This is a genomic window from Microbulbifer mixtoriginis (SeqCode) (assembly GCF_052466715.1).
On the sequence record NZ_CP174288.1, the window covers coordinates 1,383,811 to 1,441,481 of the forward strand.

The following is a 57,671-nucleotide window of genomic DNA, read 5'->3' on the forward strand; positions in this document are numbered from 1 at the left end:
GCCCCGTTAAAGATCTGGTCTTCACCATCTGCATTTTTGTTAACGCCCAGGTGGTCCCAGTGCGCGGTGTAGACAATCACCTCGTCGGGGTGCTTGTTGCCCGAAAGCTTGGCAACCACGTTGCGAGAATTAGACTTCTTCAGGCTGTTTTTCAGTTGTACGCTGGCGGTTATCCCCAGAGCCTTGGGTTTGAAGCCCTGAGTTTTGGCTGCGTCCATTTCCTTTTGCAGATCGAGGCCGGCGGAGCGGAATAGCGTATTGGCGGCTTGATTGGTCATCCAAGCTTCAATAGCAACCCGGTCTGCATTCTTATTTTCGGCTTCGAGGCTGACTTGCGCACCGGACCAGGAGCCACTAACCACTTCCCATGGATAGCCCGCAGCACCTGTCTCATGAATGATAATCGCACCGTCAGCTCCTTGGCGGGCGGCTTCCTCGAACTTGTAGCTCCAGCGGCCGTAATAGGTCATGGCATTGCCATTGAACAAGGCCTTGTCCTGGGTCGCGTAACCGGGGTCATTCACCAAAATAACCGCAGTCTTGCCTTTCATATCCAATCCGGCGTAATCGTTCCAGTTATTCTCTGGAGCGACAATGCCGTAGCCCACAAATACCAACTCGCTGTTCTCCAGGGAGGAGCCTGCGGTCTGTCTTTGGGAGAAGGCCACCATATCGTCTATTGGTTGCAGGTTTTGCTCGAAACCATCGCCCTTGAATGTCAGGGGAGTGGTTTCAATTTCCATTTCCACGATAGGGACTTGCTGGAACCAGCTGGGTTTGCCGGCCGCATCCATTGCCCCAGGCTCCAGGCCCAGCGCCTTGAATTGCTCTGCCAGGTAATTCACGGTGAGTTCTTCACCCTTGGTAGCGGGAGCGCGCCCTTCAAACTTGTCGGAAGCAAGGATCGCAATGTGTTTGTGCAGGTCTGCAGCTATGGCATCGATCTGAGCCTGTTCGGCTTCACCGAGAGATAACTTGGCACCGTCAGCATGGTGGTGTTCAGCATGGGCTGCGTTGTGATTAGCCTCCGGCTTGGCCGCTTCAGTGGTGCTTTTGCCACAAGCGGTTAGTGCGCTGCCAACGGCAATGGTCAAACCGAGGCGACGCCAAAGAGTAGGGATTCGCATAATTATGTCCTGTGAGTCTTGCTCAGACACGGATTATGCACGATATAGAGCAAACTAACGACAATTCTTCGGTAGTCGGCTAGTCAAGCAGGCTGGTACCGCTGGAAGAGAAAAGGGAGAGCCCGCGCATACTAACGCGGGCTCTAAAGGATGTTTGTAAGTGAAGAGTTGGGCTGGGATTACTCGCTGCGCAGCCACTGGCCTTCAGTGGATTGGTCTTGATAGTTAATCCAGACCTTGTCGTAGCCCGTGGCTTCCTTCGCTGCTTTTAGGGCTTGGTTGTCTTTGCTGTTGGTGGGTACCTCAAAGACGTACTGGCTGCCAAGGGCTTGGCAGTTGGCGCTACCGTAAGCCCAGGGTCCGGTAGAGGCAGTGGCGACCCAGCTACCGTCGGTTACATTCTTGCAGGCGAAGCTGTATTGATTGCTGCAGTTGGCATCATTCCAACGCCCGTTGCCCCACTGCATTGCACAGTCTTCATTGTTGAGGTTATTGGGTTCGTTCTGATCCCAGGACCAGATTGCGGCGGCGATACGGCCGTCACTAGTATTCATATTGTCCAGGTTGATAATGTTATGCCCCTGGGCAAAGCCATTGCGTACATCGTTAGCGGTGATCCTCTCAATACCGCCATTGAAGATTTCTCCAATGGTGCCGATAGTGGTGCTGTCTTCCCAGACGCGACCAATCTCACCGAGGCCGGTAAATGCCATATTCTTCATGCTGTTATTACCCGAGCATCCGCCATCTTTCCATACGACAACCTGTTTTCCGGCAGCCAGTACCTGATTCTTGGTCAAGGTGCTTGGAATACTCTGGCAGCCGCCGCTGTAGTAGATTCTATTGCCAAAGCGGCTGGTAATCTGGTCGTAAAGATCCTGGTGGCGTCCGTCGGAGTGGTCTTCGATGTATAGGATAATAACCTCATCCTGGTTGGCGCTGTCCTCAAGCCAGGCTTTCACCTCATTAAAGCCCTCGGTAGCATACTTGTCGTTCAGGCTGCACAGCCCATGGCAAAGCAGCAAGCGTTTGGGGTAGGAGAAGAGGTTCTCCATTTTTGCTGTCCAGTGGACGTCCAGTTCAATAAATCTTGCTCCCATTCGCAGTTGATCCTTAATGGAGTATTCCTGCTGGGGGTCGAGATAGCGGCAACCAACGGAGAAATTACAGGCTCGATAGACCTCTGAGTTGTAAGTGTTGTGGGTACCGAGAATATTATTCTCACTCATTGGGGTGTGGTTATCGATTTTACGTTGCAGGTCCAGGGCTCTGCCTGTCCAGCTATTTTGAAAGTCGGAAACTGTGTCTGCCCATAGTGGTGAACAGATAAGCAGCGACAAAACGGCTGTAATCTGGATTGATTGCATGATATTGAGTTTCATTATTATTCTCCGGGGGCTTTCTGGATGGATAGCCTTTTCGTTCGTTTGGGGTTTTAAGATAAAGAGAAAGATTTTTTAATCTTTTTTGCTCAATTATTTTGCGGAACCCTATTGGTACCTTTTTATTGTTTTCTTTTTTTACTATGGGCGGATTTTTCTGTCTAGAGAAAGTGGTGTGATTTAGCAGCTTTTGGGATATTGGTTTGGTTTTGTTGGGATTGCTTGGATAGAAAGTTCCAATATCCCATTGATAATGTTCTGTAGTGACCAGGCATTCCATTTTTGCGGGGTTTTTTAATACAAAAATACTCCAGTTAAGGGTCGCTATTGATGCCATAGGGCAAAGTTGTTGGCATGATAAACCCCTTATGCCCACTTGCCTCGGAAGCTGTGTGATGGGTTGGTGGGTCTTTTTTCTTTTTGGCTATTGCCATAAGCCATAGATGTTTGATCTGAACATTTTTCTCCTTTTGCTTTAGGAAGGGGTGGGAACTCAGGGTTTGAAGTTGCGATACTATTTCATCCAATTTTAAGTGGATTTATGGGGTGCCAATATTGGGCTATTCTGAATTGATAAAATCTATATTTTTTTAAATTTTATATTGCTCTTTGGTCGCCCTCCAAGATAGCAGTGCTTGCATATGATTAGTTGCTTTTGGGGGTGTTCTGCAAAGTGTACATCGGTTTGACTTGAGTTTAAGTGATTTCAGCTTTTATGCTTTTTTGTGTTCTTGTAAATGAGGTATAAAATTTTATGTGTTACAAGAGGGAAAAGTATATTGCTCTCCAATTTAATGTGGAATAATTGCTGGTGCTAAAAATGATAAAAATAAAGTGTTTGTTGATAAGTTTATTCTTTGGTTTTTCTGTTGCTGTCAATGCGTATCAGTCAGCGTATTGTGCCGATCCCATCCTGGAAGTAGATTTTGATGGAGTTGTGATTGCTGGTTCCAAGCAGAGACTAGTGAATGTTGCCCTCAGTGGGGAGCCGATGCGGGTGGGTTGGGATTTGGATTTCGATGGAGATAAACAATCAGATCTCACGCATTGGTCAGATGCACAATTTACCAGTGTGGTATCGGGAGAGGTGGCGACCAAGGTCCAGTCTGTACACCGACAAATTCCCAGACTTGAGGATGGAAAAATAGAGCTTTCCACAGATTTTGGGCAGTGGCATGGTCTGCTGGATAGTCGTGGGATTCTACTCGGGCGTTTTGAGCACTCCAAAAGAATAAATGAAGATCGCGTCCATTCAATCTGGTGCTTTACCGAGCCCACTCGTAAAACCTGGCAAATGGTGTTTCAACATGATCGCGCCGGTAACACTATCGAAGGTAAAAAGTCCCAGTTAGTGGATGCTGTGGAAGGAGGGTGGGCGATACGGCTTGGTAGGCTAGATTTGACAAAGGAAAAATTAGAAAAAGAAATTGCTGCAAACAAAGTAGCGGAACTAGTACCTATCTCAGTGCAAATTTCACCTGAGGGAGAAGTCATTGCGCAATTACCGCAAACTTTTCTTCCAAAGCATTTCCTGGATTCCAGTATCAACCAATATGCAAATAGTAAGGTTCTTTGGGGGGCTAAAGTTAGTACTGCAGGTGAGCTTGATTTAATTTGGGAGGATTTACACAGCGGGCAGATCTCTCGTCAACGGCGCAGCCAGATGGGGCTGGCCTGGTTTGTTGAGCGACCTGTAAAGTGAATTGCTGATAGGCTCAGTTTTATTTCGGAGAATGCCCCGGCTTATTGGGCCGGGGCTCAAGCTGATTTGAAATTACTTCAGGATTTTTAGGGTCTCGCGTATTGGGAACAAAATATCGCGGGCTAATTGCTGGCTGCGGGCTGGGGACCACCCCTCTACAGGGTCAGGCAGGTTGTCGTTATCCTTAAATGGCATTTCCAGGGTCAATGCCAGAGTGCGGAACTGATGACCGGCCCAGGCGGTGCCAATGGTAAGGTTGGCTTCGCCAGGTTTGTCCAGCTCATAACCGTGCTCGGTTTGAAAGTCGGGGCTGATAGCCTCGTAGGCCTGTTTAAAGGTTTCTTCCAGTTTTGCGTGGCGCTCGTCATAGCCGGGAATACCTTCACAGGCAGCAACGAAGTTATAGGGAAGTGCTTCGTCTCCATGAATATCTAAGAAGATATCCCCGCCGATTTCCAACATCTTTTCCCGAACGAGGAATACTTCCGGGCTGCGATCCATGGTGGGATTGAGCCACTCGCGATTCAGGTTGGCACCAGCGGCATTGGTGCGCAGGTGGCCGCGAACGCTGCCGTCGGGGTTCATATTGGGGACTACGTAGAAAACGGTATCTGCCAGCAGTTTCTGGGCTTGAGGGTTGGCATCATCCAACAGCGCCTCAAGGAAGCCCTCTACAAACCACTCCGCCATGGTTTCTCCGGGGTGCTGGCGTGCAATCATCCATACCCGATGCTTGGCGGTTTCGGCATCTCCGATAGTGAGCATGGTCATATCACGTTGGTCGAGGGTTTTGCCAAGGGTTTGGATTTTTACCCGCTCATTGCTCTGAGCCCAGGCCAGCAGATCCAGGTGGCGCTCCCAGGAGTAAGGTGCGAAGTAAGCCAGGTAAATACTGGGCTCATCCAGGGTTACGGTAAAGTCGAGAGTCTTGCCATCGTAATTGGCGCCGATGCGGAACCAATTCTGACGGTCATAGGAGGCGCACACCCGATAGTTTTCCCAGCCTTCCGGGTAGGCGGATTTACCTGCATTGACAATACTCAGTGGATAGCTTGCGCCCACCTCACCTTCTAGTCGAAAGTGAAACCACTGGTAGAAATCGGAGTTATTATCCTGGCGTATAGCCAGCTGAATAGGGCTGCTTTCAGCGTTGATCACTTCGATATTGCCGCTGTCAAAGGCACTGGTTATGTACATGTAGTGAGCTCCACTCTTGTTGTTGGGCGCAGGATACAGCTCTGGAGGGATTTTTTCAGGGGGAGAGTGGGGGATTTCGCCACTTGAGGGTGCAATTTTGCGCTTTCTGAAATTAAAAAAGCACGGTACCGAATTCGATACCGTGCTTTAGCCATTCCATGGCGGCACCCGCTACGACTACTGCTCCCTGAAATTTCCGGTGTCGGACCCCTGGCGACTGCTCACTGCCCGGCCTGATCACAAGTGCGTCAATCCACACTGTCAGAAATCGACTACATCTCCTTAACATCCCGCAACAAGTGCTGGTTAAAGTTTAGGCAGTTCGATTGGGCAATTGTTGTACGTTGGTGCAGATAGGCGTAAATTTGCTTATCTTTCACCCCGTCGATAATGAGTTGATTGAGAGCTGTAGGGGAGAAACACGAAAGCTTGGCGGAGCCCATTACAGGGGAAGTATCCGCCTGGACAATATTATCAAAGTTAATAATAGAGGTAGGCCATGAATAGAAATCTAAAGCGTGGCATTGTATTCAGCGGTTTGCTGACCGTGGTGATCAATATGAGTGCTTGTGGTTACTTCCTGTATCCTGAGCGCAAAGGGCAGAGTGGTGGACGGGTTGACCCGGCTGTATTGATACTAGATGGGGCCGCACTGTTATTTGGCATCATCCCCGGTATTGTGGCTTTTGCGGTAGATATCACCAATGGCACCATTTATTTACCGCCGGGGAGTAGCTCTGTAATCGACCGTCACGTCAGTAGCCTGGATGGAGGCGAAGTGCGTCAGGTAATAGACGAAGAGGGGCAGGCCTGGCTTGAGATGCCGATAGAAACTTTCACCTCGCAAGAGAAGACCCTGCAAAGCCTGGGGGAAACCTTATCTGATGTCACCGAAAGCCAGATCGATGCCAGTGATATCGTTTGGCTAGAGGATTCCGCAGCCTTGCGGGCTGCAACTGCCACCCAGACCGCATCGCGCTAAATTTTTTCGCTTTCTTTCCTTCATTTATGGGGACTACAAGTTGGTACTTGTAGTCCCTTTTTCCTGCGTCTCAATGAGCGCTGGTTCAATACAGACCTTCTAGCGCCAAAGGAACCACGCTGGCTGCCAGTAAAAGGCCCATGGTGATATTAAACAGTCTCAGGTGGTTGGGTTTGGTCAGAAAGCGCTTTAGCCCTATACCAAAGAACAGCCAAACAGCGACACAGGGACCGCCTATGGCTATAAAGGCTAGGGCGATCTGCAATATGTCTTTCCACACTTCGCCATTTGGGCTTGTGAATGCTGCTAGGGCACCTATGGCCATAATCCAGCCTTTGGGGTTGACCCACTGAAAGGCGATGGCCTGAAAAAATGAAAAGGGGTGGCGATCGCTGGCGGAGTCTATCTCGCGTGTTGAAGCGATCAGCCAGGCCAGATATAGCAGATAGCCAATGCCTACCCAGCGGATAATCTCGTGAAGTACTGGAAATTGGCTGAAGACCGAGCCGAGGCCCAACCCTACAGCAATGACCATTGCGGGAAACCCAAGCCAGATACCCAGCAGGTGTGGTAAGGAGCGGCTGGCGCCGTGATTTAATCCAGAGGACATGATCATTAAGTTATTGGGGCCAGGGGTGATACTGGTGGAAAAGACAAAAAGGGCAATGGGTAACAGCGTTTCTATCAAGGGGGCCTCAGGGTCCATTGTGGGCATCATGCTAAGATGCAGGCAAAACCAGAGAAGCACAAGTGAAATTGATCGACAGCCATTGTCATTTTGATTTTCAAATTTTCGAGAACGATCGGGCTCAGGTCTGGCAGCGCTGTGTCGCCAAGGGGATCAGTCAACTGATTATCCCCGGTGTTTGTAAATCCCAGTGGCAAAAGCTTGCGCTATTGGTTGACGGTCAGCCCCATTGGCATGCGGCTGCTGGAGTCCATCCTTGGTGGGTGTCAAAAAACTGCCAGGAAGATGAAGAGTGTATCAAAGAGGTGCAACTGAACAGTGCACTAGCCGAGCATTTGCAGCAGTATCGCTGTATTGCTGTCGGAGAGTGTGGCCTGGATGCCGCTATAGCAACTCCGTTGGAAAAACAAATTACTGTATTTAAAACACAGCTGGAAGTTGCCAGTGACTTACAGCTACCACTGATTTTACATGTGCATCGGGCGCACAACGAAGTACTTAAGCTATTGAAGCAATACCCTCTACCAAGGGGAGGAGTGGTACATGCATTTAGTGGTAGTGAGCAGATGGCTATGGACTACTGGAAAATGGGCTTTTATTTGGGCGTTGGTGGCACTATCACTTACAGTCGCGCGGCCAAAACCCGCAAGACCGTTACACGTATGCCGTTAGAGAGCTTGATACTGGAATCCGACGCACCCGATATGCCACTGTCAGGGCGGCAGGGGCAGCGAAATAGCCCTGAAAATCTGCCATTAATAGCCGCCGAATTAGCGGCGCTGCGCGGTATTTCTTTACAAGAAATTGCCAGCGCAACACGAAAAAATACTGAGATATTATTTGCCCTATGAGTTTTTCTGCAGAGCAATTCAAGAAGCAGTTTCCACTTTTTGCCCAGGAGGAAAATGCAGGATTAGTCTACCTGGATAATGCAGCTACCACGCAAAAACCGCTATCCGTTATTAATGCGATGCGGGATTACTATATTCACAGTAGTGCCAACACTCATAGATCTAGTCATCGATTAGCGCGCAGGTCTACTGAAATGGTCGAGCAGGTGCGCTATGAAACCAAGCAGTTTGTGAATGCCGCTAGTACCAAAGAAATCATTTTTTGTCGCGGTGCAACTGAGGCCCTGAATCTGCTCGCCCATTGTCTTTGTAGTGAATTACAGCCTGGCGATGAGATAGTTATTTCCACCGCTGAACATCACGCGAATATCGTACCCTGGCAGATGATGGCCAAGCGCCATAATCTGATTCTGCGCTATGTGCCCCACTCTGCAGGAATTCCCCAGTTTGATCGACTGGGAGAGGTGTTGAACGATCGTACACGAGTGGTTTCTCTGACCGGTGGTTCCAACTCAATAGGTTTGCGTCCAGATCTCTCATTAATTCGAAAATTGTTACGACCTTGGCAACTTAAGTGGATCGTGGATGGCGCCCAGTTGGCCGCTCATGAAGAAATTGATGTACAAAAAATTGGTTGTGATTTCTTTGTTTGTTCCGCACATAAGTTTTACGGCCCCAGTGGGATCGGTTTTCTCTACGGGCGCGAAACCCTTTTGGAGTCAATGCCCCCTTGGCACGGTGGGGGTGAGATGATCGCGGAAGTGGAATTCCAGCAGAGCCACTACGCCGAATTACCTCATAAATTTGAGGCGGGCACATCACCACTGGCTGCAATAGCCGGGCTGGGGGCGTCACTGGATTTCCTCTCCCAACAGGATCGTACCGCTATGGCCGAACATGAACAAAGACTGACACACTGGCTGCACCTGGAACTAAATGCATCCCCAAACTTTCGTTTGATCAGTCAAGCTAGTCACAACCTCGGAATAATTTCATTTGTGCCGGTCGAAGGCAGTGCTACGGATTTAATGCACTGGCTGGATGAGCGGGATATTGCCGTGCGGGTGGGGCATCACTGTGCGCAAATACTGGGGCGAACCAGTGGCAATCAGGTTACGGTGCGCGCCTCTATAGCGGCTTATAACACTGACGATGATATTAGGGCATTTCTGCAGGCGTTAGAGGACTATTGCGAGGTCCAACAGCTGGTCACATCTGGGGTAGAGGTTCACTCCAAAAGCTGGGTAAGAGATGATTTTTCCCTGTTGCAACTTGAGTGTCTGGCCTCTCATCAAAATTGGCAGGGGCGTTATCGTGAGCTATTGCAGTGGAGTAAAGTGGTTACCCGTAAGCCCGAGATCCGCAATCCGGAGAATCTCGTTCGTGGCTGTGAATCTGAGGCCTGGTTAGTACACAGGGAAATAGATGGACGTCACTTCTTTGGACTTGACAGCGATAGCCGGGTTGTGAAGGGGCTCGGGGCACTGTTGCTTTCTCAGATAGATGGTTGCACTTCGGACGAGGTCCAAGCATTGGATCTGCCCCAACTATTTAATGAATTGGGGCTGAGTAAGCACTTGAGTCAGTCTCGCAGTAATGGGTTCTATGCTTTGATGCGCCGCGCATTACATCAGATAGAGAGCGGCGCAGATCGGTCTTGATAGGGTTATGCACCTTGGTTGGCAGGGCTGAGGCTTGGGACTCTACAGGGCGTTTTAGCTTTCAGGCCGAACAGTAATCGCAGCAAGGGCACCCGCCGAATGATAAATTCATGAATAGCGAGACACCCTATCACCGTTATTAAAAAGACCAGTAGGGGCTCGATAACCGGCCCCATGGAAAACTCTTTCAACTTAAAGAGCGCCGCAACAGTAATTGTCTGGTGCAGGATGTACCAGGGGTAAACTGCCTCTGTGGCATAGGGCAACCATGTAAACGGGCGGTTGAGGCAATAGTGTCCCCAAGCTAATACTGTAAGTAGCCAGAACCAACGATTGGCATAAATCACTATCAGTTGAATTAAAGACTGCCCAGGAATTATATCCTCTTCCAATACCCGATCGAACAGTAGGAATAGGCAAAAACAAAGCGGAGCCGCAATCAGCAGGAAGAAGCGCAGGCGCACTAGCAGTTTCCATGGAGCCTCATTGCTGACAAGCAGGTAGCCGAATAGAAAGAAAGTGAAAAATTGTGCATGGGTATACCAATCACCAACAACGGCGTAGTTAATTCCACCAAAAAGCGGGAAGAGATAGAGGCCGTATAAAGTGAGGGGTAGCAGCGGCATGAATAGAAGCTGCCAGGCTCTAAAGCGAGATAGCCAGTTTCCTAGTCCTGGCCCGTAGGTATGCAGAAAATAAGATACTGGAATAATGGCTAGCGTGTAGCAGAGCAGGTAGGGTAAATACCAGAGGTGATTCCAGGTGAAGCCAACATGGCTACCTGTAAAGCTCTCGGCCGGCCAGGGTTGAAACGTAAAGTATTGCCAGAGGAAGCTTAGGTAACCTGGCTCTATGACGCCGTTGGAGAGCGCCTCATAGTAAGCTTGTGGTGGCACTATAACCAGTATGCCGAAGAGAAGTGGGATAAGTAGCTGTCGCAATCGCCTCAGCAGAAACCGAGCGCTCCCAAGCTTAGCCAGCAGAAAGTATGTTGCGGCCCCAGAGATCAGGAACAGCAATGGCATTCGCCACTGGTTAACTGCCAGCATCAGGATCTGCAAAGGTTCACTCTGGTAAGTGCTCTTTACATGCCAGCCCCATTCAGCCACATAGGCCATCCCCAGGTGATACAAAATGAGTAGGGCAAAAGCGAGCACGCGCAGGGCATCAATGTCATGGCGGCGATGATTTTTTTTTTGCATGGCGTCCTTCATTTGGATTTGAAACAAGTTTCGCTATGTTCCTTGGGAAAATACCCTGTCTGCTATGCAAAGGACGTGAGATGCATTGCTAAAGGTGTGAATGGTGGTTTTCAGGGATGAGTTGAAGCTATGCTACCGGCTAAAATGCATGGGGATTGGAATAAATGACGGTACAAATGTACCTGGCGCGCAGGCGGCAATTTGAAATAGGGCTCTGCATTCTGTTCTTATTCGTACTATGGCTGGTGCAATTTACAGTAGTGTACCTGGAGCATCACGGAGCGGAGTCCAGATTCAAGCCTTGGGAGTTTTTGGTTTGGGAGGGCACCAGTATTCTGGTTGTGGGGCTGTTGTTCCCATTGATTCTGATCTGGGATCGTCGCTTTCCCCTAAGTAAGGAAACACTTGCTCGACATTTATTTATACATCTACTGCTGACCCTGCCTTGGTCGCTTTTACATGTTGTTGCTATGGTGGCACTGCGTACGGCGATCTACTACCTTGAAGGTGGCTCCTACAATTTTGGACACTGGGGAATTGAATTTTTCTATGAGTACCTGAAAGATTTTCGTACTTATGGCTTTCTACTAGGGGCTGTTTATTTATATCGTTTTCTCCTACGCCGCATACAAGGTGAGTCACTAGAACCCCCGGATGAAGGGCGACCTAAAGACTCTATTGAGCGCCCGGAGCGCCTTTTAATAAAGAAGCTGGGTAAAGAATTTCTGGTGAATGTAAGAGATATCGAGTGGGTGGAAGCCGCTGGGAATTATGTAAATTTACATTTGGGAGAAAGAATTTATCCCCTTCGCGATACCATGGCAAAATTACTGGAACGTTTAGACCCAGATGACTTTGTGCGAGTGCACCGCTCTTATATTGTGCGTTTGGACTCCATTGCCGAGATAGTCCCCCTTGAAAGTGGGGATGCGCGTATTTGCTTAAAAGGTGGCCAACAAATCCCTGTAAGTCGTCGCTACAGGGATCTGCTCAGGACTCAGTTGAGGTCGGCTTAGCTTGTGCTTTTTGCCTGTAGAAGCCTTTCTATAGCTCGGGAAGCTGCCACAAAGCCAAAAGTGCCGGTAACCATGGTGGCTGCACCAAAGCCACCACTGCAATCTAACTTAACCCCATTCTGCATGGCGCTTTTCTGCTGGCAAACGTCACCATCGGGTTTCGGGTAAACCATCGACTCGCGGGAGAAAATGGCGTCCACACCGAACTGCCGTTTGCTGCTCTTTTGGAAATTGTGAAAACGGTAGAGATGCTGACGCACCTTGGCCAGCATAGGGTCGTTGATGGTGCGACCGAGATCCGTACACTCAATGGCCTGTGGAGAGCGCTTACCACCGGCGGAGCCAACGGTGATCAGGCGCAATTTTCGCGCTTTGCAGTAGGCAACCAGCGAAGCTTTAACTCGCGCATTATCGATGGCGTCAATAACAATATCCAGACAATCTCTATCGGGGTCGATCAGCTCGGCCAGATTGTCTGTGGCGATAAAGTCATCGATAGCGGTGACCTGAATCTCCGGGTTGATCTGCCTGAGTCGGTCGGCCATGACCTCGATCTTCATGTGTCCAACCGTTGAGGAGAGGGCGTGGCACTGGCGATTAGTGTTGGTGATACATATATCGTCGAGATCAATTAGTGTCAGGGCGCCTACACCACTTCGGGCAAGTGCCTCAGCGATCCAGGTACCCACACCGCCGATGCCGATAACTAATATATGGGCCCGATTCAATATCTCCAGGGCATGGTTACCATACAGGCGGGCGATGCCGCCAAAGCGTTGTAGGTATTGTTCAGACAGACTCATTGGGGCTCTTTTCCGATACTTCTTCCAGAAAGCGGTGCTTGTCTACCGCCGAGGGCAGTAAACAACTGCTGCGCCGGCCAAACCAGCGGTAGCGATTGCGCGCTACCAAATCGTAGAGCCAATCCCGCACTGAGCGCGGAATGTAGCGCAAAACCACAAGATAACGCCAGTAGCCATCAAGGTTGGCTGAGATACGAAGGGCCGCCTCACTCTTATGGTATTGCTGGAAGCAATCTCCCTGTCGCTCTAATAGAATCACGGTCTCATAGGTTTTCAGGGGTAGCCCAAGCTTCCTCAAGTAGTGCTGGCCAGCCTGGGACTGTACTCGGCAGAGCGTGAAACGACAATGAGGGTCGTACTTTATGAGCAGGTGGCTCCAGCCGTTACAAAGGTTACACTGGCTGTCGAAGAGGACGATTTTTTCAGGAAGAGAGGGGGGCATGGGGGAAAATAGCGGCCCGGAGGCCGCCAATATCTTTAGTGGACGTGGCCGTGATCGATTTCTTCCGCGGTTGCGTCGCGCACTGAGATAACTTCGATCTCAAAGTGCAGCTCCACTCCGGCCAGAGGGTGGTTGCCGTTAATAGTAACTTCATCGCCATCAATATCGATAATTTCGACTTCAATGGGGTGGCCATCGGTGCTCTGGGCGTGGAAAGCCATGCCGACTTCGAGCTCTTCTACACCGGAAAAGGCGCTGCGGGGCATAGTTTGGATCAGCTCTGGGTTTTGCACGCCGTAACCTTCCTCAGGAGAGATCACCGCAGTGAACTTGTCCCCTGGTGCTTTTTCCAGCATTTCCCGCTCAAGGCCAGGAATAATATTGCCCACGCCCTGTAAGTACTTAAGCGGCTCCCCATTTGCGGAGGAGTCGATGACCGTTCCGTCAGCATCTTTCAGGGTGTAGTTGATTTCCACAACTGTGTGGTTGGCAATCTTCATGGATAGTCTCTGATTGAAGAGTGAGTGAATTAGCGCTTACCGCTGCGCTGGAAAACGGGAGGTAAAGGCTGTGAGGATGCAATTGTATTGAGAGGTTACATACGCCGCAACTTGTGCGGCGCAAGTGGGGTTAACAAGCGATGGAAAGGTCTTGCTCACAGCCACCGTAAAGACTACTCGCTGTTTGTATAAGACTTGTACTAAGCTGCCATGGAAACCCGAGCTCTTCCAAGCGCGCTTCCAGATATTCGAGCAGGGCGTCAAACAGAGCTGGATTCAGGCCGCGAGCCAGGAAACTGGCACGACTACTGCGATCAGGCTCGGGCTGTTCAGAAAAGGCGTGGTTTAGGAATTGTGCTTGGCGGCTTTGTTGTTTGCGATGATCACAGGTTTCGTAACTGGAAAGGTGGCGGCCTATGGTTTCGTAAAATTCATTGACTGTATGACAGACAAATTTAGCACCACCGACCTGTTCTAACAGGCTGTTCATATCTCTCCCCCCGGTGAGCAGTTGGTACTGAAATATAAAATTCCGCAGAGCCCAAAATATTGTGATAGAAAAAATGCACAGGATGCACTGGCTCATTAACGGTACAACATTAATTGCTCAGCAGCGTAAGTCATATTCTCTCGGACTGCCAACGTGCTTTAAGAAAATTGTCATTTTGTTCGACAGGTATTAGTCCAGTTTGCCTTTATCTACGCCAAATAAAAAATTGCTTTTAAGATAGTGTTTTTTATCCCTTTATTCTGAGTTTTTTAGCGTAGATGTTAGACTGCACGCTTGAACTAAATAAAAAATTTGCAACTGATTGGATTAAATTATGGCAAGCATTTTTACTCAAATTTTGAATGGGGACTTACCGGGCCACTTTATCTGGAGGGATGAAAAAGCGATTGCAATCATGACCATTTCCCCCATTAAGCCGGGGCATTGCCTGGTAATCCCGGTTGAAGAAATTAATCACTGGGATGATGTGCCAGCCGAGCTTGCGGCACACTTAATGTTGGTTGCACAAAAAGTCGCCAAGGGACTAAAGGCAGTGTATTCACCCAAGCGTGTAGGTGTGATGATTGCAGGGCTGGAGGTACCGCACACCCATATACACCTGATTCCTGTCGATGAATTGACAGATTTTGATTTTTCCCTGCAAAAGAGTGCAACATCTGATCAGTTGGCTATTGAGGCTGAGAAAATTCGTAGCGCACTCGTTCAGCAGGGCTGTTCGGAGGCAGAGTGTGTCAGAGGTTAATTTCTGAACGCAATTTAGAGACTGTTTGGTCACCCACTTTGTGCCTTCATAAATTTTCTGGAGGCACTGCATCCAATTCGTATACTCGGGTAGTCAAGTAATACGTAACAGTGATAATTACGAGAATTTTGCAATGGCAACCATGAAAAAAGCTTTTTTAGCCCCGCTGTTTGCTCTGCTGGCCCTTTTTGTCCTCAGTAGCGCCCAGGCTGAGGGAGATAAAAAAGAAACTAAAAGTTTCGATGTCAATGGCTTTACCCGGGTATCTCTACGGGGCAGTTCTCACGTTGAAGTGATTCAGGGGGATCATTTTGCCGTGAGTGCCAGTGGTCCGGCTGAAGTTATGCCCCATGTCAAAGCGGAGGTGAAGGGCAACACTCTGGAGCTGTATGTGGATGACAACACTCAACACTGGTTCGGTGTGATTACCATTACCCGTGATAGGGACCAGAAGGTGCACTTCACGGTCACCATGCCAAAGGTTGAGGCATTAGAGGTAGCTGGTTCCGGGCAGGCCGTGGCAGAAACCTTAGAAAGTGAAACCATTGACCTTGGAGTCACGGGTTCTGGTACTGTGCGTGTTGCCAAGGCTGCGGCAGAAAATCTCAGTGCTTACGTGACAGGCTCTGGGGACCTGATTCTCGATAAGGCACTATCGGTCAACAGCGAGATTGCCATCAGCGGTTCCGGCGATATTTTCCTCGGAGGCATCACAGGAGAGAAGCTCTCAGCGGAAATCAGGGGCTCCGGTGATATGCGAGTCGGTGGCCGTGTAGCAGATGTCAATATTCGTATCATGGGATCTGGTGACTTTGTCGGCCGCAGCCTGCGCGCAGATAATGCCAGTGGCGCGGTCATGGGATCAGGGGATATCGTTCTTAAACGCCCGCAAAGTGATTCTTTTTCCGTTATGGGGTCTGGTGATGTTGCACTGGTAGACTAACTGCTCTATTGATCTGCAGAGTAGGCACTGCCACAGCGCAGTGCCCTCCTCATTAGGGCCAAACCTTCTTCGGCCCAGTTTTCTATTTTGGAAGTGAACTCCCCATGGAATCGCAAGCGACAGGGTCCGGGCAAGTGAGCCTGGAGTACCCTTCAGATCAAGTAGACAAACGCAGTAAGCGCCTCAAGGAAAAGTTGCGTCACTGGGGACGGGGTGCGCAGGAAAAATCTCATTGGTTGGCAGAGCGCCTCATGGACCGCCGTGTCTGTGTTGGAGTGACAGGTTTGAGTGGGGCTGGTAAATCGACTCTGCTTACCAGCCTTATCTACCAGTTGAGTCACCCGCAGAAAGCACAACTACCGGGCTTTGCCCCAGCGTTAAATGGAGACCTTTTGGGGGCGGAGTTAAAGCCTGCTCTCGATTCTGGCCTACCAGTCTTTGACTATGAAGGCTGCTTGAGTGCTTTGATGTCGCATCCACCGAGATGGCCACAAAGTACCCGAGATGTATCGGCAATGGAATTGCACATTTACTTGCGACGGCATCGTCGTTTTGGGGGGGGCGATCATAAAACCTTGATCCTGGAGCTGCGGGACTACCCAGGTGAGTGGTTGATGGACTTGCCGATGCTGAGAATGGATTTTCGCGACTGGTGTCGCCATCAAGCCCATATTATTGCGAGCGATACGCGCGCGGGATTGGCCCCGGGGCTGCTGACACGCTTGGCAGCGCTCTCCCCCGAGGCTGAGGCAAAGGAGTCAGAGCTGCGGTCATTGTGGCGGGAATATCGTCAATTTCTATTGGACTGCCGCGAAAAGCGAAAACTCAGCTATCTGCAGCCGGGACGAGCATTGTTGGATGACGAGGATTATCAGCTATTACCTCTGCTGGATCTCAGAGGCTTTAGTGCCGATCAATTGAAACAGTTGCCTGATGGTAGTAATTATCAGGTTCTGCGTCGCCTTTATGAGGCTTATGTGGAGGGGAAGGTGGCCCCTTTTCTCGAGAGCCATTTTAAACACCTCGATCGGCAGCTGGTCCTGGTGGATATGATCGGCACCTTGTTTGCGGGTGAGCAGGCCTTGGAGGATATGCGTCTGGCTTTTACTCATATTGCCGATACTTTCCGCTATGGAGAGTCTGGGTTCCTGAGTAAGTTATGGCGTCCTAAGGTGAATCGCTTGCTCTTTGCCGCGACTAAGGTTGATCAGGTGCTTGCGGCTGATCACGATGCCTTGCGTCAGCTGCTTGGCCAGCAACTGCAGCAAACTTTTAGCGGAGCGCGCCACCGTGGCTTGCCGATCTTTAGTGAAGCCATTGCTGCTGTGCGTTGTTCCCGCGAGGATCAGCGTAATGGGCGGCGTATGCTGGTTGGACATGACCTGGATGGTCGCTATCTGGGTTTTGAGAATGCTGAGATTTTCTCACGCCTGCCCAGTGAAGAGAGTGGCTGGGGTCATTATACCGGGGCTGCTCCACCCCAGTTGCGCCCCCCGCAAGGTATGGACTCAGGTTCCATTCCTCATATCCGCGTCGATGCGCTTTTGAATTTGTTGCTTGGAGATAAAGTTTGATGGGTGATGAGAATAAACAGGCTCCTCGCCGGGTAACGCGGATAGAGTCCCTGCAGGAACCAGAAAGTGAAGCCCCTCACCGGGATACTACGCGTGTAGAAACCCTGCAAGAGGAAGGGGAGGACATTCCGAGATCTATTACCACGGGAGAATCACTACCCGATAGGATTGCTTTTTCTGAGTTGCGCCTGCCTGTTTTTCGCCTGAAATGGTTAAAGCCGGCACTGCTTTCAAGCGTAGCATTAATAGTGGCTGTACTCGCTTGGGAATTACGCCAGATGTATACCTGGGCGGCAGATAAGCACTGGAGCCTTGGTATTCTCGCAGGAGTGGTGATAGCGAGCCTTGCAGCGGCAATAGTCAGTTCCCTGTGGGAATTTTTCCGTGCTGGTCGGCCGCTGCGCAAGCTGCAAAAAACACAGGCAATGGCGGCTGACATGCGAGAGTGTCGTAGCCATGAAGAAGCGGAAGCTCTCCGTCGACAGTTGCAGCTGCATTTTTCTGGAAAGCCTCAGGGTGTACTGCTCAACCGGGTACTGGATGAGGCGCCGGATTATTATGACAGTAGTGAGTTACTGCAGCACTTGGAAGTGACTTTTCTCGATGCACTCGACCAGGAGGCACAACGCCGCGTAGTTCGTCACGCGACAGTAACTGGGGCATTGGTAGGTCTCAGTCCTTTTGCCAGTATTGACATCCTCGTTGCCCTGCGTCAATCGTTACGAATGATTGATGATGTTGCACAAATTTATGGCATTCAACCTTCGCTTGTAGTGCGTTGGCGCCTTTTCAAGAAAGTACTTGCGCTGGTGGCTTATAGCGGTGCCAGTGAATATGCGATCAGCGAGATATGGCCAGATTTGGTCGGCGACAGTGTTGTTAGTACAGTTTCTACCCGTTTGGGGCAAGGTGTGGGCGCAAGTTTCTTTGTGGCGCGTATTGGACTTTCTGCGATGCAGAGCTGCAGACCCATCCCTTTTACTGAAAAACAGCGCCCGCGCCTGGGCGCATTGGTTAAACGCATTGGAATCGGGTTGAAAGAGCGGATGCCGGATGTTTTTTCTATGGTCGGGTTTGGCAGTCGGGCTGGCAGCTCCCCCGCGACGAAGTTCACCAGAAAAAGCTGATTTCGTCGCTGCGACAAGGCCCGCAAGATACTACGGGCCGAATGTTTTCAGGATGTAGTGACGGCCCTACTGGAACTGCTTTTTCATCAGCAGGCGTGTGTGGTGGCGATCCACCAATTCTGCCAGGGTGGCAAAGCGTCGTTTAATAAAGGGGGCGGGGTTGTTATTTCCAGCATCGTCCCGATATTCAACGCCTGAGCGGACATGTTGTAGTTCTCGAGTTAACTCGTTTATCGCCGAAAAAATATTTTGAGTATCGTCCTGGCTATGAAAAACGTAAGCGTTATTGGTATCCACCAAGTAGGCGTTACATTCATTTAGCCACTCAAGCCGCTGTTCAAGAAATCGAATTGTATTACGGATACCGCCTTTATATTCTGGGTTGAAGTGCTCGTTTACATATTTGTCTAGGCTGCGCATGCCTGCCCCGACAAACTGCTCTACCACACTGCTGCAGTATTCTTTTGTGAGATAACTAGGATGGGTATTGGCATTGCTAAGGGAGCTTGAAATCAGCAAAGACAAAAGCCCCAAGGTTCGGAGGATGGCTAAAGAAGGAGAGTTCATTGTCTTGCCCATGGGTTACTCTTTCTAGTGGCTGTTATTCTATCCGCCAAACCTGCTCAGTTGTTCTAACACTTTGTTTAGCGAAGTATTTTTTGTGATAGTTGTCACATGAATATAGAAGCGACAAATAGGTGTCAACGGTTATTAAGTGCGGAGTGACAGCTCTGGCGTGAAAGGTGTGTTGTGGGGAAGTATCCCCTGCGTTGTAAGTTAGGTAATAAATTAAAGACAGAGGTTTGCTTTGGCTGAATATGAATTTGATCTATTTGTGATTGGGGCGGGCTCTGGAGGTGTACGAGCTTCGCGTATGGCTGCCGCCCAGGGAATGAAGGTGGCGGTGGCTGAAGATCGCTACATGGGGGGGACCTGCGTAAACGTCGGGTGCGTTCCCAAAAAATTATTCGTCTATGCCAGTGGATTTAATGAGGACTTCACCGATGCTAGAGCCTATGGCTGGAACAGTTTGCCGGCTGAATTTCACTGGCCAACATTGCGTGAAAATAATGCACGTGAAGTGTCCCGCCTCAACGATATTTATCGAAACCTATTGGCAAGCTCAGATGTGACGGTCATTGACGGCCGTGCCAAAGTTACTGGCGCCAATAAGGTGATGGTGAATGGTCGCGAATACACGGCACAGAGAATTCTGGTAGCAACAGGAGGTTGGCCTTTTGTCCCAGATATTCCTGGGAAAGAATTCATCCTGACCTCCAACGAGGTATTTTCTATGGAAACCTTCCCCAATAGGGTACTGGTTGTTGGTGGGGGTTATATTGCCGTTGAGTTTGCTGGGATATTTGCTGGTTTAGGCGCTGAGACACACCTCTCTTACCGGCGTGATTTATTCCTACGTGGCTTTGATCGCGATATTCGCCATTTTGTCCGTGATGAGATGGTAAAAAAGAATATTGATTTGAAGTTTAACCATCAAGTGAGTGCCATTGAAAAGTTGCAAGATGGTAGTTTTTTAGTACATGTCGAGGACGGCTCCAGTTTAAATGTGGACATGGTCCTCTATGCAACAGGCAGAGTTGCCAATACTGAAGGACTCGGTTTGCAGGAGCAAGGGGTCGTGCTGCATCGCGATGGCACAATCTCAGTGGATGACAATTTCCGCACGAATGTCCATTCTATCTATGCCCTTGGGGATGTTACCGGCGAGCCACAGTTGACGCCTGTGGCCCTTGCGGAGGCGATGGCCCTAGTAAAGCACTGGCGTACTGGAACAACTGCGGAGATTGATTATAACAATATCCCCACCGCAGTATTTTGTCAGCCCAATATTGGAACTGTAGGGTTGTCAGAAGAAGAGGCCAGGGACTCCGGAGTTAGAGTTACCATTTACAAGTCAGAATTCAGACCAATGCGTCATACAGTAAGTGGGAATACCGAGCGCACCCTAATGAAGTTAGTGGTCGATACCGATACTGATAAGGTGATTGGTGTTCATATGGTTGGTGATGATGCTGGTGAGATTATCCAGGGCTTGGCTGTTGCTTTGAAAGCGGGGGCGACCAAGAAAGTCTTTGATGAAACCATCGGAATTCACCCAACGGCAGCAGAAGAGTTCGTCACTATGCGTACACCAGTGCAGTAAGGTGTTTATCTGGTAGTGGATATAATTTGTGGTGACTATGCTCGAGGTGCCTCTTGAGTATTTAGCTCTAAAATTGAGGGCTGCTAAAGAAAAATCTTAAAATCCCCCCGCTTTTAAAGCGGGATTTAATGCAAAAACGGCGCTGGTGCGCCGTTTTTGCTCTCTTCTAGGATTCTTCCTCGACTTCATAAAGCGCCTGATGGCGCTGCGCTTTTTTGCGCTCGCTACGCTCTTTTAGGCAGCGTTCTGCGGAGGCAAATGTGTCATTCACCGCTCGGTGGATAGACTCATTTTCATTACTGATGGTCACGGGATTGCCACTAATGGCAAGTTCAAGGGAGGCTTTGTATTGCTTGCCTTTGCTTTTGTGTTGGTGGGGAGCTTCCAGAACTACACGACTATGTATGATGTCGCCACAATAACGTTCCAGTTTGTGTAATTTCTTAGATACCGTATTTGACAGGGCAGCAGATTTGTCGATATCGCGGAACACAATGTTATCGTTAGGCGCTGATTTCATGGATAAATACCTCCGGTTATAGGAAACCATGCAGGCCGCTTGTGCGGTTTGCTATTCAAAGAAGGTAGGGCGCCCTAATGGGAGGGGTCGAGTCCGCAGTTGAATCGCCGAGTCGCCGGTAGCGCAACGAATAATTGCTGTCTGAGCAGCTCTGGGTGTTTTACGTCCGGGTCGGGTTTCCGCTGTGTTCAGCGATCGTCTCCCTGTTACCCATAATGCTTCCGCTAAAAAAAAAATCAAGCGCTATCGCTTGAAAATGTCACATAAAATTCGGCGAAGCGTCATTAAGACGACTTTAGCACTTAGGTTTAAGGGGATTATTCATCAAATGGGGGCAAAGGGTGGACGAGAGGTCATTGCTCGCGAGCTCAGGCCTGCGTAAAATTGACAATGCTGCGACAGAGTAGATGAAGTTTTGAACAAAATTTAACCTCTGCGCTTTTATCTTACGAGTGTCGAAAAATCGAGAAACAGGTTCTGGACAATGGCGGTAAAGCGGTATTGCTCGCTCTTCTTGGCGGGCTTAGTAGTTTTTAGCGGAATGACAGCGCAGGCGCAGTCAAACCTCACTGTGGAAAAAAACCGACTGGCGCGCCTGGAGCAGTCCCTGGAAAACAGGCAGGTTGAGCTGGAAGATATTGAGAATGAACTGCTCTCTTATGAGTATAAGCTCGAGCGTGCGCAGGAATCTCTCAACGAGCTTCGCAAGGAATATGAGGCGAGCCGTGTCGAGCTCGAGGAGGCACGTAGGCTCCATGAATCCAATGGCACCTCAGATTCTGAGCGTCGCCTGACCAAAGCCAAGCACGGCTTTGCAATGGCCGAGCGAGGGGTGGATAGCCGCAGCCGACGCTTAGAGTTTATCAAGGTGAACCACCAAGAGCTTTTGGCTAGGCTCGACGAAGAGAAAAAAGGCATTGCCGAGACCAAGGCCAAGGTTTCTGCCCAGCAGGATAAGATTAGCCAGGTGGTGGATTCTATGCTGGCCAAGGCAGAGGCTTCTGAGAGGCGTGCCGCTTTGGCAAGAAGTGCTAAAGCTGAAGCAGCAAAGCAAAAGCCTCCTAAGCTGAAGGCAGCGGCAATTGAGAAACCCCAGAAACGACAGGTGCAACCTGAGCCGGTTCCGACTGTTGAGAGAGATATTGATCCCGAGTTGCTTGCCTATGTCGAGCGGGAACAGAAGCGTTTGAGTGAATTACTATCCGACAAAGATGGGGAAAACAAACAGACTTTCCGCAGTTTGCTTCTTAAGCCTTCCCGTGGGGATAAGCAACCTTTTGAATTCCTGGGAAATAATCAATATCGCTTGGTAGCGACAGTTGAGGCGGGTAGGCAGACGTACAAAATCAATACCTGGAAGTTCCGTCGCACTATACCCGCAGAAGATGAAGGCAAACGCTATGTTTTTGTTTTTGATGCTCGGCGCCTTTCACGTCCCCGCCTAGTGATGTATCCAGAATATGTCTTAGGCGCTCTCAAATAGGAAGTCTCAGCCTCTCAGGAGGATGCAAAAAGCCCGCTCAGAGCGGGCTTTTTTATTCTACGCTTTAGTCATTTAGTAAGGGTACTTTGAGTAAGGAGTGGTAGTGGCTTTTTCCTGCCAGGGGAACACTCTCATAAAGAATGACATTTTCGACTAACACGGATGAGTTTAGGTTGCGCGGTGCAATATGCCGAAATCCCTCTTTATTGCGACTGCGCGCTAAGGTGATATGGGGTCGATATTCCTGACTTTCTGGTTCCATTCCAAGCTCGCCAATAAATTGCCGGCATTCCTCATGGAGTTCAGTTAAATTAGGATTTAGGGCTAATTCTACAGCAAGAATTTTGGAGTGCTGTTTTGGGAAAGGGGTTAAAGAACAAACCCTACTTTGAAAACTTCCTTTGCAGTGGGCAAGCTCAATAAGTCCCTGCTTAAGCTGGGGGATTTTTTCTTTCGGAGTGCTCCCAAGAAAAGCCAAGGTCAGGTGCCAGTTATTAGGGGTTGTCCAGCGTATATGGTTGGTAGTTGTGTCTTTTAGCTGCTTTTGGCACTGAGTGGTTATCTCGTCTAGGAATGCTTGTGATACCACATCAGGTTTAATACCAATAAATAACCTGCTAGTGGATTGATCTGACAAATTTTCTTCTCTTTGCATTTTTTCCCTTTGGGACCTTGAAATAAAACTTGTGGCCCATACCTATTGAGTACGGCTGGTAGCTTTGAGTGTGAAAGTGCCCGTTAGCAATGCTCGTGCTTATTGGCGAGCAAAATTGAATATTGCTCTGAATTGAGGATATAACTATGCGTAATTTTGATTTTTCCCCTCTGTATCGATCTGCAATTGGTTTTGATCGTATGGCCAGTCTGCTGGATGCAATGAGCTCCAGTGAGCAAAAACAACCCTCATACCCTCCCTATGATATAGAACTTACTGGTGAAGATAGCTATAGAATTACTATGGCTGTGGCTGGGTTTGAGCAATCTGAACTCGATATTCAGGTTGAGCAAAATCGCTTAAGTGTGAGCGGTAAAAAACCAGAAGATATTGCACAAAGAAACTTTCTCCATCGAGGAATTGCTGCGAGAAATTTTGAGCGACGCTTCCAGCTAGCAGATCACGTCAAAGTGACTGATGCGAAGCTCGCCAACGGCCTGCTTCATATAGAGCTGGTTAGAGAAATACCTGAAGCGATGAAGCCTCGAAAAATCCAGATCAGTGAAGGCGCTTTACTGAATCATGAGCAGGCTGAAAAAGTCACGGCGAAAAAAAAGCCTGACACGGTAGCTGCATAAATTGACACTTTCTTGCCCCTTGTGCCGTCATCGCGCGGCACATCTCTACTATCGAGACAAATTTCGCAGTTATTACCAATGTAATAACTGCGAATTGGTGTTTGTGCCCGCAGAATATCATTTGACTCCAGTTGAAGAGCATGCCTATTACAATCTGCATGAAAACTCTATGGAGGATGAAGGGTATCGCCGTTTCCTAAGCCGTTGCGCCAAGCCCTTATTGAAGGAGCTTTCTGTTACTAGTGTGGGGTTGGATTTTGGCTGTGGACCAGCGCCATTATTGGCGCGAATATTAGAGGAGCAAGGCCATAAAGTTGAGTTGTTCGACCGTTATTACTTCCCTGAGCGTCGGGTTCAGGAAAAAAGCTACGACTTCATAGTGGCGACAGAAGTGGTGGAGCACTTGAGCGCGCCTGGCGATGAGTTGTCGGCTTTGTGGGCACGATTACGTGTTGGCGGTGTGCTGGCACTGATGACCAAGCTGGTTATTTCTCGAGAACGCTTTGCCAGCTGGCATTATATTCGCGACCCAACACATATTTCCTTCTTTTGTGTTGAAACCTTTCAATGGCTGTCGCGAAAATTAGGTGCGGAACTACACTTTGCAGATAGTGATGTTATCTTCCTGAAGAAATCAGGTATTGACCCGGAATAGCTTGGCTCTGACGGTGGCCCGATATTCGCTTGGTGTAGTGGCAAGGAATTTTTTGAACAGTGCAGTGAAGTGCCCCATATCCTGGTAGCCAACTTTTTCGGCAATTTCATTCACGGATAGATTACTGGATTGCAGCAGTTCCCGAGCCATATCTACGCGAACATTTTGCAAATATTGCAGCGGTGTCTGTCCTGTAGCTAATTTAAAGCGGCGGTTGAAGGAGCGCACGCTCATGTCGAACATTTGCGCTACCTCACTGAGGCGTACCTCGGTATTACAGTGCTCTTTTAGCCATGCCTGGGCCTGTACAATATCCTCGTCTGGATGTAGATGCACCGAACCTTCTGAGTAAGCAATTTCCTCAAATGGTCGGCGAATTTCATGGGAGAAGTTACGCTCCACATGACTGGCTACAGCGGCTCCATAGAGCTGGCGAATCATATGAACCGTGACATCTGCCAAGGCATTTACGCTGGCGGCACAAAAAAGTTTGTCAGCCTGAGTGATAAAATACTGGCGCTTCAATTTAACATTTGGGTAGTCCGCGCTGAACTGGTCGAAATAGTGCCAGTGTGTAGTGGCGGGTTTGCCATCAAGGAGGCCTGCCTCGGCTAGAAAGCAAACTCCAGTACCCACGGCGTTGATCGCAGCTCCACCTTCGGCCTGGCTCCGTAGCCATCTTAAAAGCTTTCCACTGCGCTTCAGGGCTGGGCGGGGATTGCGCCAAAGCGCAGGAATGTAGATCAAGTCGCTGTCTGGTGCCTCTTCCAAAGACACGTCAGGTTGAAAGGTAAAGCCGCAGCGGGTTTTTACCGCTTGTCCATCTATGCTGGCTGTTACTAGGCGCAAGGGCTCTGCCAGCCTTTCCACTCGGGCGCGGCTTTCGGCACCGCGCAGCATTTCTAAGGGCAGAACTGTGCCGGTGGCCAGCATTTGATCAATCAGAAGAAAGGTAACCGTTCGCATTACATACTCAGGCGGGGTTGCGCCATTGGCCAAAACACTCAATTTTGCTGGCCAGTATGCCCATAACTGGACGGAATCGCCAGCCCCTACACTCCCAAATATCAAATTTGTAGTGTTTAGCTTGGCTGGAGGTCAGGATGCAGCGCCTTCCCGTAATTACCGCGTTCGGTGGTTTTAACCCTGCAGGACGCAGCTCCTTTCACCGGGGCTATGCCCGCATGGTGCTCGACAAACTCGGACAGAGGGAGCGGACTGATACGCTTTCTGATCTCGCCGCATTGATGGGGTTGCGTACAGGCGCCGAGGCCAAAGGCCCCCTCGAGTCAGCGCTGGAGGAAAAGGTTCTCAAGGGCACCTTGGTGCGAGAATTGGAAGCGCGAATCTACGATTACCACAGGTGTCATTTTCACCAGGCGGCGAATCTTTCAAATCCCGCTGGTATTTCTTTTGAGATTTCTACGCGCCAATTACCCCATCCACTGCCAGAGGGATGGCAAGTGGAAACTATTGGTAGTGGTAGGGTTCGTGTGGCTACATCAAGTTTGTCAGTCATGCTGGATAGCTTTCGCGAGATCCCAGTGGGGGCGGCAGGACAGCTGCCCACAGGCTTTGAGCCTGGTGAGCTTTACAGTTCCCGATTCCACCCGAGGGGATTGCAGTTGGCAGTGTTGGGTGCATCTGATGCTGTTCTCTCTATGGGAGTGGATTGGCAGGATGTTGTTGCTGCAGCTGGTCCCGGTAATATTTCTGTTTACGCCTCCTCAGCGATGAGTCAACTCGACCCTTATGGAAACGGAGGCTTGATGCAGTCCCGCTTGCGCGGTTCCAGGGTTAGCTCCAAGCAGTTGGCGCTTGGGCTGAATAGTATGCCGGCAGACTTTGTGAACGCCTATGTGCTGGGTAATGTTGGTTCTACTGGGGCGGTTACCGGAGCTTGTGCGAGCTATTTATACAATTTGCGCGCAGGGGTAGAGGATATTCGCAGTGGTCGGGCCAGGGTGGCCGTTGTTGGTGCTACTGAAGCGCCATTGGTTCCCGAGATTGTTGATGGTTACTCAACCATGGGCGCGCTTGCTACCACTGAAAATCTGCGAAAGATTTCTTCGGGCGAAGTGGACTTCCGCCGCACTAGTCGCCCGTTTGGGGAGAATTGCGGTTTTACTTTGGGGGAGGGTACCCAGTGGGCCATCTTAATGGATGACGCTTTGGCTGTTGAGCTGGGGGCGAGTGTCCACGGTGCGGTTACAGGGGTGTATATCAATGCTGATGGCTTCAAAAAGTCGATTTCCGCACCGGGGCCAGGTAATTATCTAACGATGGCCAGGGCGATGGCGGAGTCGAAAGCTATTGTCGGGGATGAAAGTCTGAAGAAGCGCAGTTTTGTTCAGGCCCATGGATCTAGCACACCGCAAAATCGCGTAACAGAGTCTGCGATTCTCGATCGCTTGGCTTCCGTTTTTGGTGTGCAGGAATGGCCGGTTTGTGCTGTTAAAGCTTATCTTGGGCACACGATAGCGGTGGCGAGTGGTGACCAGTTAATTTCGACCCTGGGAGTTTTTGATAGGGGAATTTTACCGGGTATCGTCACGATTGACAGAGTGGCAGATGATGTTCACCAGAATAACCTGCAGATCTCTTGTGAGCATGTGGAGAGGGATCCCGCTTCACTGGATCTCGCTTTCCTGAATTCTAAAGGTTTTGGGGGGAATAATGCGACTGCGGCTGTACTCTCTCCTCACTTGACCCGCTCAATGCTGGAAAAACGCTATGGGTCAAAAAAGATGCTTGCTCATCATAGAAAAAATGAGTCTGTCGTGGAGCATGCTGTAGCGTACGATGAAAAAGCAAGCAGAGGAGATTTACAAACTATCTACCGTTTTGGAGAGGGGCTGGTAGATGATGCTCAAATAGGTCTTTCTGTTGATAAGGTCTCATTTCCAGGGTTTCCTCCTGTAGAGCTCGATGTTGATAACCCCTTTACCGATATGGTTTAAAAGGCCCGTGCATCGGTAATGTATGATGCTTAAAATTTTTCCTGCTAATTAAGGGGGAAACCTCCTTTGGCAGTTGGCGGAGTGAGAGATTCAATGTCAGACATGGATGTTTGTAGTGAAGTTAGTGATGCCGGGGATCTTGGTGCCCGGCTGAAGCTGGTGCGAAAAATTTATGGGATTTCCCAGCGACAACTTGCGCGGCAAGCGGGCGTTACCAATGCCACTGTGTCTTTTATAGAGCAGGGTCGGGTTAGCCCATCTGTGGGATCGCTTGAGAAGATATTGAATAGTGTGCCCATGTCTCTGGCTGAGTTTTTCTCCCTGGAACTTGCCGAGCCAGAACAAATTTTTTTTCGCGCCAATGAAATGCCCGATATTGGTAATGGTCGGGTTTTCTGTCATTTGCTCGGCGGCTCCCGCCAGGTTCGCGCCATGACAATCCTCCGTAAAGTGTTTCCCGCTGGGCAGGATACCGGTTCAGGCCAATTGCTACTCAATGGGGAGGTGGGGGGGATTGTTATTGCTGGAGAGCTGGAGGTTACAGCAGGATCAGAGTTTGCCCTGCTAGAGGAGGGGGATGGTTATTACTTAAATGCACGGCGCCCACATCGCTTCCGCAACCCCGGAAGTATTGACTGTGTGGTTTTCAGTGCCGTGGCTGCCACTCCCTCATCGAATATTCCCTGCGCTTCCCGTCCAAACGAGTCTTTCTATAAAGGGTGATTTACGCCACCGTGCTGAAAAGGTGGATTGATCCGCGATAGACTGACTCCGCCTGTGTAACCAGCCTGTGAGATATGGCTGGTTGTTTTCTGTACTTTGGCGCTCTTGGTGCCAGTTCTTTTGTAAGAAATAGTATTCAAACAATCGTTTGAATCTGGCTATACTACGGCTGACCATATTGGGCCAAAGTGTCACCGCACCCTGCGGGGCGGCCCTTGGTTGCAAAAAAATTCCGACCCCGGGTCCAGGATTGCGGCCCAGAATAAAAGAGGTCAATCAATGTTATTTAGTGGCAAAGCGCTCACGGTTCAGATGCTGGATAACGGCATCGCCGAGCTTAAATTCGACCTGCAAGGCGAATCCGTCAACAAGTTCAACCGCCAAACGGTTTCCGAATTCTCTCAGGCTCTGGATGCAATTGAAGCAGCAGATGGCATCAAAGGTGTGCTGCTGACCAGTGGCAAGAGCGTCTTTATTGTCGGTGCTGATATCACTGAGTTTGGCGGTGCTTTTTCTGCAGGCGCAGAGGGCGTTGCTGATCTGATGAATCAGAACAACGAAAATATCAACCGTCTGGAAGATCTGCCGGTACCGACTGCGGTGGCAATTAATGGCTACGCGCTCGGTGGTGGTTTTGAAGTGTGTCTTGGCTGTGACTTCCGCCTGATGGGCGAAGAGGCCAAAGTTGGCCTTCCGGAAGTTAAACTGGGCTTGATCCCGGGCTGGGGCGGCACCGTTCGCCTGCCGCGTGTAGTGGGTGTTGATGTCGCTGCTGAGTGGATTGCAGCAGGTAAAGAACAGAAGCCGGCTGCCGCTCTGGAGGCTCACGCTGTTGATGCGGTGATCCCCACTGACAAACTCAAAGATGCAGCGGTCAAGCTGCTTGAGCGCGCTATCAATGGCGAGCTGGACTACAAAGCCATTCGCGAACTCAAGAAATCTCCGATTCCCTTGAATGACACCGAAGCGCTGATGGCCTTCTTTACCACCAAGGCATTTGTGGGTCAGCAGGCGGGCAAAAACTACCCTTCTCCTGTAGCTGCGGTTGAGTCAATCGAGCAGGGCTACAAGCTGACTCGCGATGAAGCGCTGAAAATCGAGCAAGAGAAGTTTATTTTCTGCGCGCAGACTGGCACTGCGAAATCTTTGGTAGGGCTGTTCCTGGCTGACCAGGCAATCAGCAAGGTTGCCAAAGGTTGGGAGAAGAAAGCCGATAAGCCGATTGAGCGTGCGGCAGTATTGGGTGCTGGCATTATGGGTGGCGGTATCGCTTACCAGTCTGCCTACAAGGGCACTCCGATCAAGATGAAGGATATCGACCAGAAGGGTATCGACCTTGGTCTGAATGAGGCGAACAAGCTGCTGTCCAAGCTGGTTGATCGCAAGCGCCTGACCCCCGTTAAAATGGGTGAAGTGCTCAACCGTATCGAGCCTACCTTGAGCTACGACGGCTTCAACGATATCGATGTTGTTGTGGAAGCCGTGGTTGAAAATCCCAAGGTGAAGCACGCAGTATTGAAAGAAGTGGAAACCAAAGTAAGCGAAGACACTGTAATCGCTTCTAACACCTCCACTATTTCTATTAACCAGCTGGCTGAGCCGCTCTCCCGCCCGGAAAACTTCCTCGGCATGCACTTTTTCAACCCAGTGCACAAAATGCCGCTGGTTGAGGTGATTCGCGGAGAGAAAACTTCCGACACAGCTGTAGCTCGCGTTGTTGCCTACGCAAACAAGATGGGCAAGAAAGCTATTGTTGTACGCGACTGTCCGGGATTCCTGGTTAACCGCGTTCTCTTCCCTTACTTTGCCGGTTTCTCCATGCTGGTGCGCGATGGCGCTGACTTCCAGGCCGTTGACAAGGTGATGGAGCGCTGGGGTTGGCCGATGGGGCCCGCTTACCTGATGGATGTTGTCGGAATCGATACCGGTGTTCACGCGGAAAGCGTAATGGCTGAAGGCTTCCCCGATCGCATGGGTAAAACCTTTACCGCTGCTTCCGACGTTATGTATGAAGCGGGTCGTTACGGCCAGAAGAACAACAAAGGCTTCTACAACTACGAGCAGGACAAAAAAGGTCGCCCGAAGAAAGTGGCTACCGAAGAGTCCTACGCGCTGCTTAAGCCGCACGTGGCTGAGCGTCGCGAGTTTGAAAAAGACGAAATTATCGAGCGCATGATGGTGCCTATGGCCACCGAGCTGGCTCGCTGCTTGGAAGAGGGTATCGTTGATTCCCCGGCTGAAGCCGATATGGCGCTGATCTACGGCATTGGCTTCCCTCCATTCCGCGGCGGAATCTTCGCGTGGCTGGACAGTATTGGTCTGGATGAGTTCGTGAAGATTGCCGATAAGTACGCCGATCTGGGTGAGCTGTACAAGCCGACCGATCGCATGCGTGAAATGGCCGCAAGTGGCAAAACCTACTACGGCGACAAGTAAGGAGAATAGCGATGAGTTTAAATCCTAGAGATGCCGTAATCGTCGACTACGCGCGTACGGCCATGGGTCGCTCGAAGAATGGTGTATATCGCCATGTTCGCGCCGATGATATGTCCGCTGAACTGCTGAAAAAGTTCATGCAGCGCAATGACAAGCTCGATCCTGCCGAGATCGATGACCTGATCTGGGGCTGTGTTATGCAGCGCGATGAGCAGGGCTTTAACGTAGCTCGCTTTATCCTGCTGCGCGCAGGTCTGCCACACACTATCCCGGCGCAAACCGTCAACCGCCTGTGCGGCTCCTCTATGTCCTCCCTGCATACTGCAGCTGCCAACATCCAGGCTGGCGTTGGCGATGTGTACGTTGTGGGTGGTGTTGAGCACATGGGTCATCTGAACATGATGGAGCATGTTAGCCCCAACCCAATGCTGGGTCGCTATATGGCTAAAGCTGCCGGCTCCATGGGTATGACGGCTGAATACCTGGCGATGATGCACGGTATCCAGCGTCAGCAGATGGATGAGTTCGGCGCACGCTCTCACCATCGTGCCGCTGAGGCTACCAAGGCTGGCAAATTCAATCGCGAAATTATCGCTATTGAAGGCCATGACGATGACGGCGTACCTTTCCTGGTTGAGACGGACCAAACCATCCGTCCTGACACCACCGTGGAAGGTCTGGCTCAACTGAAGCCGGCATTCGACCCGAAGCACGGCCAGGTAACAGCTGGCACCTCCTCTCAGATCACCGACGGTGCTTCTGTGATGCTGGTAATGTCCGCTGAGCGTGCTCAGGCTTTGGGTATGACCCCTATTGCTCGCGTGAAGGAAATGGCGCTGGCCGGTGTTGATCCGTCCATTATGGGTTATGGCCCGGTGCCTTCCACCAAGAAGGCGCTCAAGAGAGCGGGTCTAACTGTCGGCGATATCGACAAGTTTGAGCTGAATGAGGCATTTGCAGCGCAGGCGCTGCCGGTGCTGAAGGACCTGGATCTGCTCGAGCAGATGGATGAGAAGGTCAACCTGTACGGTGGCGCTATCGCTCTTGGCCACCCCTTCGGTTGCTCAGGCGTTCGCATTACCGGTACCTTGTTGAGTGTTATGCAAAACGAGGGTGGAAACCTTGGTGTATCCACCATGTGTATCGGCTTGGGGCAGGGAATCACCACGATTGTTGAGCGAGTTTAATCTCCCTCACCCCACAAAAGGCGCCTTTCTGGCGCCTTTTTTATTTTTTTTCAGTAAAGTGTTGATGCCTTTAAAATGCTGTGGCACAATCTGCACCCCTTGTCGCGATGAGGTCTTAAAAAAGATCGAAACCCTATATATATCAATGGGTTAGCGGTAAGAGAGTTTCGGGGACGTGGTGAAATTGGTAGACACGCCAGATTTAGGTTCTGGTGCCGAAAGGTGTGGGAGTTCGAGTCTCCCCGTCCCCACCAAATCAAAAACCTTGAAGTCCGTGTGACTTACCCTGGAGGGGTGGGTGCGGGCTTCTTGTGTATTTGGCGGAAGCTCAAAATATTGTTTTGATGTTTCCCCATGAGGTTGCTGACTAAGTCTCGGTGACCCGGTATTCGTTGGCGCTGCGGCGCGATTAAAGAGATAGTCTCACGAGGATAAACATGCAGGTTTCCATCGAAACTACTTCCGGTCTGGAGCGTCGCTTAACGGTCAACTTGCCGGCGGAAGTCGTCGATAAAGAAGTGGACAAGCGCCTTCAGCAGGCGGCTAAGACTGTTCGTATAAACGGTTTCCGCAAAGGCAAGGTGCCGATGAAAGTTGTGCGTCAGCGCTTTGGTGCCGGCGTTCGCCAGGAAGTGCTCGGCGAGGTTATGAGCCGTTCCTTCTACGATGCGGTTCAGCAGGAAGAAGTTAAGCCTGCCGGTCAGCCAAGCATTGAGGCAAAGCAAACTGCAGCTGGCGAGAATCTGGAATACGTCGCCACTTTTGAAGTTTATCCAGAAGTAGAATTGGCCGATTTGGCTGAGGTTAGCGTTGAGCGTCCAGTTGCAGAAGTAACTGATGCGGATGTTAACAATATGGTTGATGTGCTGCGCAAACAGCAGTCTTCCTGGAAGGATACCAAGCGCAAGGCACAAAAAGGTGATCGTGTTGTGATCAACTTCTTGGGCCGTAAAGATGGCGAAGAGTTTGAAGGCGGTAAGGCCGAAGGTCACCAGTTGGTACTGGGCTCCGGCCAGATGATCCCCGGTTTTGAGGAAGGTATCCTCGGTATGAAGCCCGGTGAAGAGAAAGATCTGGACCTGACCTTCCCTGAAGACTACCAAGCTGAAGAGCTACGTGGTGCTGCGGTAACCTTCAATATTAAAGTTACCTCTTCTGAAAAGCCTGAGCTGCCCGAGCTGAATGAAGAATTCTTCGCTGCATATGGTGTTCAGGAGGGTGGAGAAGAGAAGTTCCGCGAAGAAGTTCGCGGTAACATGGAGCGTGAGCTGAAAAACGCAGCGCTGAACAAGGTTAAAACTCAGGTGATGGACCAGTTGTTTGAACAGCACCCGGTCGAATTGCCTTCTGCACTGGTCGCAGGTGAGGTTAGCACTCTGCGTGGACAAATGGTTCAGCAGTTTGGTGGCCAGATCAAAGCTGAAGATGCTGAGCGTATGTTGCCGGACACTATGTTCGAAGAACAGGCCAAGCGTCGTGTAGTTCTAGGTCTTGTTGTTGGTGAGATCGTTAAGAAAAACGAACTGTCTGTAGATGCTGACCTGGTGAAAGCTAAGGTTGAGGAGCTGGCTTCTACCTACCAGCAACCGGAAGAAGTGGTTGAATACTACTACAATAACCGCGAGCTGCTCTCTGGAGTTGAATCGGTAGTTCTGGAAGATCAGGTTGTAGATTTTGTACTGAAGTCTGCAAAAGTCGAAGAAGTTAAAAGTACTTATGACGACGTGATCAAGCCGCAGAAGCAGGGTTAATTATCCCTTTATCTCCGAATGCATTGGCGCCCGCTTCAGTCGGGCGTCGTTGCATCTCCTTCCTTTTTACCGGCTGGCTTTATCCTGCCTGACCGGTTAAGCTCTGAAAACCTAATTTTCAGCACGGGCGCCTAGCGCTTGCATGCTGGCCTGCCGAACACGCCACAAAAGGAAGCAATGGTACCTATGGCACGAATCGATTATCCCCAAGCCTCAATTGACCCCTTAGCAACTGGTTTGGTGCCCATGGTGGTAGAACAAACTGCCAGGGGTGAGCGTTCCTTTGATATCTACTCACGTCTATTGAAGGAAAGGGTTATTTTCTTGGTTGGCCCTGTGGAAGACCACATGGCTAATCTGGTAGTTGCCCAGTTACTGTTTCTCGAAGCAGAAAATCCTGATAAAGACATTCATCTGTATATCAACTCCCCCGGTGGGTCTGTAACTGCAGGTATGTCCATTTATGACACCATGCAGTTTATCAAGCCGGATGTGAGCACCATGTGTATTGGTCAGGCTTGCAGCATGGGAGCCTTCCTGTTGACGGCGGGAGCGCCAGGTAAGCGGTTTGCCACCCCTAACTCCCGGGTGATGATCCATCAGCCCAGTGGTGGCGCTCAAGGACAGGCTAGCGATATTCATATTCATGCTCAGGAAATCCTCAAAATTCGTCATCGCTTAAATGAGTTGATGGCCCACCATTCTGGCCGTCCGGTCAGTGATATTGAGAGAGATACTGAGCGTGACCACTTCCTGAGTGCCGATGAGGCGAAGGAGTATGGTCTAGTGGATGATGTACTTTCCCGCCGTCAGGCTCTTGAAAAGTAACACTATCAACAAAAATATTTTGCTAAAGGCGTGAAGAGAGAACCTGAGTTCTTTCAAAGTCATTTCTCAGGCAGAGGGGGCTTGAAAAAAACGCCAAGAGACAGCATCTTGCTGTAATAGCTGAATTAAAGGCCCTGGTAGGCCAGTGACCACGGAGTATTTTGATGACCGACAAAAGCAGCGGAGAAGATAGCGGCAAATTGCTGTACTGCTCCTTCTGTGGCAAAAGCCAGCAGGAGGTGCGGAAGCTGATTGCTGGGCCGTCAGTCTTTATCTGCGATGAGTGTGTCGAGCTCTGCACCGATATCATTCGCGAAGAGGTCCAGGAGACTGCGGAGGGCCCGGAGGGGCGCCTACCCACGCCGCGTGAAATCACCGAGATTTTGGATCAGTACGTGATTGGCCAGGAGAGGGCCAAGCGTGTCCTGGCGGTTGCGGTTTACAACCACTATAAGCGCCTGCGTAGTAAAACTGGCGTTAAAGGCAAAGATGATGTTGAGCTGAGCAAGTCCAACATTCTTCTGGTGGGTCCAACTGGTAGCGGTAAAACCCTGTTGGCTGAAACCCTTGCGCGGCTGCTGAACGTGCCGTTTACCATCGCCGATGCCACCACTCTTACTGAGGCTGGCTATGTCGGTGAGGATGTAGAAAATATCATCCAAAAGCTGCTGCAAAAGTGTGATTACGATGTTGAGAAGGCCCAGCAGGGAATTGTCTACATCGATGAAATTGACAAAATTTCACGTAAATCCGATAACCCATCCATCACCCGGGACGTCTCTGGTGAGGGTGTGCAGCAGGCACTGCTAAAACTGATTGAAGGTACTGTGGCTTCCGTTCCCCCTCAGGGCGGTCGTAAGCACCCGCAGCAGGAATTCCTGCAAGTGGATACCTCTAACATCCTGTTCATCTGTGGCGGTGCCTTTGCGGGCCTTGACAAGGTGATTCGCGATCGCTCAGAGAAGGGGGGGATTGGGTTTAGCGCTGAAGTGAAGTCTAAGGATGGAACCAGTAACTTTGGTGAAATTCTGCGTGACCTCGAACCAGAAGACCTGGTTCGCTATGGTCTTATACCTGAGTTTGTTGGGCGCCTGCCGGTTACCGCGACCCTGGAGGAGCTCGATCGCGAGGCTCTGGTGCAAATTCTCACTGAGCCGCGCAATGCTCTGACCAAGCAGTATGCAAAACTCTTTGAAATGGAAGATGTAGAGCTGGACTTCCGTCCAGACGCCTTGGATGCTGTGGCTACTAAGGCTATGGAGCGCAAAACTGGTGCCCGGGGGCTTCGCTCTATCATGGAGTCGGTGTTACTGGAAACTATGTACGATATTCCATCTTCTGATGATGTCGCTAAGGTCGTTATCGATGAGGCGGTGATCAAGGGGGAGTCGGCACCGCTGTTGGTTTACGAAAGTGAAAGCCAGCCGCAAAAGGCGGCGCCAGAGGAATAACTCCCCATATTAAAAAGCCCCACTTGTGGGGCTTTTTTTATAGCCAATTGTTATTCAAATCTATCTTTTCTACCTGTTTGACATGCTTAACTACCAGCGGCCAGCCAGTATTCAGTTGAATTCGGCACAAATTGGTCGCGAGATTAGACTTGTATTCCGGGCTCTCCCCCCCCATCTCTAGCAACTGACGGGCGGTGGCCCAAATTAAGCTGTCAATTTCAACAGCAGCATGATGCCGCGCCAAATACCCAGTGATAGGGCCGAGAGGAGTTCTATGGATCAGTCATCCGACACCAAGCTTGAATATCCGTTATTGCCATTGCGCGATGTTGTTGTTTACCCCCACATGGTGATTCCGCTGTTCGTCGGCAGGGAAAAATCCATTGAGGCTCTGGAAGAGGCCATGCGCAGGGATAAGCAAGTGCTACTCGTAGCCCAGAGGAGAGCATCGGAAGATGACCCTGGCGCCGAAGACATCTATCGCGTTGGTACTATTGCCAGTGTTCTGCAGCTTCTCAAGCTTCCAGATGGCACTGTGAAAGTGCTTGTGGAAGGGGGGGAGAGGGTCAATATCCTCGATGTTGCCGAGCACGATAATCACTTTGAGGCTACTGTCGAGCCTATAGAAACTACTGAGCTGTCCGAGGGAGAGGCTGAAGCCTTGGTGCGCTCGGTTATGTCTCAGTTCGAGCAGTATGTCTCCATCAGTAAGAAGGTCCCCAATGAGGTCATTACCTCGCTGTCTGGCATTGATGAGCCGGGGCGCTTGGCCGATACCATCTCCGCGCACATGTCCCTCGAGCTGGCTCAGAAACAAGAGCTGCTGGAAACCTCCAATGTCAAAGAGCGGTTGGAGCATTTGCTCGGCTTGATGGATTCCGAGATCGACCTGATACAGGTGGAGAAGCGTATTCGCGGCCGTGTTAAGAAGCAGATGGAAAAGAGCCAGCGTGAGTATTACCTCAATGAGCAGATGAAGGCGATTCAAAAAGAATTGGGCGAAATTACCGAAGAGCCCAATGAAATTGAGGAGCTGGAAAACAAGATTGCAGATTCAGGAATGTCTGCAGAGGCGGAAAAGAAAACCCGTGCCGAGCTGGCCAAGCTGAAAATGATGTCGCCCATGTCGGCAGAAGCATCGGTATTGCGTAGCTACATTGATTGGATGTTGAGCCTTCCTTGGAAAAAAGCTAGCCGCGTACGGCATGACCTGAAGAAAGCCGAAGAGATTCTCGAGAAGGAGCATTATGGCCTAGAAGAGGTGAAAGAGCGTATCCTCGAATATCTTGCTGTGCAAAAACGTGTCAAGAAAGTGAAGGGGCCGATCCTTTGTCTGGTTGGGCCTCCCGGGGTTGGTAAGACCTCACTCGGGCAGTCTATCGCTCGTGCGACTAACCGCCAGTATGTGCGTATGGCCCTTGGTGGCGTTCGTGATGAAGCTGAAATCCGCGGACATAGACGCACTTACATAGGTTCTCTACCAGGTAAGCTGGTACAGAAAATATCCAAAGTCGGCGTTAAGAATCCGCTTTTCCTGCTCGATGAGGTCGACAAAATGGGTATGGATCAGCGTGGTGACCCCGCGTCGGCCCTGCTCGAAGTACTTGATCCAGAGCAAAACAAGACATTTAACGACCACTACCTGGAAGTGGATTACGACCTTTCCGATGTGATGTTTGTGTGCACCTCAAACTCCATGAACATCCCCGGTCCTTTGCTGGATCGCATGGAGGTTATTCGTATCCCCGGTTATACCGAGGATGAGAAGCTCAACATTGCCCAGCGCTACCTGGTACCCAAGCAGCGTAAAGCCAATGGGTTGAAAGAGGATGAGCTGGAGCTTTCTGATCAGTCAATCCGAGATATCGTTCGTTACTACACTCGTGAAGCGGGTGTGCGGGGGCTCGACCGGGAAATTGCCAAAGTTTGCCGCAAGATTGTAACGGAGCATGTCCGTAATCCTTCGGACAAAAAAGCGATAGTGCAGTCTGAGGAACTGGAAGAGTTGTTGGGTGTGCGCAAGTTTGACTTTGGTCGCGCCGAGGAAGAGAACAAGATCGGGATTGTTACCGGCCTAGCCTGGACAGAGGTGGGCGGTGAGCTTCTCAATATTGAGGCCTCTGCTGTTCCTGGTAAAGGGCGCATGATCAAGACCGGTTCTCTCGGCGATGTGATGCAGGAGTCTATTCAGGCTGCATTGACAGTGGTGCGCTCACGCTCCCAGGCACTCGGTATTGGCCCTGATTTCCATGAAACCAGGGATATCCATATTCATGTTCCGGAAGGTGCAACGCCAAAAGATGGGCCCTCTGCGGGTATCGCCATGTGTACGGCACTGGTTTCCGTACTGACCAATATTCCAGTTCGTTCGGATGTGGCAATGACCGGAGAAATCACCCTCAGGGGAGAAGTTTTACGAATTGGAGGTCTGAAGGAAAAGTTATTGGCGGCGCATCGGGGCGGTATAAAAACTGTGCTGATTCCTGCGGATAACGAGCGAGACTTGAAGGATATTCCCGACAATATTCTTCAGGATCTGGTGGTAAAACCGGTTAAATGGATTGATCAGGTTCTTGAGTTGGCGCTTGAGCACAAACCCGAGTCTCTTACTGATGAGGAATATTCTGCTTTGCAAAAGCAGGCTGAAGAGCGCTCACAGAGATCCGTTCAAACCCATTAATCGCATTCGGGGTGACAACTGTCACCCCGTAACAATTTACAAGACCAAAATCTAACCACAAAATTGATTTTTGTTGCCTGAGGTTTGTCTTACCGGCCGGAAACCCGCATGGTTCCTTGACCCGCTACCGGGCAGTTGGTATAAAACGGGCCTTATTTGGCCGGCGCTAAAATTGCCGGTGGTTAGAAAGTTACGAGTAGGGATGCCTTGCCTGAGGGCATGCCCTAAACATATTTAAAAGAACAGAGGGATTAAGCGTGAATAAGTCCGAACTGATTGAAGCTATTGCTGAGTCTGCAGATATTCCTAAAGCTGCAGCTGGCCGTGCTTTGGACGCAATGGTTGACAGCATTACTGATGCGCTTAAAAAAGGCGATCAGGTTGCCTTGGTGGGCTTTGGTACTTTTGCAGTAAAAGAGCGTGCAGCCCGCACTGGCCGCAACCCACGCACTGGCGACCCGATTGAAATTGCAGCGGCAAAAATTCCTAACTTCAAGGCCGGTAAAGCCCTGAAAGACGCCGTAAACTAAGTTTCGGTGAACTTCGAAACCTTGTAAAAGTCGAAGTGCAAAGAGGCGTGTCAATTTCGATACGCCTTTTTTGTATCTGCTAACAGTTGAACAATTAGAGTGAAAATTCGGAGCTGAGCATGCTTCAGTCCATGCGCGATAACCTGAAGGGAACGGCAGCCATTATTGTTGCGGCATTCTTTGGGTTCATTATGGTCATTGGGGGAATCGATTTTTTTACCGGTGCCAGTGGTGGTGCCACCGACGCGGTCGCCGAGGTCAATGGTGAAAAAATCACTAATATGGATTTGCAGCGGGCCATACAAAACCGCCGCAGTATGATCATGAGCCAATACGGAGAGGATGTTCCGGCGGACTTGATCAGTGATGAGCAGCTGCGTGAACCGGTTTTACGCCAATTGATTTCCACTTCAGTCATGCGCCAGGCTGCTCAGGAGAGTGGTATGGTGATGAGTACCGCTGCGGTTAATAAGGCGATTACCGATATTCCGGCCTTCCAGGTCAATGGTACCTTTAACACCCAGCTATATCGTGATGCTTTACGCCGTATGGGGTATAGCACAGCTAGTTTCCCGCAAATTGTTGAGGGCGATCTGTCTTTGCAACAATATGCGGATAGCGTTACTGCCAGTGCCTTTACCACCAAGGAAGACGCTGAGCAGATAGTTGCAGCCTCTATGGAAGAGCGCGACTTTTCCTACGTTGTGTTGCCTGTGCAGGAGTTATTGGCCTCTACCGACGTTAGTGATGCTGAAGTTGAGCAGTATTACCAAGCCAACCAGAGTCAATACCAGCGGCCTGAGCAGGTAGCGGTTGAATATATTGAGCTGACTCCGGAGGTTTTTGCCTCCAACATTGATATCTCTGAAGAGGATGTTCGCGCTCAATATGACCTGGAGCTTGCTAATTTTGGTTCTGATCTTCGCCGTCGTGCAGCGCATATTCTTTTAGAAGATGCAGATCAGGAAAAGTTGAATGAAATTCAGGTGAAACTTGACGCCGGTGAAGATTTTGCTGAACTGGCCAAAAGTTACTCGGAGGATATTGGTTCCCGTGATGAAGGGGGAGACCTCGGCTTCACTACTGGCGATGTATTCCCGCAAGCTTTTGAAGAGGCCCTTGCTTCACTGGAGGTTGGGCAGGTATCTGCTCCAGTTACCACTGATAGTGGCACTCACTTTATTAAGCTCTTAGAAGTGGAAGAGAGTGAGCCGCCGGTCTTTGAAGAGCGTAAGAGCGCTATTGAAAATCAGTTGCGTACTGCGGCGGCGGAAAGAGAGTTTTTGGATGCTCTGAGTCGCTTGGCAGATCTGGCCTACAATGCTGAAAGCTTGGCAGGCCCGGCTGAGGAATTAGGGGTATCCTTACAAACTAGCGGTCTTTTCTCTCGCTCAAATGGTAGTGGGGTACTGGCTAATGGCCAGGTAGTAGAGGCTGCTTTTTCTCCAGAGGTGATGGAGGACGGCAATACCTCTGATGTGCTGAATCTCAATAATGAGCATTCTGTCGTTTTGCGAGTGACTGACTCCAAGCCTGCAGGTATTTACCCGCTGGAAGAGGTGCGCCAGCAGATTGTTGACGTTCTGAAGCGTGATAAGGCGAGTGCTCAGCTTGCCCAAAAGGCGGAAAGCTTGAAAGAAAGTTTGGCATCTGGCGGTGATTTTGCTGAGCTGGCCCAGGAGCAGGGCTTGACCCTGGAGGCTAGTGATAAGACTCGTCGAGGTGGTTTCGGTGAGCGCGCTGAGATCAATAGCAAAGCTTTCTCTATGCCTGTGCCTACGGCAGGTTCTGAGGAGTTGGCTGTTTTTGCAGTGAGCAACGGCAACCAGATTGTTTTGGCATTGCGTGATGTGCGTCCAGGAGACCTCTCCCAGCAGAGTAAGGAGCAGCGCCGAGCCTTAATGCAGCAGTTAGCATCAGTGAATGGTGGTGCAGAATTGGCTGCAATTCGCCGTTACCTGTCTGATCAGGCCAAAGTGGAGCTTAGTTCTACAGGCGAATAGCAGGTAAGCATGTATAGGCCAGTCAATTTGCCCAATAAAAAACCCGGCTTTTGCCGGGTTTTTTATTGGGGTTAATATCGTTTGGAAAAAAGATTAGCTGTTATGTGCACTATCGACGAAGAGAGTTAAGCGCTGGCCGGGTTGTAGATATTTCGACTTGGGAATTTTGTTCCAGCGCAAAATATCGTCGATTTTGATACTGAACTTATTGGCAATTCGGTAGAGGGAGTCTCCACTTCTTACCTTGTATGAGAGTTTGCGAGTGGTACGGTTACTGCTACCTGCCCCCCCATTGTAGGCAACCAGTGTCCGGCCTGGGCGAAGGGTGTCCCCTGGAGCCATGCTATTCCAGTGAGCGAGTTCCTTGACGCTCACTTTTAGTTTGCGCGAGATGGCCCAAAGGCTGTCACCGGGTTGTACTGTGTAGCTCGACCTCTGCCCTTGGCCAGTAGCTTGGCGCTGTTTCACTCTCTGGTCTACGGTGTACGCATACTGGCCTTCTGGACCAGAGGCGCTAGGGATAAGTAGGGTTTTACCCGCACGAATATTGTTGTTTCGCAGCTTGTTGGCTTCACGAATGGCTGAGATGGTTGTCTGATAGCGTCGCGCGATGGTAGAAAGCGTATCTCCGCGGGCGATAGTATAGCGCTCCCAGGTTACGCGTTGCTCTACGGGCAGTTCTTCCAAGGCCGACTCAAAGTGCTCTAGGCTTTCTACTGGGATAAGCAGGTGGTGATTGCCATTGGGGTCAGTGGCCCATCGGTTAAACCCGGGGTTGAGTAGATAAAGCTCATCCAACTCGATTTGAGCAAGCTCTGCGGCTTGGGAAAGATCTATCTGGCTGCCAACGTTGACGCGGGCATAGTAGGGTTCGTTAGCGACTTCGTGTAGAGGTACCTTGTAATGCTCTGGGCGGGATACTACCTCAGCAAGTGCTAGAAGCTGTGGTACATAGCGCTTTGTTTCGCGTGGTAACTTGATTTCCCAGAAAGAAGTTCCTTGTCCTCTGCGGCGGTTGCGCTCTATTGAGCGACGCACAGTTCCTTCCCCAGCATTGTAAGCTGCTAGAGTAAGCTCCCAGTCGCCATCAAAACGCTCGAATAAGTATTTGAAGTATTTTACGGCTGCGCGGGTTGATTCATGTACATCTCGGCGTCCGTCATACCACCAATTTTGCTGGAGGCCGAAAGAGCGACCGGTTGCGGGGATAAATTGCCACATTCCGGAGGCTTGTGCATGCGAGTAAGCAAAGGGATCGTAGGCGCTCTCCACTATAGGCAATAAGGCGAGCTCAAGAGGCATATTTGCCTGCTCTAACTCCTCTGCAACATGAAAGATATAGCGGCGAGACCTCTCTGTAACCCGCGACATATAGCCTTCATTACGAGAGAAATAAGCGATGTAATCCTGCACCTTCGGATCTTCAGTGCGGTGATTGAGGCGAAATCCCCGGCGCAGGCGCTCCCAGATATCTGTAGGGGGCGGGGTTGCTTCCGTGGAAATAGGGGAAGATATCTCAAGGTTACTTGCAGGGCTGGTTTCTTGCGTCTGCTGACTTTCGCTATCGGGAGATGAGCCAGTCTCAGGTATTTGCGAGCAAGCTCCAACCGTAGCGGCCAGCAATGCTGCGGCAAAATTCTTGTGAACCATGTTTGATATCCGCGAGTAATTCTTTTAATTCCTACTCAGCTCGCGCGAAGGCGCTTATTTTTTGCTAACACTGAGCATTGGATCATAGCCTTCTGATTCTAATTAGTGGGAATAGTTTCGGTCAATGTAGATGGATAAAAAACAGACAGTATTTGAGGGCGCTAAGCTGCTGGTCATGACTTATGGCGTTATGGCCACCTCTATTAGAAATGGTCTTTCCAGTCGCGAAGGCTGGAAAATATTTCAACTTCACTGAGCTCTTCGGGCGTTTCCCGCCCCAGATGGTGGGCACCACTTTGAGCAACCTCTGGAAATTGGCAGCGCAAGAAAGGGTTTGTTGCCAGTTCCTCGGAAATGCTGCTAGGCAGGGTTGGCTCGCCGGATTGCCGCAAGGTTTGGGTGTGGGCTAGTCGTTCACTAACAGCAGTATTTCCAGGCTCTACAGTATGGGCAAACCGGAGGTTGCCGAGCGTGTATTCATGGGCACAGTAAACAAGGGTATGTTTTGGTAGTTTGGTTAGCATTTGTAGGGAATTGAGCATCTGCTCTGGGGTTCCCTCAAATATGCGGCCACAGCCGGCGGCAAAAAGTGTATCACCACAAAATAGATGAGGCTGCTGACTGCCGCTAGCAGATTCCTCTTTCAGAATTATCGCTAAGTGGTCCAGGGTGTGGCCGGGAATACCTCGGACTTCAGTTGGTAGTCCTAACAGTAAAAATGTATCCCCGTCGGCAATTGGATTGGTTACTCCCTTGATGGATTTGGGGCCGAACACTGGGCACCCGTAATACCTATGCAGTGTTTTGATGCCGCCTGTATGATCATAATGATGATGTGTAATTAATATGCCGCTTAGGGGGGCTTCCCCTAAGGTCTTGATTACCGGCTCGGCTTCACCGGGATCGACGACCCAGTGCTCACCATCCTTCTCAAGATGCCAGATATAGTTGTCATTCAATGCGGGAATAGGGGTTACGGAGAGCATATTTGTTCTGCCTGCCAACTCAATGCCGGAACGATATCATGGATATTAACCGAAAGGTGCAGAGGAGGGTGCTTACCTAGCAGCAAGCTTTCTATAGTGTCTCGTAAATGAATGATCGACATGATGTTAAACTGCATAGCATTTAGAGCTAACCACCATAAAGGATGGCTACGGGAGTGCAGGATAATTAATTTGATTTCTGCCTGGTTCTTAAGGAGAGTGAATGACTGATAAGTCCAGATCTCGTGAGTCGATAGAGTCATCGCTATTGCGCAAAGCCAGTCCGGCCCTTTCTCACTGGTTTTCAAGCAGTCTAGGGCAGGAGATTCTTTCTCAGCAATTGGCGCTGACCCAGCCTTTGGTTGAAGGATTCTTTGGTTACCATCTATTGCAGGCGGGGGTTACTGATGCCGTAGATTTTGCCGCTTCTAGCCGTATTAATCATTGCTTTCGCTTGGCGGTTTGCCCGGAGCAGCAAGGGGCGGCTATTGTAGAGATGGAACATCTGCCACTCCCCTCTGAGTCAATTGATGTGGTCCTTTTACATCATTTGCTGGACTTTTCCACTCATCCCCATCAAATTTTGCGTGAAGCGGCGCGAGTACTGATACCTGGCGGTCACATGCTGCTAATGGGATTCAACCCCTTTTCTTTGTTGGGTTTATCACGCCTGTTATTTTCACGTGGAGCCTATCAAAAAGGCAATCAATTGAGGGCAGCCAGGATTGCTGACTGGATGAACCTGCTGGATCTCCAGGCTGAACAGATGCATCGAGGCTTCTTCCGCCTGCCTTTACAGCAACGTGAGCTACTCGCTAAGTCGGCCTGGATGGAGAGGCTCGCTAACCGCCTGCGCTTGCCTTGGGGTGGCTTTTACATCATAGTCGCGCGCAAAGAAGTGGCGCGGGTGCGGACAATCAAGATAGATTGGCGTGCTGAGCGTAAGCCTGCCCTGGTAGCAACACCTACAAGTCCCCGTGTCGCTGCACGGGGAAAACATCAGAAGCGATAGCTCTGGGGGAGTCTCCAGAAGCTGATTTACTCCTATTTCTGGCACTGATTTTGAAGCAAATTACTATCTACACAGATGGCGCCTGTCGTGGCAACCCGGGTCCAGGTGGCTGGGGAGCTCTACTGGTTTACGGAGAGCATGAAAAAGAGTTATGTGGAGGGGAGTCCCATACCACCAATAACCGTATGGAGCTGATGGCTGCGATCAAGGCATTGGAAGCCCTGAAGCAGCCCTGTGAGGTTGAATTACATACCGATTCCCAATATCTAAGGCAGGGGATCACTGGTTGGATCAATAACTGGAAAAAGAATGGTTGGAAGACGGCGAGTAAAAAGCCAGTAAAAAATGCCGATCTCTGGCGTCAGTTGGATGAAGGTGTTGCCAGGCACCAGGTCGAGTGGCACTGGGTGAAGGGCCATGCTGGACACCCTGGAAATGAGCGGGCTGACCAGTTAGCCAACCGTGGTATAGATGAGCTGTAATTCTGACGGGGAGTGAGTTATGCGCCAGGTTGTACTGGACACCGAAACTACCGGCCTAGATCCCAAGAATGGCCACCGAATTATTGAAATAGGCTGTGTGGAGCTTGAAAACCGTAAGCTTACAGGGCGTCATTATCATCAATATATCAACCCCCAGCGGCAGGTTGATGATGGGGCGATTGAAGTTCACGGTATCACCAACGAGTTCCTTGCGGATAAGCCCGTTTTTGCGCAGATCGCCGATGAATTTATGGCTTTCTGCGAGGGCGCTGAGCTCGTTATTCACAACGCCCCGTTTGATGTTGGCTTTATTAATGCCGAGCTAAAGTTGTTGGGCAGTCCACGCTGGCAGCATGTGAATGCTCATTGCAGTGTGTTGGATACTCTGGCCCTTGCGCGAGAAAAGCATCCTGGTCAAAAGAACAACCTGGATGCGTTGTGTAAACGTTATTTCGTCGACAATTCACAGCGAGATCTGCATGGCGCTCTGCTAGATGCGGAGATACTTGCCGACGTCTACCTGATGATGACTGGAGGCCAAACCGATTTGGGGTTGGCTCAGGGGGGCGATGGGCAAAGCTCTGAGGAGAGTGAGCAGGCAAAGGGGGAGAGTGTATCATCGGTAATTCGCAGGCTTCCGCAGAATCGGCCCTCTCTCAGGGTAATCCAGACTTCGGGACATGAGCAGGAAGCGCACCTGTCTATGCTTGAACTGTTGCAGAAATCTGCTGGGAAGCACTTCTGGTAAACAATAAAAAAGCCCGCTAAGCGGGCTTTTTTATTGCTGGTTACTCTTCTTATCATTGGGTCATAGCTTTGGGGCTGCCGGCTAATACTGGGTATTTGCCGGCGAATTATTCTCTAGAGAGTGTAAACCACACAAAACAGAGCTACAGCACTGAGTACTAATGTATAGGGTAGGGCCATAATTACCATGCGGCCGTAGGATAGGCGGATGAGGGGCGCAAGGGCCGACGTCAGAAGAAATAGGAATGCCGCCTGGCCGTTAGGTGTGGCAACACTCGGTAAGTTGGTGCCAGTATTGATGGCAATAGCTAGTTTGTCGAAGTGCTCCCGAGTTATATCGCCAGCAACGAGAGCCGATTTAACTTCATTGATATATACGGTGGCGACAAACACGTTATCACTGATCATGGATAGAATACCGTTGGCAACAAACAGTAAAGCCGGTTGTTGTTCAGGCTTTTGCGATAGTACGAAGTGAGTCACGGGTTCAAATAGATGTTGTTGATGTATGACTGCAACAATCGCGAAGAACACAACTAAAAGTGCAGTAAAAGGCAGCGCTTCTTCAAAGGCATGGCCGATACGAGCTTCTTGAACTACCCCATTAAAGGCCGTTAGCAATACAATAATCATCAGGCCAATCATGCCAACTTCTGCAACGTGGAAGGCCAGGGCGAATACTAGAACTAGTGCAACAATACCCTGTATCCAGAGCTCAGCAACCTGGGCGCTGGTACGCTTGCTTTCTTCTTCCTTGGAGAAGTTTACTAAAACTTCCCTAACCGCTAGGGGAAGCTGTACGCCGTAACCGAATACCTTGGTTTTTTCCAAGACTACGCAAGTTATTAGTCCGGCAAACAGGGTGGGGATGGTCACTGGAGCCATTTGTAGGAAAAACTGCACAAATTCCCATCCGGCTTTCTCGGCAATGAGGAGATTTTGCGGCTCGCCCACTAAGGTACACACTCCGCCGAGTGCGGTACCGACAGCGCCGTGCATGATCAGGCTGCGCAAGTAGGCCCGGAACTGATCTAAATCCTCACGGTGATACTCGACCACATGCTCATCGTTGGAGTGATCGTGACTGTGGTGGTGATGGGGTTGTTGTGATGCAACCCGGTGATATACCGAATAAAAGCCAACAGCAACGGCAATCAAAACAGCTGTTACGGTAAGTGCATCCAAAAAGGCGGAAAGCACAGCTGCCACTGCGCAGAATAATAGTGACAATAGGCTTTTAGAATTTACATGAATAAGGATCTTGGTAAAGACAAATAGTAACAGGCTCTTCATAAAGTAGATGCCTGCCACCATAAACATTAGCAACAAGATAACTTCTATATTCTCTACTACCTCGTGGTAAACCGCATCAGTACTGGTCATGCCCATCAACACGGCTTCGATTGCAAGCAGTCCGCCTGGTTGCAATGGGTAGCATTTTAAAGCCATGGCCAGGGTAAAAATAAATTCCCCGATTAGCACCCAGCCGGTGATGAAGGGGCCGCTGACATAGAGTAGGAGAGGGTTTAAAAGTAGGAAGGCGGCGATGGTTAATTTGTACCAGTCCGGAGCCTCACCGAGAAAATTATCTGCAAAAGCCCGGCCAAAACCGCTTCCAGACGCGGTAATTGCATTGTTGTAGGTGTTCATCATTTACTTCCATGGTTTACCCAGTTAAGGGCCAAATTGGAGTGTTGGAATTGATTGGCGAATAGCAGTGATGTGCCTACTCCCCTGTCTCTTCCCCTTGCGGCAAAGCTGTTAATTTTTGTACTGGTTGTTTTTTGTGCGCAAGAACAAAATGCGTACAGACGCAAATATCAAAATAGCAAACGCTACTGGGTTTTCCGGAAAATTCAAGTAATTTAGGGCTGGCTGCCTTATTGCCGGGGGTTTTGTCGAATATTCGGTGGAATTTGTCTGCGGAAAGGTGGACTCTTTTCGCTATTGGTATAAATTGCCGTTTATTAGGCCTACTCCACAGGGGTTGGTTGTTTTTTGTTCGGTTACAGGAAGAATGTAGTGGTGCAGGCAAAAAGTGAATTGCGCAAGATCAACATCACTTCTGTCAATGTAGTCAAGGACGAGCTGGTTGTTGCAATAGACAATGCCGCCGCTCACCTGGATAAATTTGCAGCAGATACCACCCAGAAACAGTCTTTGGAGCAGTGTGTCGCTGTTCTTAGGCAAGTGAGTGGAGTGCTGCAAATGGTGCAACTCCATGCGGGTGAATTGCTAGCGCAGGAAAAGATCGCAGCTTTGACCGAGGTGCTGGAGGGGCGCCAACAGCCTACAGAAGAGCTGATGGAAGCCTTGGGTACGGGTTTTTATGTGCTGGGTCGTTATCTTGACTTCGTGCAAAACCGAGCGATTGCGCGCCCAGAGCTGTTAATACCTTTTATTAACAATTTACGTGCGGCGCGTTCCGAGCCTCCTGTGCCAGAGAGTCACTTTTTTAGCTGTAATCTAAGTGCTTCGATACCTGGCCTGGGGGCTTCGGCGGTAATGTCCGAAGATCTTCGCAGTTTTGTGCGCAGATTTCGTCATATGTACCAAGTTGGTTTATTGGCGCTGTTGCGTGGAAAGCCTCGGGGCCCCGCTTTCACGATGATGGCGCGAGCACTAGAGCGTATTGCCAGTATTACCACAGGCCGCCCCAATGGGCGCCTATGGCTGGTAGCTGGAGCGGCACTTAGCGGCATGGCTGCGGCTGAAATGCGGATCAGCCGTTCGCGGGTGATGGTTTTTAGTATGTTTGACCGCTGGCTGCGTGCATTACAGAAAGAGTGTGATACGGCCCTGGATCAACCGGCTCCGCCAATTCTTTTAAAAGAATGTATCTATTGGCTGGCTCTTTCACGCCCTGATAAAAGTGGAGAGAAACTGCTTGAAGCTTTTTCTGCGGAGGAACTCGAATACACTGAGGATGAACTGGAAAGAGAGCGCGCAAGCCTCGGTGGCCCTGGCGCAACGGCTATTGCTGCAGTTGCAGGTGCCCTTGATGAAGAATTGTCTAGTGTGCGGAGAATGCTTGATGACATCGAGATGATCGGTGTATCGGGTATTGATGAAGATGATGGCCTGACCACTACCCTGCAAAAGGTTGCCGGCACCTTACAAATGCTTAATTTCAGGCGGATTGGAGAGAGCCTGCGTAATGCCATAGCTGAATATCAGAGCGCAGCAGGTGCTGGTGGCTCCGTTGCGGATGCAGCGTTGCAAAAGCTTACAGGCCAAGTGCTCATGGTAGATAGTACTGTGCGGGCGTTAAAGCAAAGCACCAGTATTGATCTTGATGAGTACGGTCATGCGGATATTGCATTTGAGTGCAGCCAGCTGGCCGAGGCCGAGGTGGCAGTACTTAAAGAGGCGGAAGCGGGCCTTGCCCTCATCAAGCGAGCGCTGGCGGCCTATGCAGACTCTGGTTTTGATCACGGGCATATCCGCAATGTCTCCACCACTTTAAATTCCGTTCGAGGGGGGCTGATTGTGCTCAACCTCCGCCGTGCCGCGGCCGTGGTTGAAGGTTTGCTGAACTTTGTTGAAAGCTCGGTGGATAGGCATGATGCGGCCCCTGAGGTGGAGCAGCTGCTGGATATTTTTGCCGATGCGATTATTAGCCTGGAATACTACCTAGGCGAAGTAAAGCTACATCGCCAGGCAGATGTTCAATCTCTGAATCTTGCAGTGGAGAGCTTGGCAGCGCTAGGTTGTCCTGTTGAAACGGCCTAACTTGAGAAAGGAGTCACTTTTTGGTTGATCGCTTTGAGCCTGCCGCAAATGTTTGGGAGGCTCCCGAGTTCTCCCAGCAAATTATTGTAGCGGAGGGCCTGGTTCTCTGTAGTGGAGACCGGTTCATTCACGAGGTGGATCAATTGCCACCTACTACTGCTATCTCAAGCCACTATCTCGGCGAGCTGGGAGGTCGCAGTTGCGGTGTTAGAGTGCTTTCAGCTCAGTTTGAGATTCATGGGCATGACTGGCGTAACCTGCGTAGTCTGCTTACTTCGACAGAGGAGTATCTATTTGCTTTAGCTGGCCGAGCTCTGCAGGTGGCTTATTGGGATCGAGATCACCGCTTTTGCGGCCGCTGCGGCACAGAAACCCATTACCATTCTCTAGACCGGGCCAGGACCTGCCCAAATTGTCAGTTGACGGTTTACCCAAGAATTTCTCCCTGCGTAATCATGTTGGTTACCCGTGGGGAGGAGTGCCTACTCGCTCGCCATGCCAATCGAAGAAATATCACCTATACCGCGCTGGCTGGATTTATTGAACCAGGTGAAAGTGCAGAGCAGGCTTTAAGGCGAGAAGTCCGAGAGGAAGTTGGACTTGAGGTGGGAAAACTCAGGTACGTCGGTAGCCAACCCTGGCCTTTTCCGGGGCAGTTGATGTTGGGATATCTGGCAGAGTGGCAGGGGGGGGAGCTATGCCCCGATCCAAATGAGATTGAGGAGGCTCAGTGGTTCCACTATCGTTCGCTGCCAGCTATTCCGCCAGTGCAAACTTTATCTGGACAGTTGATTCATACGTTTTCCAATTTATTGGCAGGTGGATTGAAGCTGTAGACCTTCCGTTTTTAAGGAATTGGCAGAGAGGAGTTAAGTATCATCATGTATATCGTGATCACCTTCCTAATAGCGGTAGTGGCTCTGTTCCTCGTCTTTTGGGGAGCGAGGGTACTATTGAGTGGCTCTTGGGTGATGGGTTTTTTACGCGGCTCTGTAGGGCTGGTTTTCTTTGGTTTGGCCCTTTGGATCGTTTTGGTTGCTGCGGATGTATACAGTTATCGAAATCTAGGTAATGAACATAGCGTTGGCGTTGTGTCATTTAAAAAGATCGCGGAGCAGCAGTTTGAAGTGAAGTTTTCTGATGCCGATGGTATTTCGCAAAAATTTGAGCTGTATGGAGATCAGTGGCAATTGGATGCCCGTATGCTGAAGTGGCAAGGCCCATTGATACGCTGGGGTATCGAGCCAGCTTATCGCCTGGATCGCCTGAGCGGTCGTTATCTTACCTTGCAAGATGAAAGAGTACGCGAACGCTCTGTGCATCAAATTGATGGCACAAATTATGGGGTTGATATTTGGCAGTTTGTACGAGGGTTTGATAAAAATCTTCCTTTCGTTGATGCCGTCTACGGGAGCGCAACCTTTTTGCCGATGGAGGATGGTGCAGTTTATGAGGTGCGTATCAGTCACAGCGGCTTGTTGGCGCGACCATTAAATCAGCAGGCGACCACTGCCTTGGATGGTTGGCAGTAGGGCGGCTAAATAATTTTTAATTTGCATGGCAGCAATCTGGAGTATAAGTGGAATTTTTAATTGAATACGGCCTGTTCCTGGCAAAAATAGTAACTGTTATCGTTGCTCTGATGGTGTTGATAGGTTTTATTTTTGCTAATCGAGAGCAGCTTAAAGAGAGGGTGCAGGGGCACATCAGTGTTACTCGATTGAATGACCGCTACGAGCAGTTTAAAGAAACTTTGCTCGAAGCCGTTATGGAAAAACACGATTTTAATCAACGTAAAAAGCAGCTAGCAAAGGATAAGAAAGCTGAGGAAAAAGCCCTGGCTAAAAAACATAAAGCGGCGGCCAAAGAGAAAACCTCCAAAGAGGGCAATCTAGGCGGTGAGACGAAAGAGCCACAAGCTGATGCCCGTGAGGCAGAGAAAATCTCGGATTCGACAGATGGGCGCAAGCGTATTTTTGTCACCCACTTTAATGGCGACATCAAAGCCAGTGAGCTTTCGCGTTTGCGGGAGGAAATTACTGCAATTCTTCAAGTTGCAGAGGCTGGTGATGAGGTACTGCTCTGCTTGGAAAGCCCCGGAGGAATGGTGGCCAACTATGGTCTGGCCGCAAGCCAGTTGGCACGTGTACGTAGTGCGGGCATTCAGCTCACTATTGCAGTGGATAAAGTGGCGGCAAGTGGCGGTTATATGATGGCCTGCGTAGCAGACAGAATTCTTGCCGCACCTTTTGCAATGTTGGGCTCTATCGGTGTTTTGGCGCAGCTACCTAACTTTAATCGCTTGCTAAAGCGTCACGATGTGGATTATGAGCTTTTCACTGCGGGTGAGTTCAAGCGCACAGTAACCATGTTCGGAGAAAATACTGAAGAAGGGCGTGAGAAGTTCCAGAGTGATCTGGAGGAAATACATGTACTTTTCCAGCACTTTATCAGTGAGTACCGCCCCAACTTGGATGTTGCCAAGGTTGCGACAGGAGAAGTTTGGTTTGGGCAAAAGGCTCTGACAATGGGCCTTGTGGATGAGCTGAAAACATCTGATGAGTACCTGACAGATTGTGCTAAACATGCTGACCTGTTTCAGGTGGAATACAAAGAGAAGAAAAATATCGCCAAGAAAATGGGGTTGGCTGCTGAGGCCGGGGTAGAGTCGGCCCTGACACGTCTATTCTCAAGATTGAGCGCATGGCGTCATCACGCCCAGTAAGAGATGTCGACAAGGGCAATTTATAGGGAAGTTTGTCATTAGGATAAAGCAGGCATGAATAGTTCTCAGGAAAGGGAGTTTCGGGCCATTAGGGTGGAAGAGGTGGCCGCTGGAAAATTTGATCAACTACTGGTGAAGCGACATCTCCGAGATTTGCCCAATAACCCCTTGTTGCTTAGAGTTTCCTATTCCTCTCTGAACTACAAGGATGCTATGTCTGCATTTGGAAACCGCAGTATTACCAGAGAGTACCCGCACACTCCAGGGATTGATGCCGTAGGCTCAGTGCTCGAAGACCAAAGTGGTAAATTCACGCCAGGAACTGAACTCTTAGTCACAGGTTATGATTTAGGCATGAATACTCCCGGCGGCTTGGCGGAGGTTACTGCTATTCCCTCTGAGTGGGCTCTACCGCTTCCTGAGGGGCTCAGCGCCAGGGAATCTATGGCGCTTGGTACTGCTGGGTTAACCGCTGCCCTCTGTGTGGACCGGCTATTGGAGGCTGGAGCCATGCCAGAAGATGGTGAAGTATTGGTCAGCGGTGCTACTGGCGGAGTCGGGTCAATTGCGGTGGCGCTGCTGGCAAAGTTGGGCTTTCGAGTAGCTGCGGTGACCGGGAAACTTGAAGCGGCCGACTTTCTCGCTGAATTGGGTGCTTGGAAGGTACTTGACCGAGATACTTTAGCGCCATTTGCCAACAAGGCCATGGCTAAACCCTTATGGGCTTGGGCTGTAGATACAGTAGGCGGGGAAACCCTTTTTAATGTGGTTAAATCCCTAGCATACGGTGGTGGTGTAGCGGCATGTGGTATGGCTTCGGGCGCACAGTTTCATGCAAATGTATTCCCTTTTATTTTGCGAGGTATCAGTCTGCTGGGCGTTGATAGTGTAGAGCTGCCAGTAGAAAAGAAAGCCGCGGTTTGGCAAAAGCTAGCTGGCCCATGGTATATCGGCGATAAGCTAAAACTTATTGCGGAAGATATATCACTTGAACAGGCACCGGAATTTCTGGCACGGTTACACCGAGGCCATGGAATCGGCCGCTATGTCGTTAATATGGCACTTTAGATTTCTTGAGTATTTCAGAGTTTATTTGGAGAAAAAATTACAGCTGAACAGGCGATTGACAGTCATCTGCCTCTTTATATAAGTAATGGTGTTTGTCTGTGCCTGTGCTTTTCAATAGCCTTATAGCCAGTAGCGTGATTTATAGCCTGTTTCTGTTGGAAGATGACAGTGTCTCAAGGTAACGAAAAGTCCCTGATTCCGGTGCAGAACAGCGCGTTAGTGCTCTCGGGTGGTGGCGCCCGTGCTGCTTATCAGGCCGGGGTTCTCAAAGCCCTAGCAGAAGTTGTGCCCGAAGATAACCCGCGCCCTTTTAAAATTATTTGCGGCACATCTGCTGGCGCTATGAATGCCATGATGCTGGCCGCTCACCCAGGTACATTTAAAGAAGCGATCGAGAGTATGTGCTCGGTGTGGATGAACCTGAGTGTGGAGCGGGTGTACCGCACTAGCTGGTTTAGCTTAATAAGTAATTTATTGTCTATTAGCCGTTCGCTGTTTAATCAGGGTGTTGGGCGAGAAAAACCTCTTGCACTTCTCGATAATTCCCCCTTGCGTCAGCTTTTACTGGATGTAATTAATTTCGATAATATCCAAAAAAATATCGACGCAGGCCATCTACACGCAACTTGCATTAATGCGCTTTCATATAGTGAGGGCGAGTCGGTGAGCTTTTATCAAGCTGCGGATGGTGTGAGAGGTTGGCAGCGCTTTCGCCGGTTTGGAGTTTCCACCCGCTTGACGGTGGATCACCTGCTCGCCTCATCTGCAATCCCCGCAATTTTTCCTGCAGTAAAAATCGACGATATTTACTACTGCGATGGTGCAATTCGTCAAATGGCTCCCATCAGCCCGGCCTTACACCTTGGAGCTAAGCGTGTCTTTATCGTAGGTGTTTCCGATAACCGCTCTCCAGTTCACTGGGGTAGTCGGCGTAGCAATAATCAGGTTCATTCTCCCTCAATGGCCCAGATTACTGCTCAGTGGTTCAATGCTGCTTTTATTGATAGCTTGGAAGGGGATTTGGAACATTTGGATAGGGTTAATACCTTACTGGATTCTGTCGAAGAAGATAAATTTGCCGATCTCTCTCCTCTTCGGCCAGTAGAATCCGTGGTTATTGAACCATCGCAGAGTCTCGCCAGATTGGGAGGGAGAAAATTAAAGTATCTACCGCCGGCGTTGCGTTGGTTATTTCGCTCCACAGGCGCGACGCGGTCTGGTGGCGGAGTCTCCGCGGCAAGTTACTTGCTTTTTGAGCGGCCCTATATTGAGGAGTTGATTGAGCTTGGCTACCAGGATGCAATGTGGGAGAAAGATAAATTGAAATACTTTCTGCGTCCAACTGTTGAGATTTCTGAAGTGAGAAAGGGGTTGTTTGGCATTGGAGGGAAAAGTTTGGAGCGGGGGGCGCATGAAGGTCCAGAAAAATAGTTTTTGCATTATAGTTTATGGTTTGTAATAAAAATTGATCTGCTGGGGGCTACCTTTATCTCTAGTTATCGGGTTGTCAGGCTTACTTTTGGATAAGTCTGGTTTTTTTATGGAAGATAGGTTTTTTTGGTTTTGATGGCGGCGTCAAGCTTAAAGGCAAAGTCAAAAATAAATGCCCATAGCCTATAGCCCATTGTGATGCAAGCCGACATAAGGTCGAATTGCTAGATTTGGCGAAAGAGTTCGATCTTACCCATAAGACTTAAAAGATGCGTGGTGTGTTTAAGGATGCTTTTGATTAGTATAAGGGGGCCGTTTTCAATGGCGAAGAGGGTGCCGGGGGGGTAGAGTCAAATTCTAAAAGCCTAATGAGCACTATTATTAAATAGATATACCCTATAAAACCCTTCCCACAGGCATATTTTGGTCTTCAATGACCTAAGAAAGCGTAATGACTTTATGTCCCTCCGTTTAGTGTGGCGTATCTTGTTGCCATATGCCCCGTCCTGCTCCACGCTACAGTTAGATGTGATTTTTCTGAAATGATCATGCGGGTTGGGGGTTAAACTGATTTCCTGTCAATAGAGTGCTCAAGTAAGGTAGAAAAATTCAAGGTTGAATCTTAACTGTTTCTGGAGGGTGGGCGGTCGTTGGGTGTTATATCTTTCTGTTTTGGTTTTTTATCTCTTATTTTTTAAGTCTTGAGAAATTTTCTCCTAAAAAATATTTTCAGTTTGTTTTTAAGTGAGGTTTTATTGTGGTGTCGGGCTTAATGATTTTCTGGCTTATGGTGCCACCCCCGTTAAATTGATAAGGGCATGCTGCTGGTCAAGACTTTGGCTTATCCTTGAAGTGCTTGAACCTAGGGGATAAGTAATTGACGCCAAGTGTAAGGGTGTGCAAAATTGCCGATTTTGTACATTTGTACCATAAGCTTGGGGCCATTGGGGAAGCCAGATGTTTCATTTGAGCAATAGTAATGCAGTTCAGTACGTATTTAGATGGCTTATTTTATTGGGCTGTATTCTGCCTTTATCGCTCAAGGCTTCAAGTTTTGATTCCCAAGGCCAAGCTATTTATCTAAAGGATATCGATGGTGACGGTGACCTGGATTATTATGTCATCAGCAATAGCCGATATTTAATTTTACATGGAGATATTGCCACCCCGATTGCGTTGCCCCCCAGACCTTCATACGTGATATTTTCTGACGGAACTATTGCTCCGTATAGCGTGCCAGAAGATGAGCTGACTGGATTTGCAAGGCTTGAGGAAAATATTGATTTCTACTACGGTGATTTTGATGGTGATTCTGTAGTAGATATTCTGTTCAGGAGCCAAAATACTAACGAGCCACCTTTTGTAGTGGTAGGTGTTTTTGGTGATGAGGTTCCGACTTCTGTTGTTTCGTATTCGCGCTCTAGTGACCTCTCTGAATTACTAGCTGATTCTAATAATACGTTCTATGTTGATGACATTGATGGGAACGGACAGGACGATCTAGTTCTTAAGGGCAGAAAAGAATATCTCGTAGATACTGCCTTCCTTTCTAACGGAAGTCTTCCATCGATTGAGCAGGATATTGTTTCTTCGGGCGTAAAGACCCCCACAATGGCCGGTAGCTCTGCTGGTCAGTTCAGGGTTAATGAGTCAGGTAGTGCGACTTATTCGCTTGCTATAGCAGCAGGGGTGGGTACTGCCGGTGTTGTCCCTCAATTATCTTTAAATTACCAAGGTAATACAGGTAATGGGTTACTGGGCAAGGGGTGGTCTATTGGGGGACTTTCCGGAATTACCCGTTGCCGACAAACATTGGCCACGGACGGAAAAGCTTTACCTATCAGCTGGAGTCCTTCGGACAGGTTTTGTCTGGATGGCCAAAGGCTAATTAATGTTTCCAGTAAATCTTATGGTGCGGACGGCGCACAATACCGTACTGAGATTGATTCTTTTGTAAAAGTCACATCTCACGGCAGTATAGGAACTGGTCCTGCCTACTTTACCGTTGATAGAAAAGATGGCTCAACCAGTTGGTACGGTAATACAGCCAGCTCAAAGTCTTATGCCAATGTGTCAGAAGGTAAGGTTCTCTCATGGATGCAGAACGAATTTCAGGATAGCGTTGGAAATAGAATTGAATTCGAATATGAAGGTGATTCTGATAGTGGGAAGCGAATCCACGAAGTAAGATATGCATATGGAGCGGGAGCTAATGCGGCTTCAGTCCAGTTCACTTATTCGGATAGGCCTGATTACTTACAAGCTTACACTGCCGGGTATCTTTTCAATACAACGAAACGGCTTTCCAAAATCACGTCTGCCGCTGATGGTAATACCCTGCGTGATTATTATATAAATTACCAGCTGGTAGCTGATAATATCTCCAAGAATCAGACCTCTCTTATAGATAGTATTCAAGAGTGTGTAGGCAGTAATTGCTTACCAGCACTCACATTTGAGTGGTCTCAGTACTCTTTAAATTATGGAACTTCCAGTGGATCTGTTGATTTTACGGTAAACAAGAGTCGCTCTTTAAGAGATTTCCAATTTGGCGACTTTAATGGTGATGGATATCAGGATGTTGTCTGGTTGGAGATGGATACTGATAGTGCGAGTGATCAAGATCATCAAATAAAGTATGCTCTGTCAAATGGCGCGTATCTAGATCTTGCTACCTACTCAAATGGCCAAAAGTATTTATTCTCTGGGGCAAATGCAAACGAG

50 protein-coding genes and 1 tRNA gene (2 of these 51 only partly in view) are annotated in these 57,671 nt (G+C 49.7%); 34 read left to right on the plus strand and 17 right to left on the minus strand.

All coding sequences use genetic code 11. The annotated features are described in order from the left end of the window. The 3 genes from ACJJH9_RS06330 to ACJJH9_RS06340 all read right to left on the minus strand — a co-directional run. On the minus strand, window positions 1-1,127 hold the 5' portion of the coding sequence (locus tag ACJJH9_RS06330; RefSeq protein WP_444924663.1) for a M28 family metallopeptidase. Its footprint begins 637 nt before the window's first position; the window shows 1,127 of its 1,764 coding nt (coding positions 1-1,127); it begins with the start codon at window positions 1,125-1,127; the stop codon falls past the left edge of the window. A gap of 179 nt (window positions 1,128-1,306) precedes the next feature. Continuing rightward, complete coding sequence (locus tag ACJJH9_RS06335) at window positions 1,307-2,509, minus strand: phosphatidylinositol-specific phospholipase C domain-containing protein (protein WP_444885440.1); 1,203 nt, start codon at window positions 2,507-2,509, stop codon at window positions 1,307-1,309. Continuing rightward, complete coding sequence (locus tag ACJJH9_RS06340; protein ID WP_444924664.1) at window positions 2,409-2,846, minus strand: hypothetical protein; 438 nt, start codon at window positions 2,844-2,846, stop codon at window positions 2,409-2,411. The genes ACJJH9_RS06335 and ACJJH9_RS06340 overlap by 101 nt, the downstream gene beginning before the upstream one ends. Window positions 2,847-3,314: 468 nt before the next feature. On the opposite strand from ACJJH9_RS06340, the gene ACJJH9_RS06345 reads away from it, so the two are divergent. Then, on the plus strand, window positions 3,315-4,211 hold the full coding sequence (locus ACJJH9_RS06345) for a hypothetical protein (protein WP_444924665.1): 897 nt from the start codon (window positions 3,315-3,317) through the stop codon (window positions 4,209-4,211). A gap of 72 nt (window positions 4,212-4,283) precedes the next feature. Here ACJJH9_RS06345 and ACJJH9_RS06350 read toward each other — a convergent pair whose 3' ends face one another. Beyond that, a complete protein-coding gene (locus ACJJH9_RS06350; RefSeq protein WP_444898580.1) occupies window positions 4,284-5,408 on the minus strand; it encodes a M14 family metallopeptidase in 1,125 nt (374 codons plus the stop codon). 499 nt (window positions 5,409-5,907) lie between these two features. Between ACJJH9_RS06350 and ACJJH9_RS06355 the strand changes: the two genes are divergently transcribed. Then, window positions 5,908-6,390, plus strand: coding sequence for a hypothetical protein (locus tag ACJJH9_RS06355; RefSeq protein WP_444924666.1), 483 nt, complete (start codon window positions 5,908-5,910; stop codon window positions 6,388-6,390). 85 nt (window positions 6,391-6,475) lie between these two features. Here the strand turns inward: ACJJH9_RS06355 and ACJJH9_RS06360 are convergent, their stop codons facing one another. Then, window positions 6,476-7,108 (minus strand): LysE family translocator, encoded by a 633-nt coding sequence (locus tag ACJJH9_RS06360; RefSeq protein ID WP_252085353.1) that lies wholly within the window; start codon window positions 7,106-7,108, stop codon window positions 6,476-6,478. 32 nt (window positions 7,109-7,140) lie between these two features. Here ACJJH9_RS06360 and ACJJH9_RS06365 point away from each other — a divergent pair, with 32 nt between their 5' ends. Together ACJJH9_RS06365 and ACJJH9_RS06370 are read left to right on the plus strand one after the other, a co-directional pair. Beyond that, window positions 7,141-7,929, plus strand: a complete 789-nt coding sequence (locus ACJJH9_RS06365) for a TatD family hydrolase (RefSeq protein WP_444924667.1) — start codon at window positions 7,141-7,143, stop codon at window positions 7,927-7,929. Continuing rightward, window positions 7,926-9,590, plus strand: coding sequence for an aminotransferase class V-fold PLP-dependent enzyme (locus ACJJH9_RS06370; protein ID WP_444924668.1), 1,665 nt, complete (start codon window positions 7,926-7,928; stop codon window positions 9,588-9,590). Before ACJJH9_RS06365 ends, ACJJH9_RS06370 begins: the two co-directional genes overlap by 4 nt. Before the next feature lie 5 nt (window positions 9,591-9,595). Here the strand turns inward: ACJJH9_RS06370 and ACJJH9_RS06375 are convergent, their stop codons facing one another. Continuing rightward, window positions 9,596-10,792, minus strand: a complete 1,197-nt coding sequence (locus tag ACJJH9_RS06375) for an acyltransferase family protein (protein ID WP_444924669.1) — start codon at window positions 10,790-10,792, stop codon at window positions 9,596-9,598. Window positions 10,793-10,956: 164 nt separating this feature from the next. On the opposite strand from ACJJH9_RS06375, the gene ACJJH9_RS06380 reads away from it, so the two are divergent. After that, complete coding sequence (locus ACJJH9_RS06380; RefSeq protein ID WP_444924670.1) at window positions 10,957-11,808, plus strand: LytR/AlgR family response regulator transcription factor; 852 nt, start codon at window positions 10,957-10,959, stop codon at window positions 11,806-11,808. Here ACJJH9_RS06380 and tcdA read toward each other — a convergent pair. From tcdA to ACJJH9_RS06400, 4 genes are all read right to left on the minus strand, one after another. Then, entirely contained in the window at window positions 11,805-12,611 is an 807-nt protein-coding gene (gene tcdA / locus ACJJH9_RS06385) for a tRNA cyclic N6-threonylcarbamoyladenosine(37) synthase TcdA (RefSeq protein ID WP_444924671.1), read from the minus strand. The two genes, ACJJH9_RS06380 and tcdA, sit on opposite strands and share 4 nt — an antisense overlap. Then, on the minus strand, window positions 12,598-13,053 hold the full coding sequence (locus tag ACJJH9_RS06390; protein ID WP_444924672.1) for a thiol-disulfide oxidoreductase DCC family protein: 456 nt from the start codon (window positions 13,051-13,053) through the stop codon (window positions 12,598-12,600). The genes tcdA and ACJJH9_RS06390 overlap by 14 nt, the downstream gene beginning before the upstream one ends. Before the next feature lie 35 nt (window positions 13,054-13,088). Then, window positions 13,089-13,553, minus strand: a complete 465-nt coding sequence (locus ACJJH9_RS06395; protein WP_252085360.1) for an FKBP-type peptidyl-prolyl cis-trans isomerase — start codon at window positions 13,551-13,553, stop codon at window positions 13,089-13,091. 130 nt (window positions 13,554-13,683) lie between these two features. Further along, window positions 13,684-14,043, minus strand: coding sequence for a globin family protein (locus ACJJH9_RS06400; protein WP_252085361.1), 360 nt, complete (start codon window positions 14,041-14,043; stop codon window positions 13,684-13,686). A gap of 334 nt (window positions 14,044-14,377) precedes the next feature. Between ACJJH9_RS06400 and ACJJH9_RS06405 the strand changes: the two genes are divergently transcribed. The 4 genes from ACJJH9_RS06405 (at window position 14,378) to ACJJH9_RS06420 (ending at window position 18,450) form a co-directional block, all read left to right on the plus strand. Next, window positions 14,378-14,806, plus strand: a complete 429-nt coding sequence (locus ACJJH9_RS06405) for an HIT family protein (protein ID WP_444924673.1) — start codon at window positions 14,378-14,380, stop codon at window positions 14,804-14,806. 133 nt (window positions 14,807-14,939) lie between these two features. Beyond that, complete coding sequence (locus ACJJH9_RS06410) at window positions 14,940-15,749, plus strand: GIN domain-containing protein (protein WP_444924674.1); 810 nt, start codon at window positions 14,940-14,942, stop codon at window positions 15,747-15,749. Between the two features lie 104 nt (window positions 15,750-15,853). Beyond that, window positions 15,854-17,323, plus strand: a complete 1,470-nt coding sequence (locus tag ACJJH9_RS06415) for a YcjX family protein (protein ID WP_444924675.1) — start codon at window positions 15,854-15,856, stop codon at window positions 17,321-17,323. Next, entirely contained in the window at window positions 17,323-18,450 is a 1,128-nt protein-coding gene (locus ACJJH9_RS06420; protein ID WP_444924676.1) for a TIGR01620 family protein, read from the plus strand. Before ACJJH9_RS06415 ends, ACJJH9_RS06420 begins: the two co-directional genes overlap by 1 nt. A gap of 66 nt (window positions 18,451-18,516) precedes the next feature. On the opposite strand, the gene ACJJH9_RS06425 is transcribed toward ACJJH9_RS06420, so the two are convergent. Continuing rightward, complete coding sequence (locus tag ACJJH9_RS06425; RefSeq protein WP_252085366.1) at window positions 18,517-19,029, minus strand: hypothetical protein; 513 nt, start codon at window positions 19,027-19,029, stop codon at window positions 18,517-18,519. Window positions 19,030-19,258: 229 nt separating this feature from the next. Between ACJJH9_RS06425 and gorA the strand changes: the two genes are divergently transcribed. After that, window positions 19,259-20,614, plus strand: coding sequence for a glutathione-disulfide reductase (gene gorA / locus ACJJH9_RS06430; protein ID WP_444924677.1), 1,356 nt, complete (start codon window positions 19,259-19,261; stop codon window positions 20,612-20,614). Between the two features lie 166 nt (window positions 20,615-20,780). Here gorA and ACJJH9_RS06435 read toward each other — a convergent pair whose 3' ends face one another. Continuing rightward, entirely contained in the window at window positions 20,781-21,134 is a 354-nt protein-coding gene (locus ACJJH9_RS06435; protein WP_252085368.1) for an HPF/RaiA family ribosome-associated protein, read from the minus strand. 541 nt (window positions 21,135-21,675) lie between these two features. Here ACJJH9_RS06435 and ACJJH9_RS06440 point away from each other — a divergent pair. After that, window positions 21,676-22,617 (plus strand): hypothetical protein, encoded by a 942-nt coding sequence (locus ACJJH9_RS06440; protein ID WP_444924678.1) that lies wholly within the window; start codon window positions 21,676-21,678, stop codon window positions 22,615-22,617. A gap of 64 nt (window positions 22,618-22,681) precedes the next feature. Here ACJJH9_RS06440 and thpR read toward each other — a convergent pair whose 3' ends face one another. Further along, complete coding sequence (thpR, locus tag ACJJH9_RS06445) at window positions 22,682-23,272, minus strand: RNA 2',3'-cyclic phosphodiesterase (RefSeq protein WP_444924679.1); 591 nt, start codon at window positions 23,270-23,272, stop codon at window positions 22,682-22,684. Window positions 23,273-23,418: 146 nt separating this feature from the next. On the opposite strand from thpR, the gene ACJJH9_RS06450 reads away from it, so the two are divergent. Both ACJJH9_RS06450 and ACJJH9_RS06455 read left to right on the plus strand, forming a co-directional pair. Continuing rightward, on the plus strand, window positions 23,419-23,910 hold the full coding sequence (locus ACJJH9_RS06450) for an Hsp20 family protein (protein WP_444924680.1): 492 nt from the start codon (window positions 23,419-23,421) through the stop codon (window positions 23,908-23,910). 121 nt (window positions 23,911-24,031) lie between these two features. Beyond that, window positions 24,032-24,565 carry a class I SAM-dependent methyltransferase gene (locus ACJJH9_RS06455; protein ID WP_444924681.1) on the plus strand — a complete coding sequence of 178 codons (534 nt, stop codon included), beginning with the start codon at window positions 24,032-24,034 and terminating at the stop codon, window positions 24,563-24,565. Here ACJJH9_RS06455 and ACJJH9_RS06460 read toward each other — a convergent pair. Beyond that, complete coding sequence (locus ACJJH9_RS06460; RefSeq protein WP_444890731.1) at window positions 24,545-25,531, minus strand: GlxA family transcriptional regulator; 987 nt, start codon at window positions 25,529-25,531, stop codon at window positions 24,545-24,547. The two genes, ACJJH9_RS06455 and ACJJH9_RS06460, sit on opposite strands and share 21 nt — an antisense overlap. A gap of 137 nt (window positions 25,532-25,668) precedes the next feature. On the opposite strand from ACJJH9_RS06460, the gene ACJJH9_RS06465 reads away from it, so the two are divergent. From ACJJH9_RS06465 to ACJJH9_RS06515, 11 genes are all read left to right on the plus strand, one after another. Beyond that, a complete protein-coding gene (locus ACJJH9_RS06465) occupies window positions 25,669-27,525 on the plus strand; it encodes a beta-ketoacyl synthase (protein WP_444924682.1) in 1,857 nt (618 codons plus the stop codon). A gap of 93 nt (window positions 27,526-27,618) precedes the next feature. Beyond that, a complete protein-coding gene (locus ACJJH9_RS06470) occupies window positions 27,619-28,248 on the plus strand; it encodes a helix-turn-helix domain-containing protein (RefSeq protein WP_444924683.1) in 630 nt (209 codons plus the stop codon). A gap of 279 nt (window positions 28,249-28,527) precedes the next feature. Then, window positions 28,528-30,684, plus strand: coding sequence for a fatty acid oxidation complex subunit alpha FadB (gene fadB / locus ACJJH9_RS06475; RefSeq protein WP_444885420.1), 2,157 nt, complete (start codon window positions 28,528-28,530; stop codon window positions 30,682-30,684). Between the two features lie 11 nt (window positions 30,685-30,695). Then, complete coding sequence (gene fadA / locus ACJJH9_RS06480; protein ID WP_444890727.1) at window positions 30,696-31,871, plus strand: acetyl-CoA C-acyltransferase FadA; 1,176 nt, start codon at window positions 30,696-30,698, stop codon at window positions 31,869-31,871. A 169-nt stretch (window positions 31,872-32,040) separates the two neighbouring features. Beyond that, window positions 32,041-32,125 (plus strand) — tRNA-Leu (locus tag ACJJH9_RS06485). 183 nt (window positions 32,126-32,308) lie between these two features. Beyond that, window positions 32,309-33,622, plus strand: a complete 1,314-nt coding sequence (gene tig / locus ACJJH9_RS06490) for a trigger factor (RefSeq protein WP_444885418.1) — start codon at window positions 32,309-32,311, stop codon at window positions 33,620-33,622. A gap of 186 nt (window positions 33,623-33,808) precedes the next feature. Further along, on the plus strand, window positions 33,809-34,450 hold the full coding sequence (gene clpP, locus ACJJH9_RS06495; RefSeq protein ID WP_252085379.1) for an ATP-dependent Clp endopeptidase proteolytic subunit ClpP: 642 nt from the start codon (window positions 33,809-33,811) through the stop codon (window positions 34,448-34,450). 164 nt (window positions 34,451-34,614) lie between these two features. After that, window positions 34,615-35,901, plus strand: a complete 1,287-nt coding sequence (clpX, locus tag ACJJH9_RS06500; protein ID WP_252085380.1) for an ATP-dependent Clp protease ATP-binding subunit ClpX — start codon at window positions 34,615-34,617, stop codon at window positions 35,899-35,901. Window positions 35,902-36,175: 274 nt separating this feature from the next. Continuing rightward, window positions 36,176-38,581, plus strand: coding sequence for an endopeptidase La (gene lon / locus ACJJH9_RS06505; RefSeq protein WP_444904398.1), 2,406 nt, complete (start codon window positions 36,176-36,178; stop codon window positions 38,579-38,581). A 257-nt stretch (window positions 38,582-38,838) separates the two neighbouring features. Then, a complete protein-coding gene (gene hbs / locus ACJJH9_RS06510) occupies window positions 38,839-39,111 on the plus strand; it encodes a non-specific DNA-binding protein Hbs (RefSeq protein WP_067086576.1) in 273 nt (90 codons plus the stop codon). A 119-nt stretch (window positions 39,112-39,230) separates the two neighbouring features. Further along, window positions 39,231-41,114: a SurA N-terminal domain-containing protein gene (locus tag ACJJH9_RS06515; protein ID WP_444924684.1), complete on the plus strand. Its 1,884-nt coding sequence runs from the start codon at window positions 39,231-39,233 to the stop codon at window positions 41,112-41,114. Window positions 41,115-41,207: 93 nt separating this feature from the next. Here the strand turns inward: ACJJH9_RS06515 and ACJJH9_RS06520 are convergent, their stop codons facing one another. Together ACJJH9_RS06520 and gloB are read right to left on the minus strand one after the other, a co-directional pair. Further along, complete coding sequence (locus tag ACJJH9_RS06520; RefSeq protein WP_444924685.1) at window positions 41,208-42,764, minus strand: LysM peptidoglycan-binding domain-containing protein; 1,557 nt, start codon at window positions 42,762-42,764, stop codon at window positions 41,208-41,210. Between the two features lie 203 nt (window positions 42,765-42,967). Next, complete coding sequence (gene gloB / locus ACJJH9_RS06525) at window positions 42,968-43,750, minus strand: hydroxyacylglutathione hydrolase (RefSeq protein WP_444924686.1); 783 nt, start codon at window positions 43,748-43,750, stop codon at window positions 42,968-42,970. Between the two features lie 223 nt (window positions 43,751-43,973). On the opposite strand from gloB, the gene ACJJH9_RS06530 reads away from it, so the two are divergent. From ACJJH9_RS06530 to dnaQ, 3 genes are read left to right on the plus strand one after another with little or no spacing between them, the layout of a single operon-like run. Beyond that, window positions 43,974-44,762 carry a class I SAM-dependent methyltransferase gene (locus ACJJH9_RS06530; protein WP_444885412.1) on the plus strand — a complete coding sequence of 263 codons (789 nt, stop codon included), beginning with the start codon at window positions 43,974-43,976 and terminating at the stop codon, window positions 44,760-44,762. 50 nt (window positions 44,763-44,812) lie between these two features. Then, window positions 44,813-45,244: a ribonuclease HI gene (rnhA, locus tag ACJJH9_RS06535; RefSeq protein WP_252085386.1), complete on the plus strand. Its 432-nt coding sequence runs from the start codon at window positions 44,813-44,815 to the stop codon at window positions 45,242-45,244. 19 nt (window positions 45,245-45,263) lie between these two features. After that, window positions 45,264-45,992: a DNA polymerase III subunit epsilon gene (gene dnaQ / locus ACJJH9_RS06540; protein WP_444924687.1), complete on the plus strand. Its 729-nt coding sequence runs from the start codon at window positions 45,264-45,266 to the stop codon at window positions 45,990-45,992. A gap of 113 nt (window positions 45,993-46,105) precedes the next feature. On the opposite strand, the gene nhaB is transcribed toward dnaQ, so the two are convergent. Next, window positions 46,106-47,641: a sodium/proton antiporter NhaB gene (nhaB, locus tag ACJJH9_RS06545; protein WP_444888921.1), complete on the minus strand. Its 1,536-nt coding sequence runs from the start codon at window positions 47,639-47,641 to the stop codon at window positions 46,106-46,108. A 372-nt stretch (window positions 47,642-48,013) separates the two neighbouring features. Between nhaB and ACJJH9_RS06550 the strand changes: the two genes are divergently transcribed. From ACJJH9_RS06550 to ACJJH9_RS06580, 7 genes are all read left to right on the plus strand, one after another. Further along, on the plus strand, window positions 48,014-49,723 hold the full coding sequence (locus tag ACJJH9_RS06550) for a FimL-related protein (protein ID WP_444924688.1): 1,710 nt from the start codon (window positions 48,014-48,016) through the stop codon (window positions 49,721-49,723). A 20-nt stretch (window positions 49,724-49,743) separates the two neighbouring features. Next, window positions 49,744-50,559 (plus strand): NAD(+) diphosphatase, encoded by an 816-nt coding sequence (nudC, locus tag ACJJH9_RS06555; RefSeq protein ID WP_444885409.1) that lies wholly within the window; start codon window positions 49,744-49,746, stop codon window positions 50,557-50,559. Between the two features lie 45 nt (window positions 50,560-50,604). Beyond that, window positions 50,605-51,255 carry a cation/multidrug efflux pump gene (locus ACJJH9_RS06560; RefSeq protein ID WP_444888614.1) on the plus strand — a complete coding sequence of 217 codons (651 nt, stop codon included), beginning with the start codon at window positions 50,605-50,607 and terminating at the stop codon, window positions 51,253-51,255. Between the two features lie 47 nt (window positions 51,256-51,302). After that, window positions 51,303-52,448, plus strand: coding sequence for a protease SohB (gene sohB, locus ACJJH9_RS06565; RefSeq protein WP_444924689.1), 1,146 nt, complete (start codon window positions 51,303-51,305; stop codon window positions 52,446-52,448). Between the two features lie 54 nt (window positions 52,449-52,502). Beyond that, on the plus strand, window positions 52,503-53,516 hold the full coding sequence (locus ACJJH9_RS06570; RefSeq protein WP_444924690.1) for a YhdH/YhfP family quinone oxidoreductase: 1,014 nt from the start codon (window positions 52,503-52,505) through the stop codon (window positions 53,514-53,516). 168 nt (window positions 53,517-53,684) lie between these two features. Next, the gene (locus ACJJH9_RS06575) at window positions 53,685-54,947 is read left to right on the plus strand and encodes a patatin-like phospholipase family protein (protein ID WP_444924691.1); all 1,263 of its coding nucleotides are present in this window, start codon (window positions 53,685-53,687) and stop codon (window positions 54,945-54,947) included. Window positions 54,948-55,904: 957 nt separating this feature from the next. Next, window positions 55,905-57,671 carry the start of an FG-GAP-like repeat-containing protein gene (locus ACJJH9_RS06580; RefSeq protein WP_444924692.1) on the plus strand. The gene runs 5,592 nt beyond the window's last position, so 1,767 of the gene's 7,359 nt are visible here — the first part of the coding sequence; the start codon lies at window positions 55,905-55,907; its stop codon lies beyond the right edge, outside the window.

Coding starts and splice junctions, on each gene's coding strand:
- ACJJH9_RS06450 (WP_444924680.1), top strand. CDS start 23,419: ATGCGTAATTTTGATTTTTCCCCTCTGTATCGATCTGCAATTGGTTTT.
- ACJJH9_RS06570 (WP_444924690.1), top strand. CDS start 52,503: ATGAATAGTTCTCAGGAAAGGGAGTTTCGGGCCATTAGGGTGGAAGAG.
- ACJJH9_RS06425 (WP_252085366.1), bottom strand. CDS start 19,029: ATGGGCAAGACAATGAACTCTCCTTCTTTAGCCATCCTCCGAACCTTG.
- fadB (WP_444885420.1), top strand. CDS start 28,528: ATGTTATTTAGTGGCAAAGCGCTCACGGTTCAGATGCTGGATAACGGC.
- ACJJH9_RS06360 (WP_252085353.1), bottom strand. CDS start 7,108: ATGATGCCCACAATGGACCCTGAGGCCCCCTTGATAGAAACGCTGTTA.
- ACJJH9_RS06370 (WP_444924668.1), top strand. CDS start 7,926: ATGAGTTTTTCTGCAGAGCAATTCAAGAAGCAGTTTCCACTTTTTGCC.
- ACJJH9_RS06435 (WP_252085368.1), bottom strand. CDS start 21,134: ATGAAATCAGCGCCTAACGATAACATTGTGTTCCGCGATATCGACAAA.
- ACJJH9_RS06560 (WP_444888614.1), top strand. CDS start 50,605: ATGTATATCGTGATCACCTTCCTAATAGCGGTAGTGGCTCTGTTCCTC.
- ACJJH9_RS06440 (WP_444924678.1), top strand. CDS start 21,676: ATGACAGCGCAGGCGCAGTCAAACCTCACTGTGGAAAAAAACCGACTG.
- ACJJH9_RS06340 (WP_444924664.1), bottom strand. CDS start 2,846: ATGGCATCAATAGCGACCCTTAACTGGAGTATTTTTGTATTAAAAAAC.
- ACJJH9_RS06530 (WP_444885412.1), top strand. CDS start 43,974: ATGACTGATAAGTCCAGATCTCGTGAGTCGATAGAGTCATCGCTATTG.
- ACJJH9_RS06460 (WP_444890731.1), bottom strand. CDS start 25,531: ATGCGAACGGTTACCTTTCTTCTGATTGATCAAATGCTGGCCACCGGC.
- ACJJH9_RS06350 (WP_444898580.1), bottom strand. CDS start 5,408: ATGTACATAACCAGTGCCTTTGACAGCGGCAATATCGAAGTGATCAAC.
- tig (WP_444885418.1), top strand. CDS start 32,309: ATGCAGGTTTCCATCGAAACTACTTCCGGTCTGGAGCGTCGCTTAACG.
- ACJJH9_RS06470 (WP_444924683.1), top strand. CDS start 27,619: ATGTCAGACATGGATGTTTGTAGTGAAGTTAGTGATGCCGGGGATCTT.
- ACJJH9_RS06410 (WP_444924674.1), top strand. CDS start 14,940: ATGGCAACCATGAAAAAAGCTTTTTTAGCCCCGCTGTTTGCTCTGCTG.
- tcdA (WP_444924671.1), bottom strand. CDS start 12,611: ATGAGTCTGTCTGAACAATACCTACAACGCTTTGGCGGCATCGCCCGC.
- ACJJH9_RS06465 (WP_444924682.1), top strand. CDS start 25,669: ATGCAGCGCCTTCCCGTAATTACCGCGTTCGGTGGTTTTAACCCTGCA.
- gloB (WP_444924686.1), bottom strand. CDS start 43,750: ATGCTCTCCGTAACCCCTATTCCCGCATTGAATGACAACTATATCTGG.
- ACJJH9_RS06415 (WP_444924675.1), top strand. CDS start 15,854: ATGGAATCGCAAGCGACAGGGTCCGGGCAAGTGAGCCTGGAGTACCCT.
- dnaQ (WP_444924687.1), top strand. CDS start 45,264: ATGCGCCAGGTTGTACTGGACACCGAAACTACCGGCCTAGATCCCAAG.
- clpP (WP_252085379.1), top strand. CDS start 33,809: ATGGCACGAATCGATTATCCCCAAGCCTCAATTGACCCCTTAGCAACT.
- ACJJH9_RS06420 (WP_444924676.1), top strand. CDS start 17,323: ATGGGTGATGAGAATAAACAGGCTCCTCGCCGGGTAACGCGGATAGAG.
- ACJJH9_RS06400 (WP_252085361.1), bottom strand. CDS start 14,043: ATGAACAGCCTGTTAGAACAGGTCGGTGGTGCTAAATTTGTCTGTCAT.
- ACJJH9_RS06390 (WP_444924672.1), bottom strand. CDS start 13,053: ATGCCCCCCTCTCTTCCTGAAAAAATCGTCCTCTTCGACAGCCAGTGT.
- ACJJH9_RS06375 (WP_444924669.1), bottom strand. CDS start 10,792: ATGCAAAAAAAAAATCATCGCCGCCATGACATTGATGCCCTGCGCGTG.
- thpR (WP_444924679.1), bottom strand. CDS start 23,272: ATGCAAAGAGAAGAAAATTTGTCAGATCAATCCACTAGCAGGTTATTT.
- ACJJH9_RS06380 (WP_444924670.1), top strand. CDS start 10,957: ATGACGGTACAAATGTACCTGGCGCGCAGGCGGCAATTTGAAATAGGG.
- ACJJH9_RS06335 (WP_444885440.1), bottom strand. CDS start 2,509: ATGAAACTCAATATCATGCAATCAATCCAGATTACAGCCGTTTTGTCG.
- fadA (WP_444890727.1), top strand. CDS start 30,696: ATGAGTTTAAATCCTAGAGATGCCGTAATCGTCGACTACGCGCGTACG.
- ACJJH9_RS06395 (WP_252085360.1), bottom strand. CDS start 13,553: ATGAAGATTGCCAACCACACAGTTGTGGAAATCAACTACACCCTGAAA.
- clpX (WP_252085380.1), top strand. CDS start 34,615: ATGACCGACAAAAGCAGCGGAGAAGATAGCGGCAAATTGCTGTACTGC.
- ACJJH9_RS06355 (WP_444924666.1), top strand. CDS start 5,908: ATGAATAGAAATCTAAAGCGTGGCATTGTATTCAGCGGTTTGCTGACC.
- ACJJH9_RS06520 (WP_444924685.1), bottom strand. CDS start 42,764: ATGGTTCACAAGAATTTTGCCGCAGCATTGCTGGCCGCTACGGTTGGA.
- lon (WP_444904398.1), top strand. CDS start 36,176: ATGGATCAGTCATCCGACACCAAGCTTGAATATCCGTTATTGCCATTG.
- ACJJH9_RS06515 (WP_444924684.1), top strand. CDS start 39,231: ATGCTTCAGTCCATGCGCGATAACCTGAAGGGAACGGCAGCCATTATT.
- nhaB (WP_444888921.1), bottom strand. CDS start 47,641: ATGAACACCTACAACAATGCAATTACCGCGTCTGGAAGCGGTTTTGGC.
- ACJJH9_RS06405 (WP_444924673.1), top strand. CDS start 14,378: ATGGCAAGCATTTTTACTCAAATTTTGAATGGGGACTTACCGGGCCAC.